Source organism: Peribacillus sp. NPDC097895 (genome assembly GCF_050277555.1).
Lineage (GTDB): Bacteria > Bacillota > Bacilli > Bacillales > DSM-1321 > Peribacillus.
On record NZ_JBNNSH010000001.1, the window covers coordinates 1509382 to 1567052 of the forward strand.

A 57671-nucleotide genomic window follows, 5' to 3' on the forward strand; every position below is an offset into this window, starting at 1 on the left:
CCATGAGTTATATAAGGAGCTTGAAACACGTTATGATCGAATCATTGCCGTGCATCTTTCAAGTGAATTGAGCGGCACCGTTTCCGCGAGCAGGCAAGCTGCGCAAATGGTTACGATTCCCGTTGATGTTTTTGATACTTTACTCATTTCCTTTCCGATGTTATTAATCATGAAAAGGCTTATGCATTATATTGATAGTGGACATTCCATCCATGATGCTTTCGTTAAAACGAGACTGTATGCGGATAATCATGAAACCTATGTATTAATAGGTTCTTTAGATCAGCTGCATCGCAGCGGCAGGTTAACGAGTGCACAGTATATTTTAGGAAGCCTTTTGAGTTTTAAGCCCATCATTTCAATTGAAAATGGCCTGCTTCATACTAAATCGAAGCCTCGGAACCTTAATAAAGCAGAAAAACTGATCTTCATTGATTTTCGAAGGTCAATCGAAGCTGGAAAAGTGAAAGAATGCACGATACTATATGGTGCGATATCAGAGCAAGCACAAAGATGGAAAAAGATGATTTCCGAAGAATTTCCCGATGTGTTGATCCATGTATCCCCACTAGGAAGTGCCATCGGGGTGCATACAGGGGAACAGACGATTGGAATCAGTTGGTTCAATGAAGATTAAATCACACCGTAATTGAGAACCATGGTAAAATAGAATGGGCTTGGAGTGATGAAATGAAACAAACGATGGTTGAATTAACGGAGAAGTTTGTATATGACCAATTGAATTCTGATGCCAGCGGTCATGATTGGTTCCATATCGATCGTGTTCGGAAGCTGGCTTTACATATTGCAAAAGAAGAACAAAAAGGGAATGAGTTTATCATTGAAATGGCGGCCCTGCTTCATGATATTCCGGATGATAAATTAAACGAGGATGACGCTGCAGGTTGGAAAAAGCTAGATGAGTGGTTTGAGGAAATAAAAATGGACATGGATAGCGTTGAGGCCATTAAACGGATCATCAACACCATTTCATATAGTTCTGGGCACGCGAAGCTTTCTTCCATCGAAGCTGAAATTGTTCAGGATGCGGACCGCTTGGATGCAATTGGTGCCATTGGGATAGCCAGGACATTTGCTTTTGGCGGAAAAAAGGGACAGCCTATGTACGATCCTTCCCTGCCCATTAGGGAACATATGACAAAGAAGGAATACAGGACTGGTAAAAGCTCTTCCGTTCATCACTTTTATGAAAAACTATTACGTTTGCAAGATATGCTCAACACATGTACTGCCAAAAAGATGGCAAGGGAAAGGCATGAATATATGGTTAGTTTTTTAGAGGAATTTTATAAGGAATGGGATGTACGATTATGAAAGTTTTTAGCATGGAACATGTAATGAAAACCCAAGGAGAAAAACTTCTTTTTAAAGATGTATCCTTTTCGATCACCGAAGGGGAAAAAATCGGGATTGTGGGTATAAACGGCACAGGTAAATCCACATTATTAAATATTATTTCAGGCTTGGAAGACAGTGATTTGGGAACGAAGGATCATCCGAATGAATATACGATCTCTTATTTATCTCAAGATCCGGATTTTGATGAGAAATTGACGATCATGGAGTATATGTATGAAAGTTCAACTCCTGTATTTTCGCTGATCAAGGAGTATGAAAAAACGCTCGTTCAACTACAGGTTGATCCGCAAAATAGCGCAATACAGGATCGTTTGTTAAAACAGCAACAGGATATGGATACGCTTGGTGCTTGGGATATAAGTGCCAATGCCAGAACGATCCTGACCAAGCTTGGCCTTCCTGATCACTCAAGGAAATTGGGGGAACTGTCAGGCGGCCAAAAAAAACGTGCTGCCCTGGCAAAAACGTTGATTGAGACCCCAGATTTACTGATTCTGGATGAGCCTACGAACCATCTTGATTTTGAAAGCATTACCTGGCTTGAAGAATATTTGGCAAAATATCAAAAGTCCGTTTTATTTGTAACACATGATCGATATTTTCTTGATCGGGTTTCCAATAAAATCTGGGAAATCGCCCAAACTCAACTTTTCGAATACAAAGGAAACTATGCAGATTATTTAGAATCAAAGGCCATTCGTGAAGAAAACGAATCGGTTGAAAGAACGAAGAAAGAAAGTCTATTCAAAAAAGAACTGGCCTGGATCCGTAAAGGTGCAAAGGCTCGTACAACAAAACAAAAGGCCAGGATCCAACGCTTCGAAACATTGGAATCGGGTGTGAAAGATAAGCAGAAAACCGAGAGCCTGGAAATGGAATTGACTGGTGCCCGTCTTGGGAAAAAGGTACTGGAAATGAAAGATGTCTCTAAATCTTTCGGCGATCAGTCCATCATCAACCATTTTTCCTTCCTCTTCAAACCAGGTGATCGAATTGGGATCGTAGGTAATAATGGCAGTGGTAAGTCCACATTATTAAATATCTTGGCAGGACGGGAACCTATAGATGAAGGGAACCTGGAAATAGGACAAACCGTGAAAATCGGGTACTATACGCAAGAAAGCGTCGATATGGATGAGAATCTCCGCATGATCGAGTATATCCGGGAAACAGCTGATTCAATCGCCCTTAAAGATGGCAGTTTCATATCAGCAGCGCAGATGCTTGAAAGATTTTTATTTCCAATGGGTTCGCATGGGACGCCCATTCGCAAGCTGTCCGGAGGAGAAAAAAGGCGTCTATATCTCCTTAACATATTGATGGCGGCACCTAATGTCCTGCTATTGGATGAACCGACGAATGACCTGGATACGCAAACCTTAACCGTTCTGGAGGATTATTTAGAAACGTTTTCAGGTGTTGTCATCACCGTGTCACATGATAGGTATTTCCTGGATAAGACGTGCCATCAGCTTCTTGTCTTCAAGAACAAAGGAGAAATTGATTTTTATTATGGAAATTACTCAGAGTTCTTGGAAGAAAAGACGGAGGAGACAGTACCTGTAAAAACGCCAGAGCCTCAGCTTAACCGCACGGAAAAGAAAAAGAAAAAACTAACCTATGCGGAAAGTAAGGAATGGGAAGAAATTGAGGGGAACATGGAACGGGTCGAGATGAGACTGAAAGACATCACGGCAGAAATGTCAGCTGCGGGGAGCGATTTTGAAAAAGTCCGCCTGCTACTTGAAGAAGAAAAGGAACTAAATGATAAATCAGAGCATTTGATGGAAAGATGGACGTATTTAGCGGAAAAATTGGAAGAGGAATAGGGAAGTGACTGGACCAAGGGACAAAAGTGGTCCAGTCTTTTTTTTTGCCAATCTCAATTGCATGAGAATCTTAGGTCATTGTGATAATATCTAGTACATGGATACGTTTTGTAAAAGGAGAGAATCAAATTTGAAAATAAAATCAATAGAACCTACACCAAGTCCAAATACAATGAAAATCAATCTAACTGAAGAGCTTTTAGCAGGTAAAAGCAATAATTATAAAAAGGATCAAGCTGAACAAGCGCCTCAGCTCATTAAAGATTTATTTACGATCGATGGAGTGAAAGGTGTATATCATGTTGCGGACTTCTTGGCAGTTGAGCGCAATGCGAAATATGATTGGAAAGATATCTTGATCCAAATCCGACAGGTGTTCGGGGAAAAAACCGAAGAACTAAATCAGCAAAATGTTTTAAATGAGCATTATGGTGAAGTATCGGTTGCCATTCAACAATTTAAAGGTATTCCGATGCAAATTAAAGCGAGTGATAGCCAACAAGAAAAACGTTTTGCTTTACCAGAATATTTTATAAAGGGCATTGCCGCTGCCCAAAAAGAAGAGGATAATGTTGTCCTTCTCCGAAAATGGAAGGATTATGGCGTAAGATATGGAGATATGGAAGATATTGTGAAGGAAGTATCGGATGAGTTGATTGCAGCTTATCCGGAAGAACGAATTAATCAGCTAGTGGCTGCCGCGAAAGAAATGGTAGATAAAAAGGAAACATTCGTAAAACGTCCAAAAATAAAACTGACGGCAGAAATGCTCAATGACGAAAGTTGGGAAAAACGGTATCAGGCGTTAGATCAAATGGATGATCCAACTGTCGATGATATTCCAGTTTTGGACATGGCCCTTTCTGATGGTAAGGTTTCCATCCGCAGGCTTGCCGTTGTTTACTTGGGGATGATCGAAGATAGAAAAGTGCTTCCAAGTTTGTATAAAGCATTGAAAGACAAAAGTGCAGCAGTAAGAAGAACCGCTGGTGACTGTTTGTCAGATCTGGGCTTTGAAGAAGCGATGGGGGAAATGTCGCAAGCCCTTTCGGATAAAAATAAATTGGTCAGATGGCGGGCTGCGATGTTTTTATTCGAAGCGGGAAATGAAACGACCCTGCCTTTTCTTAAACAAGCGGAACAGGATCCTGAATTCGAAGTGGCCCTTCAGGTCAAAATGGCCATTGATCGCATCGAAAATGGGGAAGAAGCAAAAGGTTCAGTTTGGAAGCAAATGACAGAATCAAGGCAAGTGAATGATAAGTGAATGTAATAAAGGCATACGGGTGATTCAGCCCGCATGCCTTTTATTATTATTATGGAACTTTTAAGAGGTTGCATGATGGGCAAGAAAGAAGAACTTGAATAAAGGGGGTTCGGTAAAATTCAAGTGGATCATCGTCCAAAACACCAATAAAGCATATTTTCGTTGCGATATAGTAGTTTCAAAGGATAGAAATCTGTTCTATTATTTTAGAAAAATGATATTTGTGGATTTTTACGTGTTGAATGGTTGCATTTGTACATAAATATGTTAGAATTTTTAGAGTATACTAAAAATTATATTATATTAAATTATCAATCATTTAGTGAAAATTGGGGGTACAACAAATGTCTACATCAAATATGAGAAGTGACATGATTACAAAAGGAGTCGACCGTGCTCCGCACAGAAGTCTGTTGCGTGCAGCAGGCGTTAAAGAAGAAGATTTTGGAAAACCGTTCATCGCGGTTTGTAATTCTTACATCGATATCGTTCCAGGTCATGTTCATCTTCAGGAATTCGGAAAAATAGTGAAGGAAGCAATACGCGAAGCAGGCGGTGTTCCTTTTGAATTTAATACAATCGGGGTAGACGATGGAATTGCAATGGGTCATATCGGCATGCGCTATTCATTACCTAGCCGTGAAATCATTGCAGATTCCGTGGAAACTGTTGTATCTGCACATTGGTTTGACGGGATGGTCTGCATTCCAAACTGTGACAAAATAACGCCGGGAATGATGATGGCTGCACTTCGTGTCAATATTCCTACAATATTCGTTAGTGGCGGACCTATGAAGGCAGGTAAAGACAAAAACGGTAAATCTCTTTCATTAACCTCTGTTTTTGAAGGGGTGGGCGCTTATCAAGCAGGTAATATCAACGAAGAAGAGTTACAGGAAATCGAGGAAGTTGCATGTCCTACTTGCGGATCTTGTTCAGGAATGTTCACGGCAAACTCCATGAACTGTCTGGCTGAAGGCTTAGGACTTGCGCTTCCAGGAAATGGTACGATTTTAGCGGTAGCTGAAGAGCGTAAAGAATTCGTTAAGAAATCCGCTAAACAATTGATGGAGATTATCAAACAGGATATCAAGCCTCGTGATATCGTGACGATTGATGCAATTGATAACGCATTTGCTTTGGATATGGCGATGGGCGGATCGACTAACACTGTTTTGCATACACTTGCACTGGCCCATGAAGCTGGTTTTGAATATCCAATGGAACGCATTAATGAAATAGCTAACCGCGTACCTCATCTGGCGAAAATTGCACCTGCATCCGATTATCATATCGAAGATGTACATAACGCCGGTGGTGTAAGTGCCGTCATTAACGAGTTACTTAAAAAACCAGGTGCCTTTAACGGTGACTGCCTTTCTGTTTCAGGTAAAACTCTTGCCGAAAATGTTGCCGGTTGTGAAATTTTGGACACGGATGTTATCCATCCTTTAGATAATCCTCATTCTGAGCGTGGGGGTCTTGCGGTATTGTTTGGTAATCTTGCCCCTCAAGGCTCGATCATAAAAGTGGGAGCCGTTGACGAATCAGTTGGTGGCTACCACAGAGGTCCAGCAATTTGCTTCGATTCCCAAGAAGATGCGCTTTCCGGAATCATTACTGGCAAAGTAAAAGAAGGAAATGTAGTGGTCATTCGTTACGAAGGACCTAAAGGGGGGCCGGGGATGCCGGAAATGTTGGCACCCACATCCCAAATCGTCGGGAGGGGACTTGGAGCGAAAGTCGGTTTGATCACAGATGGCCGCTTCTCAGGTGCATCCCGAGGCATCAGTATTGGTCATATTTCCCCCGAAGCAGCTGAGGGAGGCCCGATCGCTTTTGTGGAAAATGGAGACATCATCGAGTTGGATTTGAATAATCGTACAATCCAATTGGAAATTTCCGATGAAGAATTCGAAAAACGCAAAGCAAATTGGAAAGGCTTCGAGTCAAAAGTTAAAACAGGCTATTTAGCCCGTTATTCCAAACTTGTAACGAATGCAAGTTCGGGCGGAGTAATGAAAGTTTAATTTCGGCTATATGTTCCAAAAGTTTCTTTCTATATGAATCATCAGAAGGGGGACTCGGCAAGAGGCCCTCTTCTGTTATTACCGTATAAGCTAGGTTATCTCTCCTTACAATCTTTCGTGTTTCCTCTTAATATAATGGGTCCTAATTTTTCAGCCTTCGAATTAGAAAGACGTACCTGCACTTCTGCATTTTCCACTTTCGCTGTAATTTCATCAAATCTTCCAGCCCAAGTAGGACCGTTTTCTTCCGGGGAAGGATAGAGCAGAAATCGCCAACTAATCACGCCTGGAATGTAAGCAAGTCCTTCATAGCTATCGTAATTTCCGTAGGATGATGGTTGTGGAAGGTGTACTCCAAGAATACTTATATTAGTTCGTGCAAAACTTGGTGGACGTAATTGTACTTTATAAACTAATGCCGTACCCATTGCATTTGAAAGTTTTTTATCGATTGGTTCCAAAACCATACTACAAGGGATTGTTTCTGCCTTTGAATATGATGGCTGAATAACATAAATTGAGATAATGAATAGTACCAGAACAAATTCTTTCATCTTACACCTCTTTTAATCCTTTTAGTTAATTTACCCTTGTTATGGTCTTAATACGGATTGTATTTCTCTTGTTGCCCTTTTTATTTAAGAGGCTTTATTAAAGAATAATGTTGTTATTTGATTTTCCCGAACGCTCGTTCTGTTATGAACTGAAATTACCGAGAGCGAGTGAGTTTTAATGGAGTTAGAGGACATAATTAACCAATTCAGAAACCTAAGCCAAAACGACCAGCAGCGATTGAAGTAGTCATTAGGGAGTGCCGGAGAAACAGAGTCTGTATTCACTGATGCATCAGAACAGAAACACAAAGACGGCTACACCTGCACCATTGTCAATCCACTAATGTTATTCGCTTCGGTAAATATCAGGTAAAAACTACAATCAATACCATTGAACGTCAAAGCTACCGCTGCAAAGAGTGCGGGAAACATTCACAGATATGACGAACACAGTAAATGGATTCAGTTCATCGAATGTATGATTGAAGGGTATTCCCTTCAGAAATCAGCTAAACTCATTGGTGCTCATTATGTGACGCTTTTTTTATTGGAGGCATAAAATTCTAACTGCATTGAACAGAGCATCATCGCTTTAAAGCAAATGGTAGGGAGCGAGTTAAAGGGTTTTTCACATCCAGAATGTCAATAATTATCACAGCCGTTAAAGAGCTGGATGGAGCGTTTTAATGGTACAAACATATAAAAGATAACTTTACGATAACCAAAATGTTTTAGACAGTTGTTCTTTCTCAGTTAACACAACTTATGATAAACTAAGATTATCAGAATTTTCCAAATAACGGAACGTTCCTTGTTCCGTTAAAGGGCCAGTTTAATTGAACAAGGAATTGGCATGACACCTTAATTAGTGAGCTATTTATAACACGGCGCAAATGAATTTTGACCAAAGGATATCTATTAAAGGGATTAAATTGGAGGGAATAGAAAATGGATGTAAAGACACTTTTGTTACAACAATGGGCAAGCTGCTTAGATGAAGAAGACTGGTTTCCACCACTTGAAAAAGTGCTAGAGGACATCACTTTTGAACAGGCAATTTGGAAACCAGCTGATGGGGCAATGAATTCCATTTGGGAATTAGTTTGTCATTTACTTTTCTTTGAAAAGAGATATCTGATGCGATTTCTTGGTGAAACAGCGAATGAACCACAGGCAGAAAATAATGACTCTACATTTCGATTACCAACTGAGACGTTAGAAAATTGGAAGGAAACAAAACAAGAATACTTTCATGTTCATCGTGAACTTGGAAAAATACTAGCAAAATCAGAACATGAAGATTTGTATAGACAGATTCCAGGAGATAATTCATTAGTGCTTGAACTGAAGAGTTTAGCAATGCACGACGCCTATCATATTGGGCAAATTGTATTCCTAAGTAAAATGCAAGGTGCTTGGGCTGCGAAACGAAGCTTTTAAAAAAGCTTCATTAGCTTTACAGTTATTCCATTATAGGGGGGCTTTAATGAAATAAGAACGGGAACGTCCAAATCGGACGTTCCCATATTTTATACCTGAAAAACAACCATACTACTTAACAAAGCTATTTAAGAAAGAAGCCGACTTTCAAACGAACATGGTGGTTGAATGAAAGTATTCTCACCTTTTTTCCTTGGTAGCTAAAAAATGGGTTTAATTGACTCTAGGTGTAACAACAAATTTACAATGCTCTAAGCGTCATTTTTGCATATGCACGTAAGAATATAGTATGATTATACTAATTGAAGAATTGTAACCAAGGGGGTTTTTTTTATGTCAATGGCATATGATGAATATATGAAACAAATGGTGAAACCAATGCGTGCGGAACTGGTGCAAGCAGGTTTTGAGGAGTTGGAATCCGCTGAAGCGGTTGAAAACTTTATGGAATCCGTAGAAGGTACGACGCTTGTGGTTGTAAATTCCGTTTGTGGTTGTGCTGCCGGGTTAGCCCGTCCAGCTGCTACTCAAGCTGTACTCCAAGCGGAAGAGGGTAAGCCGAATCACCTTGTAACGGTATTTGCCGGTCAAGATAAGGAAGCGACAGCTAAAATGCGTGAATACTTCGATGGAATAGAACCTTCTTCACCATCAATGGCTCTCTTAAAGGGCAAAGAGGTCGTACATTTCATTCCTCGTCATGATATAGAAGGACAGCCAATGGAAGCAATTATGGATAATTTATTGGCAGCATTCAGTCAAGTAAATAAGTGATGAAGCGGAATGTCCTGGAAACGGGGCATTCTTTTCAAATTTAAGAGCGTATGAAGGGGTAGGATCATGTTTGTCACTACAGTAGGAAGAGCCGATAATGAAACGATGATATTAGCCGAAAGGTTAGCGGAAGAATTACATATCCCCTTTATAGCCCGAAGAAAACGATCGGTGAGAGATATCCAATCGGATAATGATGAAGATGATTGCCTCGTTTTTGGCAAAAAACGGATGGAGCTATATCGGTACCAGGAGAAAGAACCATTCTTTTTTCACCCGAACTTTGCAATGGTCCGTTTAAAAAGAATCATTCGCGGGGAAAGTGATCCTTTTCTTGTCGCCGGAGATATAAATGAAGGCAGTTCTGTTCTTGATTGCACTTTGGGCTTGGGCTCTGATGCGATTGTCGCTAGCTTCGCAGCAGGTCAACAGGGGCAGGTTGTAGCATTGGAAGGAAATCCATATTTGGCCTTGCTCGTGGAACATGGGTTGAAGACATGGGAGGATTCAGAAGAAAAAATGATTTCCGCGATGAGAAGAATTGAGGTCATTCAAGCGGATCATTACGAATTATTGAAAACATTACCGGAAAATCATTTTGATGTCGTATATTTCGATCCCATGTTTGAGGAAACGATTTTTGAATCGAATGGAATCAAGGGGTTGACTCATTTTGCAGAAGGTAAGGATTTATCGATGGGAATTATAAACGAAGCCAAGCGGGTTGCGCGAAAAAGAGTCGTGTTGAAAGACCATTTTCGCAGCTCCCGCTTTGAGGAATTTGGATTCGACGTGCTAAAAAGAAAAACATCCAAATTTCATTTTGGCTTCATTTCCATTAATGATCAAGATTTATAATCTGTCTCGTTTAGACCAATGGCACAGCCTTCTCGGCTTGAATCGGCAGCACCATAGTTTGAGCCATCAGGGTTGATTTGAATGGCCTGGACATTCCCTATAGAGTGGGGGTTATCGTTAAAGGCAAAGCCCATTGCTTCCAAGTGACCTTTGCTGGTCATATCCATTCCTGCTTCCCATTCGATATGAGGGCCCATTGGAGTGAAAATCCTAGGCTCTTCAATGGCTGCTTTCAAGTCCATTTTTAAATCGAGTACATTAATGATTGTTTGAACGACTGAACTGATGATGGTTGGTCCTCCTGGTGATCCAAGTGTCAAAATGGGCTCGCCATCTTTAAAGATGATGGTCGGGCTTTTACAGCTTACAGGACGTTTGTTTGGCTCCACTTCATTCATTCCCCCTGGTAAGGAATCGAAATCGGTCAGTTCGTTATTCAGCATGAAACCATAGTCGGAAACCATGATGCCCGAGCCGAATGGATGTTCCACAGTGGACGTACATGCTGCGATATTCCCCCATCTGTCACGGACGGTGAAATGTGTCGTTTCACTAATATCTTCGTCATTAGGTTGTGGGATGACTTCCCTTTGTTTCACGGAGTCATAGATCCAAGGATTACCGAAGTCGATGGCATTATTCCTTGCTTTGAAATTAATGAAAGAGCGCCGTTTAGCTATATATTCATCATGCATAAGCCCCGTCAATGGTAATTCGGCAAATTCGGGATCCGCAAGAAATGCCTTTTTGTCTGTAAATGCCAAACGCATCGCTTCTGCAATTAGGTAATATTTTTCCCAAGAATGGACGTCATATTGTTCAATATGGAAGCTCTCCAATATTTTCAGGATTTGGATGACCGTGAATCCGCCAGCACTTGGGGCCATCGATGAAGCAATTTCATAATCCTTATACGTTCCATACATGGGTTCATCAATGGTTGCTTTATAATCCCGTAAATCAGAAAGCTCCATGAAACCTCCAAGTTCCTGTATACAGGAAATGATGCCTTCTCCGATTTCACCTTCATAAAAAGCGGAAATACCTTCTCGTTGTAATATTCGATAGGTATTCGCCAATTTTTCTTTTATCATCAAGTCGCCTGCTTTATATGGTTTACCGTTGGGAATGAAGAATTTACGGGCTTCATCACCTAAGCGGTATTCAAAGTTTTCAAGGGCGTCACAAAATACCCAGTTAACAGGAACTCCTTTTTCAGCAAATTCAATGGAAGGCTCGATGAGGTCAGCTAAAGTCTTGCTTCCGTACGCAGTGAGAGCTTCGTCCATTGCCTTCAGTATTCCAGGAACACCAACAGCAGTAGCATTGATCGAACGCTTTTTAAATGGGATGACTTCCCCATTTTCATCAAGAAACATGTTTGGATGTGCGGCTTTAGGTGCTCTTACATGGCCATCGAATATTTTTGTTTTCTTATCTTTTGCGTTATATACCATAAGGAAGCCACTGCCGCCGATACCGGTCATCATAGGTTCTACAATATTGAGTGCAAATTGGATGGCAACCGCCGCATCAACTGCATTTCCGCCTTCACGTAATATTTTTTCCCCAATGGAAGTAGCTACGGGATGAGCGGTAACGACCATTCCAGCCTTTCCTGTTGCGGTTTCTCTCTTGTAATCATTATCTTTACTGTATTCATTGATGTTTTCCAAAGTGATTCCTCCAGTATTCAGTCCTTTATCTGCCAAAGGGTAACGACTTTATGTGAAAAGAAAACCTTGCCATTGTAGTTAAATGACAAGGAGATTTTTCGTAGGTATTTATTTATTCTTAATCAGCAAATGATAAATATACGAAAAATGCTAATGTAACAAGACATAAAGCCACCATGGCAGTTGTAGTCAAAGCCATATAAGACCCCTCCTTAAAAAGACTTGAATCTAATTAAGTTCTCCAATTATCGTAAAAATCCTCCCTATAAATTTAGAAATGGGGATATTTAGTGAAAAAGGTTGGGTTCATGATGATTATATAGGTATTTATCCTTTTTTTTGATTTTTGAAACATAGGTAACTATATATTCGTAATTACTAAAAAATAAAAGTATACTAAATATAAAGACAATATGAAAAAGAAGGGGGAGTGTGATTTGAAAACAGCGGTTTGGTTCAGGAAAAGTCTCATCATTTTAGTATCCGTTTTGACGTTTGGTCTTGTCACTCCTTCAGATCTAGCTTGGCTAGCTGAAGCCGATTCGTTAAAGGATGCTAAAAAGGGCTTGGTGGAAGAAAAAGGTTCAGCCTATCTTGCCTCACAGAAACCGACTGAACTGGAAGACGAATTCAACCGGGAAGAATTTTTATCAGGCATTCTGGATAAAGCGGAGGAAAACGCTTTTATGAAATTTGGCGATAAGATCAAGCCTAAAATTGGCGATGAGTTCAAAATGGCCATATTTCCAAAAGTGGAAGAAGCCATTACAGAAATGGCTACGCAATTTCCAGATGAAAAATTACAACAATTAACGATCACTGAGCAGCCAAGTGCGGGTAGGGCTGAGAAAATTTTTCATATTTATGATTCAATCAGCGGCAAGGATATCATCAGGTTCCATGTCAGGCAGGAAAATCCTCCACTGGAGGGATATTGGTTCAATTTTCATTATCATACCTATCATGATTCATTTGCCACCCATTATGATATAGGTAAAATATATTGGGATAAAAATACGCCGCCAGAGTGGACAAGTAAGCGAATGCTCTCATAGTGGATGGGTTCGTTGATTTTATTTATGTGTAAGAGTATGATGGAAATGGAATTTATAATAGGCATTAAATGATACGTTGTCATGCAACGTATTTATTTTGTGTTTGAAATAAAGTAGAGTATTTCTCATTAATGGGAAGAATGTTATTTTAAGTGGTTATTTTATTTGTAAGTTATAGCAGCAGAGGAGTCTTTATCATGTCAGAGTTGTTAAATAACATCATTCAAACATATGCCCAATTTTTCGATTGGCATATGTGGGTGGAGGTTTTATCCGATCCAGTGAGCTGGGGATTGATTGGGACGCTCGTATTGATGGAAGGATTACTATCAGCGGATAACGCCTTGGTATTGGCAATAATGGTCAGGCACCTTCCGGTAAAACAACGGAAAAAAGCACTTTTTTATGGTTTATTAGGTGCTTACGCTTTCAGGTTTGTAGCGATTGGAATTGGTGTGTTCCTCATTAAGCTTTGGTGGGTAAAGGTGATTGGGGCGGCCTATCTTGGCTGGCTCTCTTTTAAATACTTTCGGGATAAAAGAAGAAAACAAGCTGGTAACGATGAAGATATCCAGGGGATGAGTAAAAACAGCTTGCTGATCCGTATGTTTGGTACATTATGGGGGACGGTGGCCGCAGTGGAATTGATGGATATAGCATTTTCCGTCGATAGCGTCTTGGCCGCCTTTGGTGTGAGTGAAAAAGTCTGGGTCCTTTTGACCGGCGGGATGATTGGTGTTTTGATGATGCGAGGAGTGGCAGGATTATTTTTAAAACTGATAGATAAGGTTCCGGAATTGGAAAATGCTGCATATGTTCTTATAGGATTCATTGCTATAAAAATGCTAATTGCTGTCTTAGGGATTGAAATCCCGCCTGCTATCTTTTTTGCCTTTATTCTAATGATTTTCGGTACCACAATCGCGCTTCATTTTAAGAAAGGGAAAAAGCTAAAAGAACATGGTTGATCACTATTAAAAAAAAGCTGATATCAGAAATGATGTCAGCTTTTTTTATGGAACGAATAATGGAACGTTGATTTTTACTCCAGGCACTCGTTTTCCGCGGGCGGTCCTGGATCCTCCTCGGCGCCCTGCGCCTGCGGGGTCTCCCTCGGACACGTATTCCCGCAGGAGTCTCGAACATCCGCTCCAATCAACGTTGTTTTAACAGTTAGATAGAACCCCTTTTGCCAACATGATTCAATTCAGCGAGATCAACTGGAGCCCTTGTACCATTTGTTTCGTAAAATGGAGACATCCATAGATTTCACTTTCATGTATGACTTGATGAAAGGGAAAGAAAGCAAACCTGCTTTACCCTATACACGTCCTCGAACAAAAGAAAGATTCTTCCGCAAACATGACTATGTGTACGATGAACATTTTAATTGTTAGCTATGCCCATCTGCTATTCATTCAATAAAAAATCAAAAAGGATTCAGTCTACAAACTAAAAAAGCTGACATCAGAAATGATGTCAGCTTTTTTTATGGAAAATATCAAGTAATTGAAGAAGGATGGTGAATGAAGTGAAGAAAAGTAAAGGCAATAAAACGTTAAGCCAGAGAGAAGAGAGTAACGGATGCAGCAGTATGCCAAGGAAAATGGCGAACAGCAAAAGGTCGAGTATGATGAACACTTTTAAACTGTAGATATCAAGGACTTCTTCGGCAAGTTCACGATGCTCATTCAGGCTGGCTTTTTTATTATCGGTTTCCATGTAATCACCTTAAACCTTTTACGATTATACTACTGATATATGAAAAGACTGGAACAATGGTTCGTTGTTGATGTTTTGCAACCGAAATTACCAAAAAAACATAGAGTTTTTACAATAGGTCAATATGTTATACTAATATAATAGTATGAAAGATTTAGAGAATTTAAGAAACATATATATTCTAACGATAATGAGAACTGGAGAAAGGGGAGATGATTGTGAAAAGAAAAAAATGGTTAACCATATTTGCCTTATTTGCCTTTTTCCTCTCTATGCTCTCCTATTCCTTGGCAAAGGAAGATGGAGTAAAATGGCGGAATTTGCCCAAAGATAATCTTATAAGACAAAGTGAATTATTTAAAGAAAATAAAGAACTGCAAAGTATTTTTTTGTTTCCATCAGAAGGGGAATACGATCAAACGGAAGCATTGAAAATCGTAGGAACCATTGATAAATTGCCTCATTCCCTATTGGTGAAAACTGCTGAGAGTGGTGTTAGGGTCAAACTTTTTAACGGTAATTTAACCGAAAACCAATCTGCTGCTAAATTAAAGGGACAATTCCCGCGTGGTTATTTAAATAAAAATACGACTTGGGATGATGTGCCTGGAATGGGCGGATCCCATACAGTATTGGTTAAAATCGGAGCGAGTGACAAGGGGCACGGGCATGGCTCTGTCAATTTGGAGCTACATGAGTTAGCACATTCCATTGATAATATCGTTTATGATGGAATACGTGAGGATATGGATTTTTTGAGTATTTGGGGTAAGGAAGTCAATGGACTGTTTCCCGGACAGTCGTATTTTTCCAATTATCCTGAAGAATACTTCGCAGAAACGTTTGCCATGTTTTATGTAAACTTCGAACAAAATCAATTACTGAGACAAAAAGCGCCCGAGACTTATAATTTTATTAAACAATTAGATTAAACTATGGGCGGTTATACGTTAAAATAAGGAGAATGAATGTAGAAAAGGTGGTTTATCATGAAGCAATATTTAGATTTATGTAAACATGTACTCGAGAATGGATCTCAAAAAGGCGATCGTACCGGAACAGGCACGATCAGTACCTTTGGATATCAAATGAGATTCAATTTAAAAGATGGTTTCCCTGTCCTTACAACGAAAAAGGTTAGTTTAAGAGCGATCATCCATGAACTATTATGGTTTTTGAAGGGGGATACAAATGTTGGCTACCTTCAGGATAATAGCGTACGCATTTGGAATGAATGGGCTGATGAAAACGGTGAATTAGGTCCGATCTATGGTCATCAATGGCGTTCTTGGGGAACTGCAGATGGCAGGCAAATCGACCAAATCAGTGAATTGATCGACCAAATCAAAACGAATCCAAATTCAAGAAGATTGATAGTGAGTGCCTGGAATGTTGGAGAATTGGACGAGATGGCCTTGCCGCCGTGCCACGCCTTCTTTCAATTCTATGTGGCTGATGGCAAGCTTTCCTGCCAGCTATATCAACGCTCAGCGGATGTATTTTTAGGTGTTCCTTTTAATATTGCTTCGTATGCGCTCTTAACAATGATGATTGCCCAGGTGTGTGATTTGGAAGTTGGGGAATTTGTACATACTTTTGGGGACGTCCATATTTATTCTAATCACCTTGAACAAGTGGAACTGCAGTTGACACGTGATCCGAAACCATTGCCTACCATGAAAATAAATCCGGAAGTGAAAAATATTTTTGATTTTAGCTTCGAGGACTTCGTTCTGGAAAATTACGAAGCCCATCCTCATATAAAAGGTGAGGTTAGCATATGATTTCGTTAATAGTGGCTATGGATCAAAATCGAGTAATAGGGAAAAACAATCAACTTCCTTGGCATTTACCGGCAGATCTGCAGTATTTTAAAAAAGTGACGATGGGCCATCCAATCGTCATGGGTCGAAAAACATTCGAATCGATCGGCAGGGTACTGCCTGGCCGGGAAAATGTCATCGTTACCCGCAATCAGGATTTTAAAGCCGAAGGTTGCGTAGTTTTACATGATATTTTACAAATCAAAACGTATGCAGACGACAGTGATAAGGAAGTTTTCGTGATTGGCGGAGCCGAAATCTTTAAAGAAATCATGCCTGTTACCGACCGATTGTATATAACGGAAATTCATGAAACCTTTGAAGGTGATACTTTCTTTCCATTGATTAATGAAAAAGAATGGGATAAAATCTCTTCAATCCAGGGCATCATGGATGAAAAAAATCGATATGCACATGATTTTATTATTCTGCAAAAAAAATAAATGTCAAAATCCGATTATGGGGCAATGACCATAATCGGGTTTTTTTGGTGTAGAATGAACAAAAGAAAGAATTTTTAGAAAAATCAATTACATTAATAACAGTAAAGTGCTATAATGATTGAATTGATTAGGAAGGAAATGAGGGATTAATATGAATCAAACTGCATCTATGAATAGGGGGATTCAATTGGAAGACATTCTAATTGCCTATAGAGAACTGAAAGAGATTGTTTTACATACTCCATTACAAAAAAATCAGAGGCTCTCTGATAAATATGAATGTAATGTTTATTTAAAACGCGAGGATCTTCAACATGTTCGCTCTTTTAAATTAAGAGGGGCTTACTATAAAATGAAAAGTTTGACCCAGGAAGAGACGAAGAACGGGATCGTTTGCGCCAGTGCAGGAAACCATGCACAAGGAGTTGCTTTTTCTTGCAGTCAATTAGGTATCCACGGAAAAATTTATATGCCTGCCACAACACCAAGGCAAAAGGTCGATCAAGTTCAGTTATTCGGCAGGGATAATGTGGAAATCGTCCTGATCGGTGATACATTCGATGATGCGTTTGCGATGGCAATGGAATGCTGTGAAGAAGAAGAACGTACCTTTATCCATCCGTTTGACGATGAAAAGGTAATTGCCGGTCAGGGTACGACCGCTGTTGAAATCCTGAATGATTGTGAAGATGGAATCGACTATGTATTCGCAGCTATCGGTGGTGGCGGATTAATGGCGGGGGTATCAAGTTATTTCAAATCGGTTTCACCAAAAACGAAATGCATTGGGGTGGAGCCTCAAGATGCTGCTTCGATGAAATATTCGTTCAAGGAAGGAAAAGTTACCGAACTTGAAAACATCGATACATTTGTTGACGGGGCAGCTGTCAAGTGCGTAGGTCAGCTGACATATCAAATCTGTAAGGAAAACCTGGAAGATATCGTTGTCGTTCCTTCAGGGCAAATCTGTACGACGATACTCGATTTATATAACCAGCATGCGATTGTCGCTGAGCCGGCAGGGGCTATATCTGTAGCTGCTTTGGATTTGTACAAAGAACAAATCAAAGGCAAAACGGTTGTTTGCATGGTCAGCGGAGGGAATAACGACATTGGTCGTATGCAGGAAATTAAGGAAAAATCATTACTATATGAAGGACTTCTATATTATTTTATCGTGAATTTTCCACAACGGGCTGGAGCTTTAAGGGAATTCCTTGATGAGGTGTTAGGACCGAATGACGATATAAGCCGTTTTGAATATACGAAGAAAAACAATAAAGAAAGTGGTCCGGCCCTTGTTGGTATAGAGCTAAAATATAAAAATGATTATGATGGACTTATTCAAAGAATGAACAAAAAAGGATTTTCGTTCGTTGAGGTCAATAAAGACAGTAATTTATTTCACTTATTGATTTAATCATGGACAAAATGATAAATTAGGATAGAATAATACTTATGTTTTTACATTTTATTCTACCTGACCGGCCGTTACGAGCAGAATGTCGATAATTGTTACCATTATATGACGAATTGCGGGTTTACTTTCAAATGGTTGGAAATGGTATTATAATCGGAATAAGTCTTATTACAACACCAAAGGGGATGTATCCATGTCAAACATTGGAGTACCTGGTCTAATTCTCATCTTAATTTTGGCATTAATAATTTTTGGTCCGAAAAAACTTCCCGAGATTGGCCGTGCTTTTGGGCAAACACTTCGTGAATTTAAAAAGTCCACGAACGATTTGACAAAAGGTGATTATGAAGATGATAAGAAATTACAACAAAAAAATCATGAATGATTGAATGCTGGGCGTAAGATGGAATCGTCTTACGCCTTTATGCTGGAACAAAGATACGGATTTTCAGATGAAGGCGTGATCAACTTTGGAAGATAAAGAATTAAATATCATCGATCATCTCGATGAATTGAGAAAACGGCTTATCATTACTGCGGTTGCTTTTGTCATCTTTTTTATCGCCAGTTTTATTTATGTGGAAGAGATTTATAATTGGTTTGTGAAGGATCTTGATTTTGACCTGATGGTATTGGGACCGAGTGATATTATCTGGATTTACTTTATGCTTTCAGGGGTTGTAGCCATTGCTGCAACGATTCCGATAGTAGCGCTGCAAATCTGGTTATTCGTTAAACCCGCTTTGATGCCAAATGAAGTAAGAGCGACCCTTTCCTATATACCAGCACTTTTCTTGCTTTTTATCGGAGGGCTTGCATTTGGTTATTTTGTCATCTTCCCGACCATTCTTCAATTTTTGATTGAATTGGGTGATGGGATGTTCATAACCAGCTTTACAGCGGATAAATACTTTTCATTCGTCTTTAATATGACAATACCTTTTGCTGTTTTATTCGAGCTTCCTGTCGTTACTATGTTTTTGACCTCCATTGGGATAATTAATCCATATGTGCTTCAAAAATTAAGAAAGTACGCTTACTTTGTACTTGTGGTCATAGCGATTTCGATTACGCCGCCCGACTTTATGTCAGACTTTTTGGTAATGGTTCCACTACTGTTGTTATACGAAGTCAGTATTTCATTATCCAAGTTCGTCTATAAACGCAAGGTGAAGCGTGAAAGCTTGCGGGAAAGCAACTACGAGGAAGGTATATGATAAAAGGACTCATGAAGGCTTTTGGCCCTTATGGGTCTTTTTTTAATGGAAGACAGGCAGGATTTGTCCTTTTTTTATACATTTGAATATTTATACTTTTTGATTTATTGTGTATAATGTAAGCAATCGGTTAAAAATGAGGATTGATATTTTGATGTTCAAATGCTTGGAATTCAAAGATTGTTTTGGACATAAGGTCACAATTTCAGAAATACCTGTCTTACTGCCAAGTGATCCGAATTTTTTTATGTTGACCGTGCGTTTGGAAGTATTCGTAAAGAAAGTTTTTGCTAATAAAGATCATAAAGAAAATTACTCATTCAAGCATTATTTAGCATCCGTACTCAAATGGCCTGTTTATAACAAGCTTTTTTTTGGGAGTTTACTCAATAATGCTTAATCTGGACTGTTCCATAGCTAACTTCTCCTATAAAAGAGATGCCACGAATTTCATGCAATATCGAATAATGCGGCATGCTCTGGTTAGCTAATGGGATGGTCTTTTTTTGTGTAATCTTTTCGTTCAATAATGATTCTTCCGCAAAAAAGTAACCTTTGGTTTGAATGCCTACCTTGAATAGGTATAATACAATAGATATGTTAATCTAGGGATGTGTAATGATGAATAAAGTTAAGATTGTAACAGACTCAACAGTGGATATGACACCAGAAGAACTTGAATATTATGATATAACAATGGTTCCTTTATCGATCTTTATTGATGGGGAGACTTTTTTAGATAAGGTTGAAATCGAACAAGAAGAATTCTTGAAAAGAATGAACCAGTCAAAAGAACTTCCAAAAAGCTCACAGCCAGCCGTAGGTACATTTGTGGAGGTGTACGATGAACTTGGTAAGGACGGCAGTGAGATCATTTCCATTCATATGACAGGTGGTATGAGCGGCACTGTACGCTCAGCGGAGAGCGCAGCAAGCATGTCTGAAGCGGAGGTCACCGTTTTGGACTCGAAATTCATTTCCAAGGCTATGTCCTTTCAAGTGATCGAGGCAGCGAAACTGGCGAAGGAAGGGAAATCCGCAGCAGAGATAATCGATCGCCTTGAACAGATTAAAAAGCAGTCAAGTTTGATCATTGTCATAGAAACACTAGATAATCTCGTTAAGGGTGGAAGGATTGGTAAAGTTTCCGCTTTCATCGGTTCATTATTGCACATAAAGCCGATAGCGCTACTGGATGATGGTGTACTGAATCCTGTTTCCAAAGCTAGAAGCCAGTCACAGGTCGTGAAGTTCATCATCAAGAAGTTCAAAGAAGATACTCAAGGAAAAAAAGTTAGGAGTATTGGTTTTGTACATGCAAATGGACTTGAAATTGCAGATAAAGTCCGCCATGCCATTTCAGAATTATCGGGTTTTCATGACATAAAAATAGAAGCAACCACTGCCGTCGTCAGTACCCATACAGGTGAAGGTGCCATGGCGATCATGTATTATTGGGACTGATAAAGCCGATTGAAATATGTCTATTGCAGTAAGGTCCTTAACATTTTTATAAATGTCTTTATTTCGTTGAAAGTGTTGCTGTTCTCATGCCTATTGGTCTGTTAAAATTAATGAAGTAACAGAATATTTTATACATAAAGGACGGGGTAGGGATGAGAAAGCTGCATTTGCTTATGGCAGCTATGGGGGCTTCAATTTTATTGCTTTTAACTGCATGCGGTTCCAATGGAGTACCTGATGCTAAAAATTGGGATTTGGAAGATTTTAGTTATATTGATCAGGAAGGCAAGCCTTTTTCAAAAAGTGATCTTAAAGGAAAGGTTTGGGTGGCGGATTTTATTTTTACTAGCTGCGAGACAGTTTGTATGCCCATGACTGCCAATATGACGAAGCTGCAACAGCAATTGAAGGATGAAGGTATATCAGATGTAGAGTTTGTTTCTTTTTCTGTAGATCCTGATATTGACAAGCCGGATGTTTTAAAAAAGTTTGGAGATCAATTTAACGTTGATTACGGGAACTGGCATTTTCTAACCGGTTATGGTCAGGAAGAAATCGAGCAGTTTGCATTGGATAACTTTAAAACAATCGTCAAAAAACCTGAAGCAGAAGATCAGGTGATTCATGGGACAAGCTTTTTTCTAATGGATCAAGATGGAAAAATCATTAGGGATTACACAGGTCTGCAGGATATTCCTTTTGATGAAATCATTAAGCATATTAAAATATTACAGAATTATTGAACAGGTTAATTGACCTGTTCTTTCTGTTTTTTTTTGTTCTTTATTGATTTTTTAAAAGAGCCTATTTGCGATAGTGAAAATAACGGATTTAGTTTTTGAAGAAACAGCGGAAGGGAAGAATGATTTTACCTGCACAGTACATGCTAAATTTTATAGGACTAGCTTTAATTTCTTGCATTTTTCATAGTGTATAGGAAGGAATGCTCTACCTAGATGTGCAATGAAGGTATATTGTTTGCAATCTTTCGTTTTCTACATGATATAATATATGGGTAGGAAGGTGAGGGTCATGAGGTACAGAATCACCTGTCTTTTCATATGCATAGTTTGGATTTCAGGTTGCGGTCAAAGTGAAACAGCTTCAAATCAACCATCCGTTCAGCAGAAAAGCATAATAGAGCTGAGTGAAAAGGAAACTATTCCTGCCAGCTTTTTCCCGGATCCTGTGCAAATCGTGTCGATTGGCGATTCCTTGACTCAAGGGGTCGGTGATAGCAAAGATAATGGCGGCTATCTGCCTTATTTACAAAATAAGCTGGAAAAAGAACCATCCATTACTTCTGTAGAGATGATAAATCATGGCATACGTGGAAATAGGACCGACCAACTATTGAAAAGACTGGATAAGGTTAGGATTAAAGAAGACATAAAACAAGCAGATTCGATTGTTGTCACAATCGGTGGAAATGATATCATGAAGGTCTTTAAACAGAATTTCTCGAATTTGGAACTGAATCAGTTTGAATCGGCAAAGGTAGGGTATGAAAAAAGATTAAGGCAGATACTTGATAAGGTGCGCTCCGAAAATGACCATGCCCAAATTTACCTTGTGGGCGTATACAATCCATTTTCCAAATGGTTCGCAGATTTTTATGAACTTGATATGATCATGAATGAATGGAATGAAAGTGGGAAAGAGATTATAGAAGAATATGATTCAGCCTATTTTATTGAAATAGCAGATATTTTCAAGAATTCCGAGGAAGATTTACTTTATGCAGAGGATTATTTTCATCCCAATGACCGAGGATATGAATTGATCGCGACAAGAATCTATAATGACATGGATATAACCACAATTGGAAAGGACACGTTGGAGGCAAGTGCCAAAGGAGATGATGACCAAGAATGACAAATGTCAAATGGAAGGCTTTGTTTATTTCCCTATTAGCCCTAAACATCCTGGTCATCCTATTTGTTCTGATTTTAGTTAATCTACCGACTAAAGATGATGAGCTGATACCAAAAGTAAGCCACGAAGAAGATATCCAATTTCAAATCCATACGAATCGGGAAGATTTGACAAGGTTAATCAACCAGTATCTTGATAAAGAAGGATTGACGGGATCCATTCATTACGAAGTATATTTAACGGACGTAGTCGAATTATATGGAACCATGCCATTCTTCAATCGTGAAGTAGAAATGAAATTAACTTTTGAACCAATAGCCCAAAAAAATGGGGATTTGATCCTTAAGCAAAAATCCATTGCTGTCGGAAAAATGAACCTTCCTGTTTCATATGTAATGAATCTAATAAATGAGCGTTATAACATGCCGGATTGGGTAAGCATTAGCCCCAATGACGAAAGTATTTATGTGTCATTACAGGATATGGAATTGAAAAGTGACATTAGGGTTAAGGCAAAAAAATTCGATCTTGAAAATGATGACATTTCATTTTTATTGACCATCCCCTCATCACTGCAATGATAGTGATTAAATCGATTAAAAACCAGGATCAATGTTTCCTGGTTTTTATCCATTTATGGGGATAACGTTAGGGTTTCTAACGTCGATGATTCCCGTTTTAACCCTAGTATATAAATGGTTGAGGAGGTATTTCCCTGGAAATCCTTGTTAGGAAGTGAAAGGATAATCTCTTTTGTCCCTGCTTTCCTCACTTCGAAGTCAACGATCATGGGATGTATATTAAGGTATTCACTTGCTTTCCTGAAGGGGAGATTTTCAAATACGACATCTCCATCTTTGACGGCAATATCGACTGACGGTAATGGGTATGATAGATGGATGAATCGGATCTTGGCTTCATTTTTAGGAACAAATGGATTATCTTCGAAAGTTAATGTCTTCACCGATTCATAAGACAATGCGGCGGCCACGGTATAGGATTTCCCGCTTTCAAGCCCCACTTTACGGCTTAGCAGGGGTGAGGTGGATTGCCCGCTGGGGTATAAATCCAATTGGTACTTGCCGGGGGCGAATGGTAAATATCCATTGTTATCTCTATATGAAAAGTTTTTGAGAAAAGGCATGTCATTTACATAAATATCAATTGGGGGAGCTGTTGGAGCAGCATGTAAAATGCGTACTTGTGCAGGAAGTAGGACCTTCATATGTTCATATCTTATTTGTTGTCTTGCTTTTTCAAGACTTTTCAAGTACTTATGGTAATAATAATCATGCAGATGTGGATTGCTGTACTTATAATAAGACGATAGTAAATCATAAGTTACAGCTTTTTGTAAATATGATCGTTTATCGCTCATTTCCAACACCTCTCATTTTTCCATTATGAGCTATCATATGGTGTGATGCTTGGGCATGTGTCAACCATTGAATGGGAAAGAAACGCTTTCGTTAGAAGGATTGGTCGGCATATTATTTTACAAGGCAAAATAAAAGCGTTAAAATGCTTTCAATGATGGTTTGTAAAAAAAGGAGGATTTTTCATTTGACAAAGCAATTGGAGAAAGCAACATTCGCAGGTGGCTGTTTCTGGTGTATGGTGAAACCTTTCGATGAACAGCCTGGTATCGAATCCGTCATCTCGGGTTATACGGGCGGGACAACGGAAAGTCCCACGTATAAAGAAGTCTGCTCAGAAACCACGGGACATTATGAGGCTGTACAGATCACATTCGATCCAAACGTATATCCATTTGAAAATATAATCGAGTTATTTTGGCAGCAAATTGACCCGACCGATGCTGGCGGGCAATTTTATGACCGGGGAAGTTCTTATCAAACTGCCATTTTTTATCATGACGAAAACCAACGTGAAATTGCTGAGGCATCCAAGTCGAGGCTGCAGGAGAGCGGGAAATTTTCCAAACCGATTGTAACGCCGATAATACCAGCCAAAACGTTTTATCCAGCTGAGACCTATCACCAGCATTATTATAAAAAGCAACCTGAGCATTATGAAAGATATTCGATTGGATCAGGACGAAAAGCATTTATCCAACATCATTGGGGGGAAAAAAAATGAAAAGTAAAGAAGAATTAAAACAGAAACTTTCACCAATTCAATATGAAGTCACCCAAAATAGTGGAACGGAACCAGCTTTTCACAATGAATACTGGAACCTGAAGGAGGAAGGGTTATATGTGGACATCGTTTCAGGTGATCCGCTTTTCACTTCAAAAGAAAAGTTCGATTCAGGCTGCGGTTGGCCAAGCTTTACCAAACCGGTAAAAGAAGAGGAAGTGGTGGAAAATCTCGATACGAGTTATGGTATGAGAAGAATCGAGGTTCGCTCAAAAAAAGCCGATTCTCATCTTGGTCATGTTTTCAATGATGGGCCGGGACCGACGGGATTACGCTATTGCATCAATTCTGCCTCTTTGAGATTCATCCCGCTCCAAGATCTTGAAAAAGAAGGATACGGAGAATACAAGAAGCTATTTGATTGACTGAAAACCCCCTATCATTGGATGATAGGGGGTTTATCTATTTTGCGGGAATTAATCGGTGATGATAGACGCAATCCGGACATATGGAAAGGTGATATGATCTATTGCATTTGTTCTGGCAGTTACCTCAAAACGGACCGTATGTGAACCTGGAGGTAGTTCATTGGTGATAAATAAATACCTTTCACGGGCAAATGGCCACCATGTATTCAAAGTCGTGATTTCATTGCCATCGATCCGTACATTTACTTCCCCTCCATCAGGACTTCTAAGCAGTTTAACACCAAGAATACTTCCCTTGAAGTTATATTCAATTACACTGCCTTTTTCATTACTTGTAAAATACCCCCCCATTGGACGGAAACCTTTCATTTTTACATAGTGGTCAACTTCCGTTAAATCTAAATCAGAATGGGCATGAAGTTTAGGGGGAAGGCCTGCAACGGTCTTCTCCTGCTTTATATTATCTAGGAAGTGATCATAAATTGCATTGGCATAAAATTTATAGCCCAGGCCATTTGGATGAATCAAATCTCTAGTCAACTGTTTTTCCGTATATCCTGAATCCTTGAATATAGGGCGCATATCCACATTCGTTGCACCATAATGCTTGGATAAAAGTTTGATGGCAGATCCAAATTCCTTGAATTTCAAGGAACTTTCAGTTATTGTGAATAATTCTGCATTAGGATGGAGACGTTTTGTCTCTCTGATTAATGCTTCATACGTCATTGTGAAATCATCGACACTCATATACTTGCGGTCATTTTCACCGAATACGATGAAAATCAAATCCTTATGGTCATGCTGCCTTCTTTGGGAAAGCTTAAATAGACCTTCAAAAGCAGTGGATCCGCTTTGGACCACGTAATCCCCGTGGAAAGGGATATCATTTTTTTCATACATCTTATTTTCTAACTGTTTGAACCATGTTAGATTAGGAGTTTCAGCTCCTGATCCTCTTCCAATACTATCTCCAATAACAAGATACTGAATGGGCTTGCCTGTTTGGAATTTTTGATAAACATTTATCGAATCATCTGATCCATATGTTTTAGGAATTTTTTGAAGGATATAGCTGATTAGAAGAATCGTGGCGATTGCAGCGAAAGGGATGAAGGATTTTGCTTTCTTTTTCAATTGTGTTCCCCCGTATTAACCTTTTATGTATCTATTATAGGAATGAGATAGCTTAAAGAGGCTAAGAATTTTTTCTTCCTTATTATATCCTAAATTAAAAGTAACACAATAAATATGAAACGTTTTTTGTCATTTCTCATAGTTATATTTGATCGACCCATTTAATGAGTAACGATGATGAAGGTGCTCATTCGAAAGTTTTTTCTTAAATCCAGAAAAATAGGCAAATGCACAGACCAAGGCGGGCGTATTGACATATGGTAAGGTGTAAAGAGAAATCAGAATTCTAAAAGGAGTGAATCTTAATGTACGGATATGGTGGAAATTTTGCAGGACCAGGGTACGGTTATGGTGGAGGTGGATACGGCGGCGGATACGGCGGCGGTTGCTGTGGATTTGGATCAGGCTTCGCATTAATCGTGGTCTTGTTCATTCTATTGATTATCATCGGTGCTTCATTCTGTTGCTAATTGAATAACCCAAAGACCAGTTGAAAAAGCTGGTCTTTTCTTACTGTAAGGGATTATTTAATTGGACAGCGTATCGTTCTGACTCGAAAGGTTGTTGTACGTAAAAATGAAGATTACTATGTAACAGGACAAGCGATACATTACAAATTTTAAATACATGCAAAACGCGATTAACAAGGATGCCCAATGATGAGGAAAACGAAGCAAAGAGGAACTGGGGGGCAATCGGGACATCTAGGTTGTTTTTGTAAGGGAGATGGCAAAAAAAGAATGATAGAATCCTCATTACATGGAGTTGCCAGACTGTCAGTACTTAAGGTTATTGATTTTTATTTATTCCTCATTTCTGCTAAAATAACGATTATGTTATTAATTTAGGGGGATAAAGATATGAAACCTTCCCGTTTACAAGCAGGGGATGAAATTCGCGTTATTGCGCCTTCGAGAAGCTTGGCGATCGTCAAAGGGGAACAACGCAGATTGGCAGAAGAAAGATTGACGGAGCTTGGTTTTAAAGTGACATATGGTAAAACGGCTTTGTTCCATGATGACTTTTTCTCGAATTCGATTGAAGATCGGATCGAGGATTTGCATGAGGCGTTCAGGGATCCGAATGTAAAGGGGATCTTTACAGCCATCGGAGGTTATAATGCCAACCAATTGTTACGATATATTGACTACGATTTGATTAAGGAAAATCCAAAAGTATTGATGGGGTATAGTGATATAACCGCAATCTTATTGGCTATTTATAAAAAAACTGACTTGACTACATACTCAGGTCCCCATTTCTCGACGTTCGGGATGAAGGCAGGCCTGGAATATACGATGGAACATTTTAAAAAGGCCATAATCGAAAGTGAAGGTTTTTATCTTGAGCCAAGCGAAACGTGGAGTGATGACTCTTGGCATTTAGAACAGGATGATCGAACTTTCCACCCGAATGCAGGATATATGGTCATTCAGGAAGGGGAAGCGTCTGGAACGGTCATTGGGGGGAATCTTTGTACACTCAATCTTTTACAAGGTACCGAGTTTATGCCATCCTTGCAAGACAGTATCCTGTTCATAGAAGATGACGAAGAAAGCCATCCATTCAGTTTTGACCGGGATTTACAATCATTGCTGCATCAGCCCGATGCAAGTGGGATTAAGGGAATCGTAATAGGCCGTTTCCAAAAGGAATCCGGTATGACTGAATATGCTTTACAGGAAATCATCGCAACCAAAAAGGAAATAAATGGCATACCAGTGATCGCTAATGCCAATTTTGGCCATGTTCATCCATTTGTGACGGTGCCGGTCGGTTCAAAAGCTGTTATGAAGGTTAAGAACGGTAAAACAACGATACAAATCGATTCATAAAACAAAATAAAGACGCCGTTCAAAAAGTGGACGGTGTTTTAACGAATATATATAAATATAGTATTCGTTTTTGGTGTTTTTTAGGAGTCTTTCCTCTTATCTTCTCTGGAAATTGTCCAATATTCCATGCATTATTAGGGAATATGAGTCTAATTGTTCAAATTCTATATTTTTCTGATATAATACTAAGAGATTTAAAATAGAAAAGGTGATTATGTGTTATTAACAATTCCCGCATCCATACGTTTAGAAGGGGTTTTGGCCGAGTATAATAAAAAAGGCCGTGTGAGCCATACGTGTTTCGTTTGTAACGAAGACACTTCTAATGGGGATGCAAGTAACTTGAACTACTATAAGTTAGGAACAAAAAAAGTTTGTCATTCCTGCATGAAAAATGTTTTGCGTCATCCATCTTTAAAAGAGTATGAATATGTACATACCTCAGTTATTGATAAAACTGCTTTTTATAAAAATGTGCTGGCTGTTTTAAAGGATGAAAGTTTTTTGGAGTCAGTTCGTGAAGGAAAACTAATTAGCGCATTGTAAGAAAAAAAGTGTATCTCTTGCGGATACACTTTTTTTGTCCCCTTTTTTTAGACAAATTCCTTGGTACCAAGAATTTACTCACTTTACGAGCATAGGTCAATTTCCTTAGCAAGATTCCCTTCTTCTGGACATACACTTTACTATATTGCATTTGTTTTTTAACAGAAGGAGAGTGTGGGCTAATGGAGCAGTCTTCATTGATCAAGCCGGTTTTGGGTGGAGCCTACCCGACTATCAGTCATGGTCAGGGAGTATTTTTATACGATAAAGAAGGAAAGGATTACCTGGATGCTTCTTCCGGTGCTGTCACTGCAAACATTGGCCATGGTGTTCAGGAAATCTATGAAGCAATGGAAAAACAGGCTAGATTGGTTTCATTTGTATATCGTTCTCAATTTACCAGTGAGGCTGCAGAGAAACTTGCCGAAAAAATTGCTGAATTAACCAAAGGGGACCTGACTTATAGCTTTTTTGTAAACAGCGGCTCTGAAGCGACTGAAACTGCCTTGAAAATTGCCATTCAGCATTGGCAGGAAAAAGGGAAGCCCAAGAAACAAAAAATCATATCGAGGTGGATGAGCTATCATGGCATCACAATGGGGGCTCTTTCGATGTCTGGTCATCCGATTCGCCGGGAACGGTTTACTCCAATGCTTGAATCATATCCTTCAGTTTCTCCTCCATATTGCTACCGATGTCCACTTCAACTTGATTCCCATACGTGCGGAATGGCCTGTGCTTCGGAATTGGAAGCATCTATCCGGCGTATTGGCAGTGAAAATATAGCGGCTTTCATCGCAGAACCTGTCATCGGCGCAGCGGGGGCTGCCATCGTTCCTCCTGATGGTTACTTTCAAAAACTCAAGAAAATCTGCGAGGAGAATGACATTTTATTCATTGCCGATGAAGTCATGACGGGCTTTGGCCGAACCGGTAAAATGCTTGCTTCCGAATATTGGGATGTAGAACCTGATATCGTAACATTTGGTAAAGGCATGAGTGGCGGGTATACCCCGATTGCTGCCGCAGTAATGACCAAAAGTGTGATGGAGCCAATCATGAAAGGCTCACGGTCAATTATCGGAGGCCATACGCTTAGTGCGAATCCATTGTCGTGTGCGGTATCTTTAGCCGTTTTAGAATATGTCGAAAGGAATGAACTTGTCGAAAAATCAGCCGATAGAGGGAAAGACCTGATTAGGGGGCTGAAGAAGATAGCAAGGAAGTACTCCTTTATCGGTGACATCCGCGGCAAGGGTTTATTGATCGGCATCGAATTTGTCCAGGATAAGGCCACGAAGGCCCCATTTCCAAAAGAAGCCAATGTGACAAATGAAATGATTGAACTGGGTAGTAGAAATGGAATCCTCCTGTACCCTGCAGCAGCAGGCCATGACGGTGTAACAGGGGCAGCCATCATTATTTCCCCCCCTTTAACGATATCGGAAGAGGAATGTGCCGAATTGTTAATGAGGGTTGATATAACTTTTCAGCAATTCAATGAGTCCATAGGAAAACGGCCATCCGAACAAGGAAGTGAGTCATAGTGTTGGAAAATACTTTCGGGAAAATTTGTCGTTTGGAGGATGTCCTCCCCCTTTTTAAAGATAATCAGTCCATTCTTTATGGGGGATTCGGTGGCATAGGGACACCTCCGGGATTAGTTAACCTGATTTTGGAATCAGGTATAAAGGATTTAACCTTGATAGGGAATGATACAGGTTTCCCCGATATAGGAATCGGAAAACTGGTCACGCAACGCCGTGCGAAAAAAATCATCGTTTCCCATATCGGTTCCAATCCAAATGCAGGACTATTAATGAACAATGGTGAGCTTGAAGTGGAGTTTTCTCCGCAAGGGACGCTCATCGAACGCATCCGGGCCGGAGGGATGGGGCTAGGAGGGATTTTGACTGATATTGGCATTGACGCCGATATCGTTCGGGACGGCAAGCAAACCGTTAGTATAGATAAGAAAAATTATCTGGTGGAACAGGCATTAACGGCCGATATCGCAATTGTTTACGCAGATATGGCAGACCCTTATGGAAATCTGATATTTGATAAAAGCGCACGGAATACGAACCCACTCGTGGCTACGGCCGGACAAATCACGATAGTCGAAGCCATGCGGATCGTTCCCCTTGGCTCTCTGGATCCAGAGGACATCATTGTACCGGGTGTTTTTGTGGATTATATCATTCCGTCAAAAGGAGTCGATTGGAAATGGGTTTGGGAACCAGAGATAGAAATAAAATAGCGAAACGTGCAGCAGCAGAAATAAGCGATGGAATGCTGGTCAATTTGGGAATTGGCATTCCATCACTTGTACCGAATCATCTTTTGCATGACCATAAAGTTATGTTTCATGCTGAAAATGGCCTCGTGGGAATGGGCAGTTCACCTGAAAGGGGGAAGGAAGATGCGCATCTTTGCAATGCAGGGGGACTACCGATCACCATTAGAGCCGGGGCATCTTACTGCGACAGCTCGGTTGCATTTGGAATGATACGGCGCGGAAAGGTGGATATCACGATTCTTGGTGCCCTTCAAGTAAGTGAAGAGGGAGATCTCGCAAATTGGATTGTCCCGGGTAAGAGGGTGCCAGGTATGGGTGGTGCCATGGAACTGGCTGCAAAGGCAAAAAAGGTCATCGTCCTGATGGAGCATACTGATAAATCGGGGATGTCTAAATTAGTCAAAAAATGTACGTTGCCGTTAACTGCCAAAGGATGCGTACATATGATCATCACGGAACTAGGCGTGTTTTCTGTAACTTCAGAAGGCCTCCTATTAACGGATGTATTTGAAACGTCCAATATCCGGGAAATCAGGAATCGGACCGAAGCCTCGTTTACCGTCTCTGAAAACATCCATATTTTAAAAGAATGAGAGAGGAGAATGGATATGTATGAGGAAAAAATAAGAACATGGTTGACTGAACATCGGATGAATGGGGTTCAGCTATTGCAAAAACTGGTTCAGGAACCAAGCAAGAGGGGGCAAGAAGGGAGTGCACAAGCCATTGTAGTCGAGAAGTGCAGACAGCTTGGTCTTGAAATAGATCTATGGGAAATCGGAGATGAACAATTGAGAAAGCATCCTCATTTTTATTGTGATCGCAGGGATTTTAAAGGAAATCCGAACCTTGTGGCTATTAAAAGAGGAACCGGCAAGGGGAAATCTCTTATTTTAAACGGACATATTGATGTCGTTCCCGAAGGAGATCATGCCGCATGGCATGATGATCCGTATAGCGGCAAGTTAAGTGATGGGAAAGTGTTTGGGCGGGGAACGACAGATATGAAAGGCGGCAATGTTTCTTTATTGCTAGCAATTGAAGCAATCGTCGATTCTGGCATCCAATTGAAGGGAGACTTGATATTTCAGAGTGTGATTGAAGAGGAAAGCGGCGGTGCCGGTACACTTGCGGCAGTCATACGTGGGTATAAAGCTGATGGGGCAATCATTCCGGAACCCACCAATATGAAACTATTTCCTTTACAGCAAGGTTCGATGTGGTTTCGCCTCAAAATAAAAGGCAAGTCTGCACATGGAGGCACAAGGTATGAAGGAGTTAGTGCAATAGATAAAGCAGTTGGTGTAATGAAAGAAATCAGGAAGCTTGAACAAGAAAGAAATGAGTCACTTCGACATTCACTCTATAAAAATATTACCATCCCCATTCCAATCAACATAGGAAGCATTCAAAGCGGGAATTGGCCTTCTTCTGTGCCGGATACGGCCGTCCTTGAAGGTAGATTCGGCATTGCCCCGACAGAAACCATGGAAGAGGCACAAAGCTCGCTGGTACGGCGAATCGAGGCTCTAAACCAGAATGATGCATGGTTCATAGAAAAACCGATTGAATTAGAATGGTTTGGTGCAAGATGGCTTCCTGGCAATCTCGAAATCGATCATTCCCTTATGAAAACCATTGGCACATGCTATGAAAAAGTGGTGGGTGAAGAACCACTTGTCGAAGCCTCCCCTTGGGCGACGGATGGGGGGTATCTATCATCGGTTGGATCAACCCCCGTAGTTGTATTTGGACCAGGGGAGACGAAGCTGGCACATGATTCGAACGAATATATTGAAGTGGATAAAATGATGAAAACCGCAGAAATCATCGCATTGACCATTATTGAATGGTGTGGGGTGGAACAGAAATAAGCATGTTCCCATGGGTCTGATTCTAAAAAGGGGGTCAGGCCTTTTGCTACAATAATCGATAGATGTGAAAGGAGCGAAACAAATGGAAACGGGAATTATTGAAAGAAGAATTCAAAAGCCACGGTCCACCATACATATTACGATCGACCATTTTAATAAGCGGGTCAGGGTTGAAGATTATCTCGGTCATTTTCAAGAATGCATAGAGGAATCTTTGAAGGTGGCCAAGGGCATATCGGCAGAGAAAATCATCTTCAAGGCACGCAAAGAAAATGTTCTGGATTTACTTGCTCAGGGCTTCTTATATGAAGGAAGCATTGATAAGTTCTTCTTGGGAAGCGATTGTTTCTTTCTTGTTAAGTATATTAGGAATGATAGGCGAAACAGTGAGGAATGGGAAAAGGAAGATCGACTCCTCACCGATGTTCTGAATCTGCCGATAAAATCAGAACTGGATGTTTTGCATTCAGCTTATCAAGGGCGAAAGGCAGAAGTTTCAGATGCACTTCAGCTTGCACAATTGTATGGAAAGGTATTCAAAGTGTATCCCACTCCGATGAATGATCCGGTATATGTACAAAAATGCATGGAAAATGGAACGGTTTTTTATATTTTTGTCCATGAGGGTAAGATCGTCAGTGCGGCTTCAGCAGAAATTGATGCCTTTTACCATAATGCGGAAATCACTGATTGTGCAACATTGCCGGAACATCGGCAGTACGGTTTGATGAAGCACTTGATTGCAGCGCTTGAAGATTATCTAATTTCGCATGAAATTTATTGTATCTATTCAATTGCACGATCACTCTCATTCGGCATGAACGCTGCACTTCACCAGCATGGTTATTCATATCGCGGACGTTTGGCCAATAATTGTTACATCTTCGAAAAACTTGAAGACATGAATCTTTGGGTGAAAAATTATACATGATTGCTCATTTTTAGGCGGTTCATGACAAGTTTTCGGCATTTCCCTCATATACATCTAGCAAGAACCTACTTGAGGAGGGATATCTTGCCAAGTGAATTTTTTAATACAAGTGAAGTATTGGAAGCGATATTAGAAACCATTGATGAAGGCATTCATGTGATTGATCCAAAAGGACAGACCATCTTTTATAACGGAGTGGCTGCCAATCATGATGGAATGAAAAGAAGTGAGGTACTTGGGAAACCGTTGCTTGAAGCCTTTCCTTCTTTGAATCACAAATCATCGACCTTACTCCGTGTCATTAAATCCGAAAAACCAATCTACAACTATAGCCAATCGTATGTAAATGCACATGGGCGAATCATCGAGACGCTAAATACGACGCTGCCCATATATGTTGATGGGTTTATGATAGGTGCAATAGAAATTGCTAAGGATTATTCAAGTCTAAAGCAACTATCTGAACGGTTAGCTGACCTGGAAAGCTCGCTCAAGACAATCAAAAGTCCTGAGAAGAAAGAGGTGGATGGGAAAAGCGGACTGTATTCGTTCACTGATATCTTAACTAGTGATTCTCTATTCAGAAGCTTGATATCACACGGAAAAAAGGCTGCCCGTTCTTCATCATCGGTGTTGGTATATGGTGAAAGCGGTGTAGGAAAAGAGCTTTTTGTTCAAAGCATCCATCAGGATTCCAGCCGCAGAAAAGAACCATTCATCGCGCAAAATTGTGCAGCCTTGCCGGAAAATTTGTTGGAATCGCTATTATTCGGTACGGCTAAAGGCAGTTACACCGGGGCTGTCGAACGTCAGGGATTATTTGAATTAGCTAACGGGGGAACGTTGTTTCTGGATGAATTGCAATCGATGCCGATTGACTTGCAGGCAAAGCTTTTGCGTGTGCTTGAAGAAGGATTCATCAGGAGGATAGGCGGCGCTAAGAGTGTGCAGGTGGACGTCAGGATCATGGCAGCGATGAATATAGATCCTAAAAAGGCCGTCTCGGAAAACAAGCTAAGACCTGATTTATTTTACCGATTAAATGTATTGAGCTATGAGCTGCCTCCGCTAAGGGAGCGTGCTGATGATATTGAGCTCCTTACAGACCATTTCATATCAATATTTAACAGGGAATTAGGATTGTCCATTAAAGGAATGGATGAGAAGACAAAGGTTTTTTTTCAGAAATATCATTGGCCAGGAAATGTAAGGGAGCTTAAGCATACGATTGAATTCATGATGAACCATACGGAGATGGAGGTTTTGAACCTTGAAGATTTGCCCCAGTTCTTAAAAAAACGTTCCCCTTCATCAGAAAAAATACTTCCGCTTCGTGAGGCCATGATGGAAATCGAAACAAAATTGATTACAGAAGCCCTTCTTCAAACAAATGGAAATGTATTTCAGGCATCGAAGCTATTGCAGATTCCACGGCAGACACTGCAATATAAAATAAAAAAACATATTTGAATGGAGAAACATCCGGATTGCAGTCTGCAGTCCGGAATTTTTTTTATGGCAAGTGAATTTTCGGGTCATTTTGGCACCCTTCTTGCATTTAATACTACTATCATAACTCAGGAGGTATTACCATGTTATTTGACTTATATAAGCCAGAGCGCAATTGGAAAGATATAGAGCTATGGAAAGATGTAACCGAAGAACAATGGAACAACTGGCTGTGGCAGCTTACGAATACTATCCGAACTGTTGATGATTTGAAAAAAGTGATTAACCTGACTCCGGATGAAGAGGAAGGCGTAAGGATTTCCACTAAAACCATCCCATTGAATATCACCCCATATTACGCTTCGTTGATGAATAAAGATGACCCGCGATGTCCTATCAGAATGCAATCGGTCCCCATCTCGGAAGAAATGCATAAAACCAAATATGACATGGAAGATCCCCTTCATGAAGATGAGGATTCCCCTGTCCCGGGCCTTACCCATCGATACCCTGATCGAGTCCTTTTTTTGGTGACGAATCAGTGCTCCATGTACTGCCGTTATTGTACGAGAAGACGCTTTTCAGGACAAATCGGGATGGGCGTGCCCAAAAAACAATTAGATGCTGCAATCGGCTATATACGTGATACACCAGCAGTTCGGGATGTCCTTATATCCGGTGGGGACGGATTATTGATTAACGACACGATCCTTGAATATATCATCAAAAACTTAAGGGAAATACCTCACGTTGAAATAATCAGGATTGGTACGCGGGCCCCAGTTGTCTTTCCTCAAAGAATCACGGAAAATTTATGTACCATTTTAAAAAAGTATCATCCGATTTGGTTGAATACTCACTTCAATACCTCGATAGAAATTACCGAAGAGTCGAAGAAAGCGTGTGAGATGCTTGCCGATGCAGGTGTACCGGTTGGCAATCAGGCTGTTATATTAGCAGGGATAAATGACAGTGTCGCAATCATGAAAAAGCTGATGCATGACCTTGTCAAGATTCGAGTCCGGCCTTACTATATTTATCAGTGCGATCTCTCGGAAGGCATCGGTCATTTCAGGGCTCCCATATCAAAAGGGATTGAAATCATAGAGGGACTCCGCGGACATACATCAGGTTATGCCGTTCCTACATTTGTCGTCGATGCTCCAGGAGGGGGAGGGAAAATTACACTGCAGCCGAATTATATCCTCTCACAATCCCCCACCAAAACGGTGCTCCGAAATTTTGAAGGTGTGATAACAACATATCCTGAACCAGAGCATTATACTCCTGGACTTGCAGATGATTATTTTAAAGGGGTATATCCTGATATGGAAGAAAAACGGTCAGATATAGGTGTTTCCGGCTTAATGAACGACAAGCAATTCAATTTAGTGCCTGAAGGACTGAAGCGAATGAACCGACGGGAAAAATACGTGACCAACCCAGAACATGCTACATTGAAAAATCAACGTGAAAAGAGAGATCTGTTAAAAGAAAAGAAGTTTCAGGCACAGCAAAAAAAGAGCACTCCAAAGGGAGATGAATAGAGTGGAGACGTGTCCATGGTGTGAGAAAGGAAAGCTTACTTCGGTAGAGGGTACAGTGTACTGGGAACTGCCGGACGGAACGAGGGCGGTTGAAATTACTGAAACCCCTTCATCCCATTGTGAAAATTGCGATGCTCTTTTTCAAAATGATGAAATAGTGAAAGAAATTGAAAATCAACTATTTTTAATCGATACGAAACAGCTTGCAAAACAGACAAAGTACTTGGAGTTAATGAACATGAAAAGGTTATTAAAGCGGAATTATTTTGATTTTGGGTAATAACAAAATAATTAGAAGTTGCCTCACCTACTTTTTTTGGTGAGGTTTTTTTCTTTGCGCCCGGCGGTGAGGTCTATGGGGTGCATATCTCGAACAGTGAAAGCATAATTAGCGGTTGCTTTCCGTGGTGACGCGGAATTCTGAAGGAAGCAAGCGATAAATTGAGATATATTATTTTGGAAGCTTCTTTGGAGAGGTTTTTTGAAATTTCTTCAATGGGTATTAGGGTAGATGAAAAAGCACTGTTAAAACAACTAATTTTTATTTTCAAAATATGAAGAGCAGAAATAATAGTGAATGACCAATTGAACAAAATTAAGATCCCTGCGGCTGTCGTAAAGGAAGGACAATTGAAGGGCCTGTTATGATTATTCCAATGGCCGATCCAAGAAAAAATCCAGTACCAATAGTGCAGCCAACCCCTATTAAGGACAATTGCCACCATTTTAAATTTTCATTTTCACTTCCCTTACTTTGAATATTCCCCAAATGCATTTATACATATTCATCCCGCCTATAAATGTCATTGTGAGAAGTTTCTTAATAAACATTTTTTGGGATAACTTCATCGTTTGTGGATAACTTAGAAATAAAATCTTAAAAGAAAGGATACTTATATGAAAACAAAATGGGTTTTATTGGCTATTCTTTCTACCATAGTCAATGTGCTTTCTGGCTGTGAATCATTAGCGGTCTTAGATCCTAAAGGACCTCAAGCCCAAACGCAAGCCAATGTGATTTGGCTATCAATTGCGATCATGGCGGTTATTGTTATTGTTGTTTGTGCTATTTTAGTCTTTGTGTTAATCAAATACCGTGACTCTAAACTACCTAAAGATTATGAACCACCCTACATTGAAGGGAATCATGTTGTTGAAACGATTATTGTTGGGGTGCCAATTTTAATCGTCATTTTCTTCTCCGTTGTTTCTGTAATTTCCAACAATAAAGTGGAAGCCACTCCGGAAGGGTACAAAGGTCAAGATCCATTAGTTATTTACGCTTCTTCATCTGACTGGAAGTGGCATTTTAGTTATCCAGAAAACGATATCGAGACAGTAAACTACTTGTATATTCCAACAAATCGACCACTTGAATTTAAACTTTATTCATTCGGGCCTATCACGAGTTTCTGGATTCCACAACTTGGCGGTCAAAAATATGCCATGTCTAACATGGTGACCACATTACACTTAGCAGCGGACGAATCAGGCGAAATGATGGGACGAAATGCAAACTTTAGTGGGAAAGGATTCGCTGAAAATACGTTCCACGTCGAAGCGATGTCTCAAGATAAGTTTGATGAATGGGTAAAGGAAGTTAAAGAAACTGCGAAACCTATTACTGAAGTAAGATTCAATGAATTATTAAAACCGGGTCATGAGGGACAGTTAACGTTTACTGGAACTCATTTAGACTTCTCACCAGCTCCAGAAGGAGAAAATGCTGGACATCATCATGGATCAAGTGACTCTAACACGAATTCAAAAGGTGAACATATGGAGCATGATCATAAGTCAAGTAATAGTAAAGAAAAATCAGCACACAATCATGAATAATTTCTTAGTCTATCTCAAGAAAAATATTTTCAGAAAGGAAACACAAAAGTATGGGTTTTTTCTCTAGATTTCTTATACCTAATCCTAGTCCCGTCATTTACTCATCAATGGTGGCCATTGGTGTTACTGTTCTCTTGATCATTTTTGGTTTAACCCACTTTAAAAAATGGTTTTATTTATGGAGTGGTTGGCTAACAACAGTCGATCATAAAAGAATAGGTATTATGTATCTAATATCTGCTTTGTTAATGCTATTTCGTGGTGGGGTAGATGCTGTGATGATGCGTGCGCAACTTGCCGTACCGGATAACAAATTATTAGATTCACAGCACTATAATGAAATTTTTTCAACACACGGGGTTGTGATGATTCTCTTTATGGCGATGCCGTACATTATGGCCTTAATGAATTTCGTCGTGCCATTACAAATTGGAGCCCGGGATGTAGCATTCCCACGTCTAAATGCCATAAGTTTCTGGTTATTTTTTATGGGTGCGATGCTATTCAACATCTCTTTTGTAATTGGTGGTTCGCCTGATGCAGGGTGGTCATCTTATTTCCCGCTTGCAGGTAATGAATTTAGCCCTCATGTTGGAACGAATTATTATATGATTGGTATTCAAATAGCCGGAATAGGTACATTAATGACGGGGATTAACTTTTTGACGACTATTCTTAAAATGAGAGCACCCGGTATGACATTAATGAAAATGCCAATGTTTACATGGTCTGCTTTAGTCACAAGCATTATTATCATTTTCGCATTCCCTGTATTAACAGTGGCGCTTATCATGGGAACAATGGATCGACTATTCGCAACCAAGTTTTTCACAATGACTGAAGGCGGTATGGATATGCTTTGGGCTAACCTGTTCTGGGTTTGGGGACATCCTGAAGTATATATCTTAATCTTGCCTGCATTTGGTCTTTTTAGTGAGATTATCCCAACCTTTTCACGACGTAACCTATATGGCTATCGATCAATGGTTGCTTCAATGGTATTTATCTCTATATATTCATTCTTCGTTTGGACGCACCATTTCTTTACAATGGGGCAAGCAGCGTATGTTAATAGTATTTTCTCGATTACAACGATGGTAATTGCTATTCCGACTGGAATCAAGATCTTTAACTGGTTGTTCACGATGTGGAAAGGCAGAATCAGATTTACCGTACCTATGCTTTATTCAATAGGTTTCATACCTCTTTTCACAATCGGTGGAGTTACCGGGGTTATGCTTGCGATGTCAGCGGCGGATTATCAATACCATAATACAATGTTTTTAGTAGCTCACTTCCACAATGTCATTATTCCGGGTGTAGTATTTGCTGTGCTTGGTGCCGGAACTTACTACTGGCCGAAAATGTTTGGTTTCATGTTGAATGAAAGGATTGGGAAATGGGCGTTCTGGTTTCTAACCATTGGTTTTTGCTTAGCATTCTTCCCTATGTATATCACTGGTTTAGATGGTCAAGCACGTCGTATATACACATACTCTGAATCGACTGGATTTGGACCATTGAATATGATTTCGTTTATCGGGGCATTTTTAATGGCAATCAGCTTTGTATTAATCGTATATACGATTTACTATAGCATTCGCCATGCTCCAAGAGATGTTAGTGATGATCCGTGGGATGCACGTTCCCTTGAATGGGCTACTCATAATCCAGTACCAGAATATAACTTTGCTATTATTCCACATGTGAACTCAAGGGAAACGTTTTGGGATGCTAAATATAATGGTCATGAATTATTCAAGGGTGACTATGAAAAAATTCATATGCCCAATAACAGCGGCGGACCGTTTATCATGTCCTGTATCTTCTTTGTCTTTGGATTTGCGTTAGTATTCAGCATATGGTTTCTTGCGATTATTGGGTTAATCGGTATCTTTGTTTGCATGGCTCATCGTTCATTCGAAATAGATCATGGACATTACATTTCTGTAGAAGAAATTAAAGAGACAGAAGCAAAATTCGGGGGTGTTAATAAATGGAAATAGATCACTCGCAACCTCTTGAATATAGTACGGAACAAAATCGTCTAAATATTTTAGGCTTCTGGATTTTCCTCGGAGCCGAAATTATGCTTTTTGCAACACTCTTTGCATCATATTTTACATTAGTTGATCGTACGGGTAACGGTCCTACTGGAGCAGAAATTTTTGAAATCACTCCAGTACTTGCTGAAACATTCTTGCTCTTAACCAGCAGTTTTGTCATCGGGCTTGGAATTCATGCCATGCGACTTGGCAACAAGAAAGCCATGTTGACATTCTTCGTAATCACTCTCCTTCTTGGATTAGGATTCTTAGGATTTGAAATTACTGAGTTCATTACCTATTATCGCGAAGGAGCTACACTGCAAACTAGTGCATTTACATCGATGCTCTTTACAACATTAGGGACACATGGAGCACATGTTACATTAGGACTTTTCTGGGGGTTATTTATTATCCTTCAAGTGAAAAAACGCGGGTTGACACCTGAAACAGCCAACAAATCCTTCATTTTCTCTCTTTACTGGCATTTCTTAGATATCGTTTGGATCTTCATCTTCACCTTTATCTACATGAAAGGAATGACATAAACATGAAGGAATTATTTCCGGCTAAACAAGTATGGGGTTTTGTATTTTCATTGATTTTGACGGTTGTAGCTCTTTTTGTTTACTTCTTCAATATGTCAAAAGCAACAGGAATGACGATTTTTATATTGACAGCCTTCATACAAGCAGCTGTTCAACTAGTTGTGTTTATGCATGCTCGTGAAACTGATGATAGCAAATCAATTTTTATGACTCTATATTGCGCTATATTCCTAGCTCTAATTACTGTCTTCGGAACAATACTATGTATGGTCTGGGGTTGGAGTTATTGATATGAAACAGCTTGGGAAACAGAAGGCGTATGATGAGTAATTGAAGTTGAAATAGGGACAATGAGTTAAATCCTACTCGTGAGTTACATGTTCTTCATACTAATCGTAAGAACCCCAATATAATTGAGGAAAAATGGGTAGGTTTAAGGGGATAGTGAAAAGACTGGATCTTTTACAGCAAATAAAAGCAATAAATAATATAGAAAAACTAACAATAGAGTTCAATTGAAAGGCAAGTAGAGATGATTATTCTTTACTTGCTTTTTAATTTATATGAACCCACTTAAAAAGTAAGTTAAACTCCAGGAGGGGAGGGGAAATTACACTGCAGCCGAATTATTTCCTCTCACAATCCCCAACCAAAACGGTGCTCCGAAATTTTGAAGGTGCGATAGCAACATATCCTGAACCAGAGCATTATACTTCTGGACTTGTAGATGATGCCATCGTCCATGTAGGGGTTTTCCCCATCACAAAATGGGAATTAAAGAATGGTTGGAACCTGATGGATCACAAAAAACTCTTTCTCCATCAATTGAAGTGGCTAAGCGTTTTTACAAACTAAAAAAGATTTCCCGACTATAAAGAATGGAAGCAATATGGATTGAGAACTATATCTATATTGCAGCTCGATATATTTCGAATGCCGCTCCTGATGAAAAATCGTTGATTGTCTATGACAGGAGGAAGAAAATTTTCAAATTGATTTTAAAAAAGTGGACGGAAGAGAAAGTTTCCGATATATTAAAGCAGAAATCATAGTTATTTTTAAGGGGGCTCGACAATATGAGACCATTTTATTTATATTTAATGAAGTTTCGACAACCGAAGGAAATTGACGCCATCACTAAATTTGCCAATTATGCTTATCAGGACCATGGCTTCCCAAAGCAATCGACTGATTATAATGAAGTGAGCAGTTATTTAGAATTGAATGCAGACTATCTCGAAAGTATGTCTGTGTTTGATCATGCTTGGGAACAATATGTCCAAATAGAAGAAGGACTTCTTTCGGGAAATCAGGAATAGGGAGGATCGGAAGGATGTTTAAGAGCCTTCAAACCCGAATTTTGCTTTATTCTTTGCTTATAGCCAGTGTACCAGTTCTCATATTGGGTATCATTTCATATGGATCACAACGATCCTTACTTGAAAAGGAAGCAAGAAATGCCTTGAATGCAGGCTCACTGAATATTGTCAATGAAACATATAACTATTTGAACGAACGGATCAGTGATGTGAAGTTAATGAGTGCAAATTCGGTAGTCATCAATCCTGACTCATCAAAAGAAGAGAAGTCAGTTGAACTAAAAAAGTTCAACGATGCAAAAGGAAATTATTACGGGATATTGTACTTGGATTTGGAGGGAAATGTAATAGCTGATACCTCCAATAAAATGATTGGAGATCATCTCGCGAATAGGATATGGTTTAAAGAGGCCTTGGAAGGTCATGAGTTCCTTTCTGACGTATATAAAACCAAAGCTAACTCAGAACCCGTAATAGCTTTGAGTGCACCGGTACATGATGTTACAGGGAAAATGATTGGTGTCGTGTCTCCGGCTTTCCGTTTGGAAGGGCTTTGGGAGATGATGGAGAAAAAGGCTAATGAAATTAGCGATAAGTATCCAGTGAACTTTTTCATGATAAATCAAGAAGGCATCATGATATCAAAAAAAGACCCGCATGGTGTATTTAAGGATTCGGCCTTGGAGGAAATGGGACTAACAAAAGAGAAACTGATGGAGGCTTCGATATCTGATGAATTGTACAGTGCAGAGAATGGAGAAAAAATATATTCCATTCAGCCTGTCCATACGATAGCGCAAACGGAGAATAAATGGTTTGTAGTTGTGGGTGCAGATAAGAAACAGGTGTTTCAGCCTTTGCATGACCTTTTAACACGTTATCTGACAATCTACAGTATCGTATTTGTTTCTATCATTCTGGCTGTCTATTTACTTACTAGGACTCTTGTGAGGCCAGTTCAGGATCTAGTGGAGGCGACAGAGGATTTTATTGAAGGAAAAGAATTCGTCGTTTCCGATAAAAGAAGCTTCGAAGAAATGGAAAAATTGCACCTTGCCTTTCTAAGAATGATGGAAACGATTGAAGATCGCGAAAAGGAAATCGTCCGTACGGAAAAATTAAAATATGTTGGTCAACTTGCTGCCGGGGTTGCCCATGAAATCAGGAACCCGCTGACGACAATAAAGGGTTTTTTCCAACTATTGAAGAGCCATGACCATGATAAAACATTAATAGAAAAATATAGTGATGTCATGCTTCATGAAGTGGATCGGGTCAATGTATTCGTGACACAACTCCTGGATTTGGCAAAACCTCATCAACTCGAATGGGAAAAACTTGATTTAAAAGATTTTATTGATGAAATTATAGATACATATACCTCTCCAATTCCAAGTTCTCATGTGAAATTAATTAATGGATTGACACAATCCGTCTTTGTTTATTCCGACAAAAACCGGTTACGGCAGGTTCTCTTGAATGTCTTGAATAATTCTTATGAAGCCATCGATGGAAAAGGGCAGATTGAACTGCGAATGACTGCCATTTCACAATATGTCAATGTAATGATCAGAGATGATGGAAAAGGTATCAGTCCCGAGAACTTAAAAAATATTGGCATGCCCTTTTATACCACCAAACCAGATGGAAACGGCTTAGGTGTAGCGACCTGCATCCAGATCATGGAGGAATTGAAAGGGAAATTCCAAATTGAAAGTACCTACTGCGAAGGAACGAAAGTGACCCTCGTTATCCCTACTACGAACCGTCTCATTAAATGAGGCGGTTTTTGGTCGTTGCAAGAAAAGGTAACAGGTTTTCATTATTGGAACCTGCCCTATATTAAAGGGTGGCAAGTTATTATGCAAATGAGCAAAATGCCCTCTCATTTCCATTAACCTCTATGTTTGTTTGTGCATATAATTTACTAATCAAACGATAAGGACCATATTGGGGGATGTCTCTTATGGGCAAAAAAAAACAGCCGAAATTTAAAATAGGCGATACAGTCGTAATAACAATGTATGGGACAGTCGGGAATATAACCGATGTAAAATTTCTCGATGGTGCTTATGTGTATGAAGTGAACTATAGTGAAGGCCTTTATATCGAAAAAACATTGCAATCGATAAATGAATATGAAGGAGAAATCCTTTATCAAAAGGAACAAATCGATATTGAATATAAATTTTTATTAGGTGACTTAGTCCAGGTAGATGGATATGAACATGATTATTTCAAGATTATCGGCTATCGAACGGAGATTTGGCGCTATAAGGAAAATGCCTGGGAGGATGTAATCTATGAGTTATCACGAATCTCAGACGGTGAATGGCTTGAAGCGCATGAAGAAGAACTGACTTTAATTGCCGATGCTAAACGTGCAGATGGGATTATTCGAAAATTAGGGCTGCTCCTTTCTAAAAAGAATAATGAGCTTGCTATCATTGCTAAACAAAACAACCCTGGTAAAGGTGAGCGAGAAATGACAATGACAAAAAATGAAAAAAAGGAAATGATTGATGGACTTTTGGATTTATATAATGATTACTGTAAGCTCTATGAGCATTTTGGCGATGATGAATATCGTCATATCATGAAGATAGCCCTTGCTAAAATTGAAAAAGCGGCAGAGGAAATTTATCCAGATCATAAAAAGAAGCAAACGAAGTGAAAGGTTTCCATGGTTAGGGGCGATATTCCTTGAAAAAGCTTTCATTCCAAAATGGTCAGGAATGGTCCTTAATACATGAAGGCAATTCATATGATTTTTCATTATGGAATGCAACTGGAATATTTGTCTCTAGTCATTCATACACCTTTAATTAAGGGGGCGATGATTTGCGAGAAATTGAGGTTTTTATTGATACAGAAGAGATAGCGGAATTCTTTTTTCAAGAATTGATAAGACGGGGCTATCTTCCAACAGAAGCTGAAGTTGAAGATCTTGCTGACATCACATTCGAATATCTTCTTGAAAAATGCATAATTGATGAAGAAGTCGATGAGTAACCTGTCATTAGACGGTTAGCAGCTTCCTTACCCTTAAATTAAAAAATCTTTTAAAAAAGACGGCGGAACCCCGCCGTTTTGTTTGCGGTTTATAGGAAAGGTGCCACAATTCTTGTCATGATGTCTTCGTTTACTTTTCTTTAGGTGCTCTTGGATAATGTTCAATTTTCCTAACTTGTGGTTGATATGGTATAGTAGTTTGTGAATATCATTTCACCCACAAGTTAAGGAGGACATAGTTGTATGAGCGTACATATTGGTGCTAAAGAAAATGAAATTGCGGAAACGGTCTTGCTTCCTGGAGACCCATTGCGTGCAAAATATATTGCTGAAACATTTTTAGAGGATGCTAAACTTTACAATGAAGTACGTAACATGTTTGGATATACAGGTACATATAAAGGTAAACGGATTTCTGTCCAAGGTACAGGCATGGGTGTTCCATCCATTTCCATCTACGTGAATGAATTGATGAATAGTTATAATGTCCAGAAGCTGATTCGTGTTGGTACGGCCGGAGCCATTCAAAAAGATGTAAAAGTCAGGGATGTAATCCTGGCAATGAGTGCTTCAACCGATTCACAAATGAACCGCATGACATTTGGTGGAGTGGACTTTGCCCCGACTGCGGATTTCGACTTGCTTAGAAAAGCTTATGACGCGGGCACGGCTAAGGGCTTGCAATTAAAGGTCGGCAATGTGTTTACGGCTGATCAGTTTTATAATGATAATAGTGAATTGGAAAAATGGGCAAAATACCAGATACTTGCGATAGAAATGGAATCAGCGGCTTTATACACGCTTGCTGCTAAATTCGGACGTCAAGCTTTATCTGTATTAACCATTTCCGATCACATTTTAACTGGTGAGGAAACGAGTTCTGAAGAGCGTCAGTCAACTTTTAACGAAATGGTTGAAGTGGCATTGGAAGCAGCTATACAAGACTGATGTTTGGATGTAATGACAGGCGGGTGACCAGGAATAAGTGATGCTGTATAATGACGGTCGGGATACAGGCTCATTTATTCCTTGGTATCCGTGTTTTTGTAATGTAATGAATGATCAATTCGGAAATGCGGAATGTCATGAGTATTCCTTTTGATTTTACCTGTGTGAACCGTTTAAAAAATACATATGAACAAAATTGTTATTTTTGATAACTATTATTTTTCGATTGGCACGAAAGCTGATAAAATAGAAAGAAATCGTTTATATCGTCATGAAGAATGAAAGTGGTGAGGCTTCAGTGGAAGAAGAAAATCAAAAACAGCCAAAAGAGGCAGGGAAATTCATTAAAATAAAGAAGTTTACGTTCATTATGGGGATTTTCTTAGTCATATTCCTAACCGCAGGGATTACTACAATAGCCTTGATCTTTGGAGATGAAAAAGTAGATCCATCAGCACCGGATAAACATTCGGAATTTGAAAAGCTGTATTCTACATACGATACCATAAAAGATAATTATTATGAAGAAATTGATGAAGACAAGCTTGTTGACGGTGCAATTAATGGGATGATCAATTCATTGGATGATCCATACTCTGCTTATATGGATAAAAAGGAAGCTTCGAGTTTCCATGAGAGCATCTCTTCCTCCTTTGAAGGTATCGGTGCCGAGATACAAGAGCAGGATGGACAAATTATGGTCGTCTCACCGATTAAAGGATCTCCCGCAGAAAAATCAGGGATAAAACCGAATGATATCATTTTAAGTGTAGACGGGAAAAGCGTAGAAGGGTTAAGTTCTTCTGAAGCTGTCTTGAAAATCAGGGGCAAAAAGGGAACGAAAGTGGATTTATCCATCTCGAGAGCGGGTGAGTCCGCACCGATTGAGCTTACGATTAAACGTGACACAATCCCGATTGAAACAGTTTATGCGGAAATGCTTGATGATGGGGTTGCAAAAATACAAGTAACCAGTTTTTCCGAACATACTGTCCAAGAGCTGAAAACGGCGCTTGAAGAAATGTCCAAGAAAGATATGAAGGGTCTAGTTTTGGATTTGCGAGGAAACCCTGGAGGGCTGCTTGACCAAGCTATAGATATGGCAAGCCTGTTCATACCAAATGGGGAAGTGGTCCTTCAAGTTGAGGAGCGTAGCGGGAATAAAGAAGTCTATAAATCCAAAAATGACGGAGAGTTGAAGATTCCGGTAGCCGTATTGATTGATGATGGCAGTGCCAGCGCTTCTGAGATTGTCGCAGCGGCCGTCAGTGAATCAGCGGACATCCCATTGATTGGTGTTAAATCATTTGGGAAAGGGACTGTCCAGACTGCCCAAGACTTCGAGGATGGTTCTAACTTCAAATACACCGCGGCTAAATGGTTGACTCCTAAAGGCAACTGGATTCATAAAAAAGGGATTAAGCCGGATATTAATGTCAAACTTCCTGACTATGCCAGCCTTCCATACATTTCGCCGGATAAGGAATTGAAAGCATCCGATTCTTCCAGTGAAGTGAAAGCAGCTGAAGAGATGCTGAAGGTAGCTGGTCATGATCCAGGTAAGATAGATGGATTCTTTGATCAAGAAACAACCAATGCAGTCAAAGAATTCCAAAGGGACCAAAAAATTAACGAAACTGGCACCATTAAAGACGATACTACCGTCAAATTGATGCAGGTCATCCGTGAGAAAATCCTTAAAAACGACACACAAGTGAAAAAAGCGGTAGAAGTAGTAAAGAAAGAAATCAAATAAATGTTTTATACTAAAAAGCCTGTCAGCGGTCACCGTTGACAGGCTTTTTTGTCCTTATATGCATAAAATTCCAATAAAAGGCAAAAATATCGGTAAATTTCCGATGAGGTGAGGTAATGAAAGAAAAGGTACTTTTCATATATCTAATGGTCTTGATTCTGGCAGGCTGCACCTATGCCCCTTTACCCAAACAAAATGGAAATGCAGGTACGGAAAAAAAGTTCACCAAAGTAGATAACCCAGAAAGCGAGAAAACATTTCTATTTATTGGTGTTGATTCTAGGGGCGAGAAAAAATCCCGATCAGATGCGATTATGCTGGCAAAGTACTACCCTGAACAGGAGAAACTTAAGTTGGCTTCCATCATGCGTGACAGTTATGTGAAAATCCCAGGATATAAATCCGGATATAATAAAATTAATGCAGCCTATTATTATGGCGGAAGGGAACTACTCAAGAAAACCATCCGCGAAAACTTTGGAGTAAAAGTCGATCATGTAGCAGTCATTGACTTTCAGGGTTTTGTGAAAATGGTGGACTTGCTTGCCCCTGAGGGGGTAGTGGTGGATGTGGACCAGGAAATCATTGATGATATGAGCATTCAAGCAAGCATTGGTGAAAATGTTTTACATGGTGAGGAACTATTGAAATATGTCCGCTTTAGACATGACGATGAAAGTGATTTTGGAAGGGTAGAACGTCAACAAGAAGTAATGGTTCAATTAAAAACAGGGTTTATAAACCAAATCTCATCCTTTGAAGGGATGGTAGCCCTTCCTGATATAATCGAACAAGGACTTTCATATTTAGATACGGATATAGGACTGAAAACGATAATGGAAATGGGTCCAAAAGTCGTCTTTCATACACCAGACACCGTCGAAACTTTAAGGGTCCCAGTGGAAGGAAGCTTTAAAGATGAAGTATATCCAGAGACCGGAGCCGTGTTGGAAATGGACTCTGCTAAAAATAAGAAGGCACTTCAAGATTTCTTTTCAAAGTAGGGATTTCATCGAAAACATCATATTAAGTGGATCAAGTTATAATTTTATAATACACCTCGCAAGAATAAATCAATGAGTGAAAAAACGAGAACGGATATCCGTCTCGTTTTTTTAGTCGTCAATAAAATGAAGCCTCGATCACTTAACATAAAATGGAATGTTTTTGACAAAATCCGGTTGAATGATTCCGTTTTCCGTAATGATGCTGGTAATTAGATGATTAGGTGTAACGTCAAAGGCTGGATTGAATGTCTTCACATTTTCCGGGGCGATTCGTACACCTTGAATAAACGTGATTTCATCTCCATTCCGTTCTTCGATTGGGATGGATGTACCTGACTCGATAGAAAGATCGAATGTGGTTGATGGAGCGGCCACATAAAAGGGGATACCATAATGCCTGGCTAATATGGCCAATCCCAATGTCCCGATTTTATTGGCTGTATCTCCATTTGCCGCAATCCTATCGGCCCCAACTATAATACCATTGATTTGTTTCTGATGAATCGTATGGGCTGCCATATTATCAGAAATTAAGGTGACGTCGACACCGGCTTGCATCAGTTCCCAAGCGGTCAAACGGGCCCCTTGGAGGACTGGTCGGGTTTCACAAGCGTATACTTTTATCGGAAAGTCCCTTTCTTTAGCTAAGTGAAAGGGAGCCAAGGCCGTGCCGTACCTGGCAGTGGCGATTCCACCGGCATTGCAATGAGTTAGAATGGAATCTCCTTTAGCAAATAAGGACAATCCATGTTCCCCTATTTTCCTGCACATTTCTTCATCTTCAGCAAAGATGGCTTGGGCCTCTGATACCAGTGCTTCTTTGGCAGCCGAAATACTTTGTGCTGCATTTAATATGTTCTCCATTCTCTTTAATGCCCAAAAAAGGTTGACTGCAGTAGGCCTTGAAGAGGCGAGCTTCTCAATATGACTCATTACATTTTTTTTGAATTCCCCTAATTCCGTGGATGTTTCCTGTTTGGCACCCAGTGCCACCCCGAATGCTGCAGTCAGTCCTATTGCTGGGGCCCCGCGTACCTTTAATGTTAAAATGCTGTCATATACATCATCAACTGAATGAAGTTTAATAAATTCAGTGATGGAGGGAAGGCCTTGTTGATTTAATAAGGTGATATGGGTATCATCCCATTGTACCGAATATGGTAAAGGTGCAAGTGTAGTCATGTATATGTCTCCTTTTAAAGGGGTGTATAAGATGTCAGTGTATGTTGCTTCAACGCTTCAATTATTGCTGGAACATCCAATTCATCCCGTTTTTTAATTAAAAGTGCACCAATCTCCAATGTTGTCGTTTTGGCTGCGATCCTTGTTTCTTTATCTTCAATGACATTTAAATCTGCAACATGAGAAAGGCCAATTGTTCTCCTAATCAGTTCGCAGCCGGCAAAACCGAATGCGTCTCTTTTGAATTTAGTCAGTAAATAGGTCAAATAACCATTCACATGACGGAAGGGACTTTTATTTTGGGTGTTCCAAAGTTCAGTATATGTTTCTTCAAAGGCATTCCAAAATTCATGGAGGTATGTGAAAATCTCTTCTTTCCCAACTGCGTTGCGTGTGACTGCCTGAAAGAGAAGGTTGGCGGTGTATTGGCCTAGGTCAAAACCAACGGGTCCATAAAAAGCGAATTCTGGATCTATAATTTTTGTCTCAGTTTCACTTGCAAATATACTTCCAGTATGTAAATCTCCATGAAGCAAGGCTTCCTGCTCGGTTTCAAAGCTTTGTTTCAGCTTAGCGACTTCGAGTATCACTTCTTGATCATTCCAAATCTTTTTGGCGGCAGTAGTCAATTCCACCTCGAAATCTCCTGGGTGCTCCTCGAAAAATGGATCCGTGAAAATAAAGACCTCGGTGATTTTGCAAAGCTCTGGATTCGTGAAGTGTCGGGCCACTTCTTTTTTCGCAGATGGTTCTAAATGATAATCGGATGTGAAGAATGCCGTCTTTGCAACATACTCACCAATATGTCGTGAAAGCAGTGGATATGGATCACCATCGATCAATCCCGTCCTTACGATTTTCAAATGTGATAAATCTTCCATGACTGTGATGGCAAGCTGTTCATCCGAATAATATACTTGCGGTACGAATTCGGGGCAATAGCTTTTGAAATGGATTAGCGCATTTGCTTCGATGGCGGCCCTTTTCAAGGTCAGCGGCCAGCTTTCGCCCAGTACTTTGGCATAAGGTACCGCTTGTTTGATTATTAACCCTTTCTTTGTGACAGTGTCAGTAATATGAAAAACGTAATTTAAGTTCCCATCGCCGATTTCTTTACAGTTTAAACTGGCATCTGCATTGACCAACCCTAGTTTTATTGCAAGGGATATAGCTGTTTCATTTGTTAATATTTTAAAATTCGAATGGTTTTGAGTCATTCTTTTCCCCTCCACATTTTAAGAATAAAAAAAGCCTCTTTCATTAAGAAAGAGGCAGAAGTTTTAGCTTCGGACCTCTCATCTCCCAGAAAAAAGTTTTCTGGTGGAATTAGCACCGTGCTCTGCGGATTTTAAAATCCGGCGGTGAATCCGCCCCATTTCACAATGGTATTACAGTCGGTTGCTGGGCTTCATAGGGCCTTTATCCCTCAGCCTGCTCTTGATAAGAGTATATGTTTTCTGAAATTTTAATCTTCGGGAAAATAATAACAACTTTTTAAATAGTTTGTCAATGGGGAAAATAATAATAATCCGGATGGCGATCTTCGAATACAGGTATTTTGTTGCGACCTTCCAATACTTTCTTGAAGTCCAGCGTGCCTGTCAACAGTTCGTTTTCTTCTCCGGCTTCACTTACGATAACTCCCCATGGATCTATAATCGGAATGTCCGGCAAATATATTTTTGACATCCGTACCTGAACGATTCACGGCCACAGCATATACTTGATTTTCGATGGCACGGCTAATCAATAGGGGCCTCAAGTGTTTCAAGCCTTGGTTTAGCCATTCTGCGGTATGAATAGAACTTCTACGCCCTGTGCGGTATAGGCTCGCTGCCATTCCGGGAAACGGATGTCATAATGAATCCTGCACATGTTTTTTCGCCAGTGGTTTATTCTGCCTTTTCATCGGCAATCTCATTTAACCTGGTCAAGCCGTATTCGGTTGTCCAAAACTCTGGTAAAATAACGATATCGGCTTGTATAAAACCTCCACATGTAAAAAATGCTTTACAAGATGAGGATAAACATATATCATTTGTGACTAGAATTTCAAGAAATTTCAGAGAAGGTGTAAAAATGTTGCAATTTGAAAAATCAAGACTGCTTCAGGAACTGCCCAAGCAGTTTTTTGCCTCTCTAGTCGCAAAAGTCAATGCGATTACAGCACAAGGTCATGATGTCATTAATTTAGGTCAGGGGAATCCTGATCAGCCGACACCTGAGCATATTGTGAAAAGTTTGCAGGCAGCCGCTGAAAAACCGATAAATCATAAATATTCACCGTTCCGTGGACATCAATATTTAAAAGATGCTGCCGCTGTCTTTTATGAACGTGAATATGGGGTCAAGCTCGATCCCAATAGCGAAGTGGCGATTCTCTTTGGTGGAAAGGCAGGACTTGTAGAATTGCCACAATGTTTATTGAATCCTGGGGATACGATTCTGGTTCCTGATCCCGGCTATCCTGATTATCTTTCCGGTGTTGTTTTAGCTCAGGCAAAAACGGAATTCATGCCGCTGACAGAAGAAAATGGTTTTCTTCCGGATTACAAAGATATACATAGTGATGTGCTTGATAAAGCAAAAATGATGTTCTTGAACTATCCGAATAATCCTACTGGTGCATCTGCAACTTTAAGTTTCTTTGAGGAAACGGTCTCCTGCGCAAAAGAGCATTCAATTTGTGTGGTCCACGATTTTGCTTATGGGGCGATAGGATTTGAAGGGAAAAAACCGATAAGCTTTCTCCAAGCTGAGGGAGCGAAGGATATAGGAATTGAAATATATACACTATCGAAAACATATAATATGGCAGGGTGGAGAGTCGGCTTCGCAGTTGGGAATAAAAGTGTCATAGAAGCGCTTGAGCTTTTGCAAGACCATCTTTATGTGAGTCTCTTCCCGGCGATACAAGAAGCAGCGGCAAGTGCTCTACTTGACTCGCAGAGTTGTGTAGAGGAGCTTGTGAAGAAATACGAGGGGCGAAGGAATGTTTTCATTGAGGGATTACAGGCCATCGGCTGGGATGTCGAAGCTCCGGACGCCTCTTTTTTTGCCTGGCTCAAGATACCAAAAGGGTTTACCTCAGAGAGTTTTGCGGACTATTTATTAACGCATGCCCATGTAGCTGTAGCTGCTGGAAATGGATTTGGTGAATTTGGCGAAGGGTACGTCAGGGTAGGGCTTCTTACTTCCGAAGAACGGCTTAAAGAGGCTGTCGAACGGATACGCGCATTAAACATATTTTAACTGGGGGGAGAAGTTATCCACCTTTAAATAATCATAAACCTATTGACAAAGTACGGATTACCTGTCAGAATACAAACTAAATTCTTAATCTTTCGATACTTGAACATAACTATATATCAGCGTTTTCTTATTTTGAGCAGGTGGAGGGACTAGCCCTATGAAGCCCAGCAACCGACCGTAATTCCATTGTAAAATGGGGCGAAATTCATCGCCGGATTTTCTTGAAATCCACAAGGCACGGTGCTAATTCTTGCAGCTAATGGCTGGGAGATAAGAAGATGGCTTTTTAAAGCCTCTTCATTGTGAAGGGGCTTTTGTCATTTTGGGATTTAAAGTTAATGACTTCGAGATTCTACTAACGTGTTATAGGAGTGATCAGATGAGCGAGATAATCGCTACTTACTTAATTCATGATTTTGATGGAAATCATGAGAAAAAAGCAGAAAGCATTGCCTTGGGTTTGACTGTGGGAACATGGACGGACCTGCCCCATTTAGTTCAGATGCAGCTGGAAAAGCATAAGGGACGTGTCGTCTCTGTGACACCATTAGCTGAAGAAGAGAAGGCTAACCGCTATTTTGATCGGAAGGTGTACCGTTCATTCATTAAAATTGCTTATCCAACGGGGAATTTCTCTAATGATTTACCAGCAATCCTCACGACGGTCTTCGGCAAACTTTCATTGGACGGTGAAATTAAACTGATCGACTTGGATTTTATCGGTGATATTCACAAAGCTTTTCCTGGTCCGCAATTTGGTATTGCAGGCATAAGAGAGAAGATTGATGTATATAATCGACCTCTGGTGATGAGTATTTTCAAAGGTGTGTTAGGACGGGATTTAACATTCCATAATGAGCAACTGAAGCAACAGGCATTAGGAGGTGTCGATCTTGTAAAAGACGACGAGATTCTCTTTGACCAGGAACAGACTCCATTTATCGATCGAATTAAAACCGGAAAAAGAATATTGAATGAAGTCTATGAAACCACTGGTCATCGAACTTTATATGCTGTCAATCTATCAGGGAAAACATTTGAATTATTGGAAAAGGCGGAGCAAGCAGCTGAAGCGGGGGCTGACGCTTTATTGTTCAACGTTCATACATATGGTTTGGATGTAATGCAAGCCTTGCGTGAACATGATCATATTAAGCTACCGATCATGGCACATCCCGCATTTAGCGGAGCGTTGGCTTCTTCATCCTTTTATGGAATCGGCTATCCATTATTGCTTGGTAAATTAGTGAGGCTTTCAGGTGCAGATTTATCCTTATTCCCATCCCCTTATGGAAATGTCGCACTTGAAAAAGACGAGACATTAGCCATTGCAAAAGCTCTGACAAAAGATGAACTTTCATGGAAAAAAGCCTTCCCTGTTCCTTCTGCAGGCATACATCCGGGCATGGTTCCCGACCTAATCAAGGATTTTGGTATAGACAGTGTAATCAATGCCGGAGGTGGAATCCACGGACACCCTGACGGAGCAGAAGGCGGGGCCAAGGCTTTCCGTTCTGCTGTGGAAGCCGTTCTAGCAGGAAAGGACCTATCTGAAGCGGCGGCTGAGGAAGAAACACTAAAAAAAGCTCTTGTTTTATGGGGAGGCTTATAAGAAATAATGAAACCGATCATCTTTTGTGATTTTGACGGTACGATCACCAACACAGATAATATCATTTCTATCATGAAAAAATTTGCGCCTCCAGAATGGGAAGAGTTGAAAGATGGGGTTCTTCAACAAAAAATCAGTATATCCTCTGGGGTAGGCGATATGTTTTCTTTGCTTGACAGTGACTTGAAGGATGACATTATTCAATATGTAACAGACACAGCTGGCATTCGGCCAGGGTTTTATGAATTCGTTGAGTATACGAAACAGGCTAACATTCCTTTATATATAGTAAGCGGAGGCATGGATTTTTTTATTGAACCTCTTTTACATGATATCTTGCCCAAAGATTCCGTTTTTTGCAATAATGCCTACTTCGATAAGGAAAAGATCTATATTGAGTGGCCCAATGCTTGTGATGACCAATGTAAAAATGATTGTGGCTGCTGTAAGCCATCAATTATGAGGGAAATTGCCGGCGAGTCTGATTTTAAACTCGTCATAGGAGATTCAGTGACTGATTTTGAAGCAGCAAAAAAGGCTGATTTTGTCATTGCTCGTGACATTCTGCTTGAGAAATGTAATAAAGAAGGAATCCCACATCAAGGATTTGAAACGTTTTATGATGTAATTGACATTTTAAAGCAGCGGGAGGAGGTATGGGCATGAACACACATAGTAAAGAATGGCTGGAATTGGCGGAGATTAAAGCAGAACTGGCCGAAAGGGATTGGTTCATGGGAACAAGCGGGAATTTATCCATCCGTGAACCCAAAAGCCCTTTCTTTTATATTACGGCAAGCGGTAAAGATAAACGAAAACAAACGGATTCGGACTTTTTACTGGTGGATTTAAAAGGAAACCCTGTTGAAGAAATGGAGTTAAGACCTTCAGCCGAAACTTTGCTTCATACCGTTATTTACGGGAAAACCAATGCGAACTGTGTACTCCATATCCACACAGTGGAAAATAATGTGATGTCGGAATTGTACGGGGATGAAGGTCAAGTGACTTTTCGGAATCATGAAATCATTAAAGCGACTGGTAAGTGGGATGAAGATTCAGAGTTGCGCATTCCAATCATATATAACCACGCTGACATTCCGCTGTTATCTGAAAAGTTCAAGCCACATGTAGAAGAAGACTCTGGCGCCGTGCTCATCCGTAATCATGGTATAACGGTTTGGGGTGAAAGCGGGCTCGAAGCAAAAAGAATACTTGAAGCTTGTGAATTTTTATTTCAATATCAACTTTTGCTCAATCAACAACAGGCACTTACAGGTTCTGTAAGATAAAATATAGAGGAGGAATGTATGATGGCGACAATTAGATTCCATGAAACAAACGAGGTTATTGAAAACGGTGAACAGGTAAAAAGTTTTTTAGAAACACAAGGTGTAATATATGAGAAATGGGATATTTCGAAATTACCTGCTCATCTTGTAGAAAAGTATGATCTAACTGATGCTGACAAGGAGGAAATCCTTTTAACATTCCAATCTGAGATAGCGGAAATTTCGGAAAGAAGAGGTTATAAAGCGCATGATATCATCACATTATCCGATGCAAATCCAAACCTGGATAAAATGCTTGAAAACTTTAAGCAGGAACATCACCATGAGGATGACGAAGTGCGTTTCATAGCAGGCGGAACGAGTATCTTTGCCATTGAAGGCAGTGATAAACAGTGGTTTGATGTACGGCTTAATCCAGGAGATCTAATTAGCGTACCAGAATCAACAAGACATTATTTCACGTTGGCCGAGGATAGGAAAACCGTTGCAGTTCGGATTTTCGTTACAGCGGCGGGATGGGTGCCAATTTACGAAAAAGACGAAGTTCAAGCATGAGTCATTGTTGAAAACCAGCTTACGAGCTGGTTTTTTTATGTGGTCCCGGCAAATGATTTAGAAGGATAAGTATGATAGAATTTAACGGAATCAAATTTATCAGGATCATAGGAGCAGATACGAATGAAAACAACGGAAGTATACATATTAGGCGGTTTTCTCGGCAGCGGGAAAACGACGCTTCTACGAAATATATTAAAACAGGAAAGTGAAGCGGGTAGAAAAGTGGCCGTCCTTTTAAATGAGCTCGGCAGTGTATCGGTGGACAGTGGGTTGATAGGGGATGAAGTACCTCTGAAGGAGCTGTTTGACGGGTGCATTTGCTGTACCA

At 39.9% G+C, this 57671-nt stretch carries 59 protein-coding genes, 3 pseudogenes and 2 riboswitches (2 of these 64 only partly in view); of the genes and pseudogenes, 53 read left to right on the forward strand and 9 right to left on the reverse strand.

Annotation, left to right across the window (positions count from 1 at the left end):
• The 5 genes from ACQKMH_RS07270 to ilvD form a co-directional block, all read left to right on the forward strand.
• Window positions 1–637, forward strand: partial view of a DegV family protein gene (locus tag ACQKMH_RS07270; RefSeq protein WP_427586746.1) — the 3' portion only. The gene continues 209 nt to the left of window position 1, outside the view; 637 of the gene's 846 nt are visible here — the last part of the coding sequence; the start codon falls outside the window, past its left edge; it ends in the stop codon at window positions 635–637.
• 53 nt (window positions 638–690) lie between these two features.
• On the forward strand, window positions 691–1335 hold the full coding sequence (locus ACQKMH_RS07275) for an HD domain-containing protein (protein WP_427586747.1): 645 nt from the start codon (window positions 691–693) through the stop codon (window positions 1333–1335).
• Entirely contained in the window at window positions 1332–3209 is a 1878-nt protein-coding gene (locus ACQKMH_RS07280; RefSeq protein ID WP_427586748.1) for an ABC-F family ATP-binding cassette domain-containing protein, read from the forward strand. The genes ACQKMH_RS07275 and ACQKMH_RS07280 overlap by 4 nt, the downstream gene beginning before the upstream one ends.
• Before the next feature lie 130 nt (window positions 3210–3339).
• A complete protein-coding gene (locus ACQKMH_RS07285) occupies window positions 3340–4476 on the forward strand; it encodes a conserved virulence factor C family protein (RefSeq protein ID WP_427586749.1) in 1137 nt (378 codons plus the stop codon).
• Between the two features lie 359 nt (window positions 4477–4835).
• Window positions 4836–6506, forward strand: coding sequence for a dihydroxy-acid dehydratase (gene ilvD, locus ACQKMH_RS07290; protein ID WP_427587533.1), 1671 nt, complete (start codon window positions 4836–4838; stop codon window positions 6504–6506).
• Between the two features lie 95 nt (window positions 6507–6601).
• Here ilvD and ACQKMH_RS07295 read toward each other — a convergent pair whose 3' ends face one another.
• On the reverse strand, window positions 6602–7060 hold the full coding sequence (locus ACQKMH_RS07295) for a hypothetical protein (RefSeq protein WP_427586750.1): 459 nt from the start codon (window positions 7058–7060) through the stop codon (window positions 6602–6604).
• 178 nt (window positions 7061–7238) lie between these two features.
• Between ACQKMH_RS07295 and ACQKMH_RS07300 the strand changes: the two are divergent.
• The 4 genes and pseudogenes from ACQKMH_RS07300 to ACQKMH_RS07315 all read left to right on the forward strand — a co-directional run bounded on the left by ACQKMH_RS07300 (window position 7239) and on the right by ACQKMH_RS07315 (window position 10132).
• Window positions 7239–7860, forward strand: a pseudogene (locus ACQKMH_RS07300) (hypothetical protein).
• Window positions 7861–8008: 148 nt separating this feature from the next.
• Window positions 8009–8500: a DinB family protein gene (locus ACQKMH_RS07305; RefSeq protein WP_427586751.1), complete on the forward strand. Its 492-nt coding sequence runs from the start codon at window positions 8009–8011 to the stop codon at window positions 8498–8500.
• 333 nt (window positions 8501–8833) lie between these two features.
• Window positions 8834–9274, forward strand: coding sequence for a BrxA/BrxB family bacilliredoxin (locus ACQKMH_RS07310; protein ID WP_427586752.1), 441 nt, complete (start codon window positions 8834–8836; stop codon window positions 9272–9274).
• Window positions 9275–9340: 66 nt separating this feature from the next.
• A complete protein-coding gene (locus ACQKMH_RS07315; protein WP_427586753.1) occupies window positions 9341–10132 on the forward strand; it encodes a class I SAM-dependent methyltransferase in 792 nt (263 codons plus the stop codon).
• On the opposite strand, the gene ggt is transcribed toward ACQKMH_RS07315, so the two are convergent.
• Entirely contained in the window at window positions 10120–11808 is a 1689-nt protein-coding gene (ggt, locus tag ACQKMH_RS07320; RefSeq protein ID WP_427586754.1) for a gamma-glutamyltransferase, read from the reverse strand. The two genes, ACQKMH_RS07315 and ggt, sit on opposite strands and share 13 nt — an antisense overlap.
• Window positions 11809–12245: 437 nt before the next feature.
• Here ggt and ACQKMH_RS07325 point away from each other — a divergent pair, with 437 nt between their 5' ends.
• Both ACQKMH_RS07325 and ACQKMH_RS07330 read left to right on the forward strand, forming a co-directional pair.
• Window positions 12246–12863 carry a YpjP family protein gene (locus ACQKMH_RS07325; RefSeq protein ID WP_427586755.1) on the forward strand — a complete coding sequence of 206 codons (618 nt, stop codon included), beginning with the start codon at window positions 12246–12248 and terminating at the stop codon, window positions 12861–12863.
• Window positions 12864–13060: 197 nt separating this feature from the next.
• Entirely contained in the window at window positions 13061–13831 is a 771-nt protein-coding gene (locus tag ACQKMH_RS07330) for a TerC family protein (protein WP_427586756.1), read from the forward strand.
• Window positions 13832–14342: 511 nt separating this feature from the next.
• On the opposite strand, the gene ACQKMH_RS07335 is transcribed toward ACQKMH_RS07330, so the two are convergent.
• On the reverse strand, window positions 14343–14585 hold the full coding sequence (locus tag ACQKMH_RS07335) for a hypothetical protein (RefSeq protein WP_427586757.1): 243 nt from the start codon (window positions 14583–14585) through the stop codon (window positions 14343–14345).
• A gap of 218 nt (window positions 14586–14803) precedes the next feature.
• Here ACQKMH_RS07335 and ACQKMH_RS07340 point away from each other — a divergent pair, with 218 nt between their 5' ends.
• From ACQKMH_RS07340 to ACQKMH_RS07390, 11 genes are all read left to right on the forward strand, one after another.
• Window positions 14804–15517 carry an anthrax toxin lethal factor-related metalloendopeptidase gene (locus tag ACQKMH_RS07340; protein WP_427586758.1) on the forward strand — a complete coding sequence of 238 codons (714 nt, stop codon included), beginning with the start codon at window positions 14804–14806 and terminating at the stop codon, window positions 15515–15517.
• 57 nt (window positions 15518–15574) lie between these two features.
• Entirely contained in the window at window positions 15575–16369 is a 795-nt protein-coding gene (locus tag ACQKMH_RS07345) for a thymidylate synthase (RefSeq protein WP_427586759.1), read from the forward strand.
• Window positions 16366–16851: a dihydrofolate reductase gene (locus tag ACQKMH_RS07350; protein WP_427586760.1), complete on the forward strand. Its 486-nt coding sequence runs from the start codon at window positions 16366–16368 to the stop codon at window positions 16849–16851. Before ACQKMH_RS07345 ends, ACQKMH_RS07350 begins: the two co-directional genes overlap by 4 nt.
• A 151-nt stretch (window positions 16852–17002) precedes the next feature.
• Window positions 17003–18271 (forward strand): threonine ammonia-lyase IlvA, encoded by a 1269-nt coding sequence (ilvA, locus tag ACQKMH_RS07355; RefSeq protein WP_427586761.1) that lies wholly within the window; start codon window positions 17003–17005, stop codon window positions 18269–18271.
• A 193-nt stretch (window positions 18272–18464) separates the two neighbouring features.
• Window positions 18465–18656, forward strand: coding sequence for a twin-arginine translocase TatA/TatE family subunit (tatA, locus tag ACQKMH_RS07360; RefSeq protein WP_427586762.1), 192 nt, complete (start codon window positions 18465–18467; stop codon window positions 18654–18656).
• An 85-nt stretch (window positions 18657–18741) separates the two neighbouring features.
• Window positions 18742–19488 (forward strand): twin-arginine translocase subunit TatC, encoded by a 747-nt coding sequence (gene tatC / locus ACQKMH_RS07365; RefSeq protein WP_230160299.1) that lies wholly within the window; start codon window positions 18742–18744, stop codon window positions 19486–19488.
• Between the two features lie 154 nt (window positions 19489–19642).
• Window positions 19643–19888 carry a DUF2535 family protein gene (locus ACQKMH_RS07370; RefSeq protein ID WP_223255914.1) on the forward strand — a complete coding sequence of 82 codons (246 nt, stop codon included), beginning with the start codon at window positions 19643–19645 and terminating at the stop codon, window positions 19886–19888.
• 221 nt (window positions 19889–20109) lie between these two features.
• Complete coding sequence (locus ACQKMH_RS07375) at window positions 20110–20952, forward strand: DegV family protein (protein WP_427586763.1); 843 nt, start codon at window positions 20110–20112, stop codon at window positions 20950–20952.
• 152 nt (window positions 20953–21104) lie between these two features.
• Window positions 21105–21695: an SCO family protein gene (locus ACQKMH_RS07380; RefSeq protein WP_427586764.1), complete on the forward strand. Its 591-nt coding sequence runs from the start codon at window positions 21105–21107 to the stop codon at window positions 21693–21695.
• A gap of 289 nt (window positions 21696–21984) precedes the next feature.
• Entirely contained in the window at window positions 21985–22827 is an 843-nt protein-coding gene (locus ACQKMH_RS07385) for an SGNH/GDSL hydrolase family protein (RefSeq protein ID WP_427586765.1), read from the forward strand.
• Entirely contained in the window at window positions 22824–23408 is a 585-nt protein-coding gene (locus ACQKMH_RS07390) for a YpmS family protein (protein WP_230160309.1), read from the forward strand. The genes ACQKMH_RS07385 and ACQKMH_RS07390 overlap by 4 nt, the downstream gene beginning before the upstream one ends.
• A gap of 53 nt (window positions 23409–23461) precedes the next feature.
• On the opposite strand, the gene ACQKMH_RS07395 is transcribed toward ACQKMH_RS07390, so the two are convergent.
• Window positions 23462–24205 carry a DUF4397 domain-containing protein gene (locus tag ACQKMH_RS07395; protein ID WP_427586766.1) on the reverse strand — a complete coding sequence of 248 codons (744 nt, stop codon included), beginning with the start codon at window positions 24203–24205 and terminating at the stop codon, window positions 23462–23464.
• 236 nt (window positions 24206–24441) lie between these two features.
• Here ACQKMH_RS07395 and msrA point away from each other — a divergent pair, with 236 nt between their 5' ends.
• A complete protein-coding gene (gene msrA, locus ACQKMH_RS07400; protein ID WP_427587534.1) occupies window positions 24442–24927 on the forward strand; it encodes a peptide-methionine (S)-S-oxide reductase MsrA in 486 nt (161 codons plus the stop codon).
• Window positions 24924–25352 carry a peptide-methionine (R)-S-oxide reductase MsrB gene (gene msrB / locus ACQKMH_RS07405; protein WP_427586767.1) on the forward strand — a complete coding sequence of 143 codons (429 nt, stop codon included), beginning with the start codon at window positions 24924–24926 and terminating at the stop codon, window positions 25350–25352. Before msrA ends, msrB begins: the two co-directional genes overlap by 4 nt.
• A gap of 51 nt (window positions 25353–25403) precedes the next feature.
• On the opposite strand, the gene ACQKMH_RS07410 is transcribed toward msrB, so the two are convergent.
• Window positions 25404–26492: a GDSL-type esterase/lipase family protein gene (locus tag ACQKMH_RS07410; protein ID WP_427586768.1), complete on the reverse strand. Its 1089-nt coding sequence runs from the start codon at window positions 26490–26492 to the stop codon at window positions 25404–25406.
• A gap of 305 nt (window positions 26493–26797) precedes the next feature.
• Here ACQKMH_RS07410 and ACQKMH_RS07415 point away from each other — a divergent pair, with 305 nt between their 5' ends.
• From ACQKMH_RS07415 to ACQKMH_RS07465, 11 genes are all read left to right on the forward strand, one after another.
• Complete coding sequence (locus ACQKMH_RS07415) at window positions 26798–26962, forward strand: YjcZ family sporulation protein (RefSeq protein ID WP_427586769.1); 165 nt, start codon at window positions 26798–26800, stop codon at window positions 26960–26962.
• A gap of 390 nt (window positions 26963–27352) precedes the next feature.
• Window positions 27353–28327 carry a S66 peptidase family protein gene (locus tag ACQKMH_RS07420; protein WP_427586770.1) on the forward strand — a complete coding sequence of 325 codons (975 nt, stop codon included), beginning with the start codon at window positions 27353–27355 and terminating at the stop codon, window positions 28325–28327.
• Window positions 28328–28543: 216 nt separating this feature from the next.
• Window positions 28544–28873, forward strand: a complete 330-nt coding sequence (locus ACQKMH_RS07425; protein ID WP_427586771.1) for a hypothetical protein — start codon at window positions 28544–28546, stop codon at window positions 28871–28873.
• A gap of 182 nt (window positions 28874–29055) precedes the next feature.
• On the forward strand, window positions 29056–30420 hold the full coding sequence (locus ACQKMH_RS07430; RefSeq protein ID WP_427586772.1) for an aspartate aminotransferase family protein: 1365 nt from the start codon (window positions 29056–29058) through the stop codon (window positions 30418–30420).
• Window positions 30421–30422: 2 nt separating this feature from the next.
• Window positions 30423–31133: a CoA transferase subunit A gene (locus tag ACQKMH_RS07435; RefSeq protein ID WP_427587535.1), complete on the forward strand. Its 711-nt coding sequence runs from the start codon at window positions 30423–30425 to the stop codon at window positions 31131–31133.
• Window positions 31100–31765: a 3-oxoacid CoA-transferase subunit B gene (locus tag ACQKMH_RS07440; protein WP_427586773.1), complete on the forward strand. Its 666-nt coding sequence runs from the start codon at window positions 31100–31102 to the stop codon at window positions 31763–31765. The genes ACQKMH_RS07435 and ACQKMH_RS07440 overlap by 34 nt, the downstream gene beginning before the upstream one ends.
• A gap of 9 nt (window positions 31766–31774) precedes the next feature.
• On the forward strand, window positions 31775–33046 hold the full coding sequence (locus ACQKMH_RS07445; RefSeq protein WP_427586774.1) for a peptidase: 1272 nt from the start codon (window positions 31775–31777) through the stop codon (window positions 33044–33046).
• A gap of 82 nt (window positions 33047–33128) precedes the next feature.
• The gene (gene ablB / locus ACQKMH_RS07450) at window positions 33129–33977 is read left to right on the forward strand and encodes a putative beta-lysine N-acetyltransferase (protein WP_427586775.1); all 849 of its coding nucleotides are present in this window, start codon (window positions 33129–33131) and stop codon (window positions 33975–33977) included.
• 84 nt (window positions 33978–34061) lie between these two features.
• Complete coding sequence (locus ACQKMH_RS07455; RefSeq protein ID WP_427586776.1) at window positions 34062–35447, forward strand: sigma-54 interaction domain-containing protein; 1386 nt, start codon at window positions 34062–34064, stop codon at window positions 35445–35447.
• A gap of 122 nt (window positions 35448–35569) precedes the next feature.
• Window positions 35570–36973, forward strand: a complete 1404-nt coding sequence (ablA, locus tag ACQKMH_RS07460; protein WP_427586777.1) for a lysine 2,3-aminomutase — start codon at window positions 35570–35572, stop codon at window positions 36971–36973.
• A 1-nt stretch (window position 36974) separates the two neighbouring features.
• Entirely contained in the window at window positions 36975–37253 is a 279-nt protein-coding gene (locus ACQKMH_RS07465) for a YokU family protein (RefSeq protein WP_427586778.1), read from the forward strand.
• 342 nt (window positions 37254–37595) lie between these two features.
• On the opposite strand, the pseudogene ACQKMH_RS07470 reads toward ACQKMH_RS07465, so the two are convergent.
• Window positions 37596–37748 (reverse strand): annotated as a pseudogene (locus ACQKMH_RS07470) (amino acid permease); the annotation flags it as partial.
• A 122-nt stretch (window positions 37749–37870) separates the two neighbouring features.
• Here ACQKMH_RS07470 and qoxA point away from each other — a divergent pair.
• From qoxA to ACQKMH_RS07530, 12 genes and pseudogenes are all read left to right on the forward strand, one after another.
• Complete coding sequence (gene qoxA, locus ACQKMH_RS07475) at window positions 37871–38812, forward strand: cytochrome aa3 quinol oxidase subunit II (protein WP_427586779.1); 942 nt, start codon at window positions 37871–37873, stop codon at window positions 38810–38812.
• Between the two features lie 50 nt (window positions 38813–38862).
• Entirely contained in the window at window positions 38863–40818 is a 1956-nt protein-coding gene (gene qoxB, locus ACQKMH_RS07480) for a cytochrome aa3 quinol oxidase subunit I (protein WP_427586780.1), read from the forward strand.
• Window positions 40809–41405: a cytochrome aa3 quinol oxidase subunit III gene (gene qoxC / locus ACQKMH_RS07485; protein WP_098369342.1), complete on the forward strand. Its 597-nt coding sequence runs from the start codon at window positions 40809–40811 to the stop codon at window positions 41403–41405. The genes qoxB and qoxC overlap by 10 nt, the downstream gene beginning before the upstream one ends.
• 2 nt (window positions 41406–41407) lie before the next feature.
• Window positions 41408–41695, forward strand: coding sequence for a cytochrome aa3 quinol oxidase subunit IV (gene qoxD, locus ACQKMH_RS07490; RefSeq protein WP_377427142.1), 288 nt, complete (start codon window positions 41408–41410; stop codon window positions 41693–41695).
• Window positions 41696–42005: 310 nt separating this feature from the next.
• Window positions 42006–42143: pseudogene (locus ACQKMH_RS07495) on the forward strand (hypothetical protein); the annotation flags it as partial.
• A 338-nt stretch (window positions 42144–42481) separates the two neighbouring features.
• Window positions 42482–42724, forward strand: a complete 243-nt coding sequence (locus ACQKMH_RS07500) for a YozE family protein (protein ID WP_427586781.1) — start codon at window positions 42482–42484, stop codon at window positions 42722–42724.
• 14 nt (window positions 42725–42738) lie between these two features.
• Window positions 42739–44505, forward strand: coding sequence for an ATP-binding protein (locus ACQKMH_RS07505; protein WP_427586783.1), 1767 nt, complete (start codon window positions 42739–42741; stop codon window positions 44503–44505).
• A gap of 185 nt (window positions 44506–44690) precedes the next feature.
• Window positions 44691–45398, forward strand: coding sequence for a hypothetical protein (locus ACQKMH_RS07510; protein WP_427586784.1), 708 nt, complete (start codon window positions 44691–44693; stop codon window positions 45396–45398).
• 167 nt (window positions 45399–45565) lie between these two features.
• Window positions 45566–45736: a YozD family protein gene (locus ACQKMH_RS07515; protein ID WP_064505166.1), complete on the forward strand. Its 171-nt coding sequence runs from the start codon at window positions 45566–45568 to the stop codon at window positions 45734–45736.
• Between the two features lie 243 nt (window positions 45737–45979).
• On the forward strand, window positions 45980–46684 hold the full coding sequence (gene deoD, locus ACQKMH_RS07520; RefSeq protein ID WP_057912766.1) for a purine-nucleoside phosphorylase: 705 nt from the start codon (window positions 45980–45982) through the stop codon (window positions 46682–46684).
• A gap of 271 nt (window positions 46685–46955) precedes the next feature.
• Window positions 46956–48440 (forward strand): S41 family peptidase, encoded by a 1485-nt coding sequence (locus ACQKMH_RS07525; protein ID WP_427586785.1) that lies wholly within the window; start codon window positions 46956–46958, stop codon window positions 48438–48440.
• Between the two features lie 116 nt (window positions 48441–48556).
• On the forward strand, window positions 48557–49444 hold the full coding sequence (locus ACQKMH_RS07530) for an LCP family protein (RefSeq protein WP_427586786.1): 888 nt from the start codon (window positions 48557–48559) through the stop codon (window positions 49442–49444).
• A gap of 138 nt (window positions 49445–49582) precedes the next feature.
• Here the strand turns inward: ACQKMH_RS07530 and mtnA are convergent, their stop codons facing one another.
• The 3 genes from mtnA to ACQKMH_RS07545 form a co-directional block, all read right to left on the reverse strand.
• The gene (gene mtnA / locus ACQKMH_RS07535) at window positions 49583–50629 is read right to left on the reverse strand and encodes an S-methyl-5-thioribose-1-phosphate isomerase (RefSeq protein ID WP_427586787.1); all 1047 of its coding nucleotides are present in this window, start codon (window positions 50627–50629) and stop codon (window positions 49583–49585) included.
• 14 nt (window positions 50630–50643) lie between these two features.
• Window positions 50644–51846 carry an S-methyl-5-thioribose kinase gene (gene mtnK, locus ACQKMH_RS07540; RefSeq protein ID WP_427586788.1) on the reverse strand — a complete coding sequence of 401 codons (1203 nt, stop codon included), beginning with the start codon at window positions 51844–51846 and terminating at the stop codon, window positions 50644–50646.
• 75 nt (window positions 51847–51921) lie between these two features.
• A riboswitch (SAM riboswitch) is annotated at window positions 51922–52076 on the reverse strand.
• A gap of 59 nt (window positions 52077–52135) precedes the next feature.
• Window positions 52136–52318, reverse strand: coding sequence for a hypothetical protein (locus ACQKMH_RS07545; protein ID WP_427586789.1), 183 nt, complete (start codon window positions 52316–52318; stop codon window positions 52136–52138).
• Window positions 52319–52708: 390 nt separating this feature from the next.
• Between ACQKMH_RS07545 and ACQKMH_RS07550 the strand changes: the two genes are divergently transcribed.
• The 6 genes from ACQKMH_RS07550 to ACQKMH_RS07575 form a co-directional block, all read left to right on the forward strand.
• The gene (locus ACQKMH_RS07550; RefSeq protein ID WP_427586790.1) at window positions 52709–53881 is read left to right on the forward strand and encodes a pyridoxal phosphate-dependent aminotransferase; all 1173 of its coding nucleotides are present in this window, start codon (window positions 52709–52711) and stop codon (window positions 53879–53881) included.
• 124 nt (window positions 53882–54005) lie between these two features.
• Window positions 54006–54158: riboswitch (SAM riboswitch) on the forward strand.
• 102 nt (window positions 54159–54260) lie between these two features.
• On the forward strand, window positions 54261–55493 hold the full coding sequence (gene mtnW / locus ACQKMH_RS07555; protein WP_427586791.1) for a 2,3-diketo-5-methylthiopentyl-1-phosphate enolase: 1233 nt from the start codon (window positions 54261–54263) through the stop codon (window positions 55491–55493).
• A gap of 6 nt (window positions 55494–55499) precedes the next feature.
• Window positions 55500–56159: a 2-hydroxy-3-keto-5-methylthiopentenyl-1-phosphate phosphatase gene (locus tag ACQKMH_RS07560; protein ID WP_427586792.1), complete on the forward strand. Its 660-nt coding sequence runs from the start codon at window positions 55500–55502 to the stop codon at window positions 56157–56159.
• Window positions 56156–56785, forward strand: a complete 630-nt coding sequence (locus ACQKMH_RS07565) for a methylthioribulose 1-phosphate dehydratase (protein ID WP_427586793.1) — start codon at window positions 56156–56158, stop codon at window positions 56783–56785. The genes ACQKMH_RS07560 and ACQKMH_RS07565 overlap by 4 nt, the downstream gene beginning before the upstream one ends.
• Window positions 56786–56806: 21 nt before the next feature.
• Window positions 56807–57340, forward strand: a complete 534-nt coding sequence (locus tag ACQKMH_RS07570) for a cupin domain-containing protein (RefSeq protein ID WP_427587536.1) — start codon at window positions 56807–56809, stop codon at window positions 57338–57340.
• A gap of 123 nt (window positions 57341–57463) precedes the next feature.
• Window positions 57464–57671, forward strand: the 5' end (the start) of a protein-coding gene (locus tag ACQKMH_RS07575) for a CobW family GTP-binding protein (RefSeq protein WP_427586794.1). The gene runs 719 nt beyond the window's last position; only the first 208 of its 927 coding nucleotides appear in the window; its start codon is at window positions 57464–57466; its stop codon lies off the right edge, out of view.

Excerpts from the sequence above, each read along its gene's own strand:
- ACQKMH_RS07275 (WP_427586747.1), top strand. The coding sequence starts at position 691 with ATGAAACAAACGATGGTTGAATTAACGGAGAAGTTTGTATATGACCAA.
- ACQKMH_RS07280 (WP_427586748.1), top strand. The coding sequence starts at position 1,332 with ATGAAAGTTTTTAGCATGGAACATGTAATGAAAACCCAAGGAGAAAAA.
- ilvD (WP_427587533.1), top strand. The coding sequence starts at position 4,836 with ATGAGAAGTGACATGATTACAAAAGGAGTCGACCGTGCTCCGCACAGA.
- ACQKMH_RS07295 (WP_427586750.1), bottom strand. The coding sequence starts at position 7,060 with ATGAAAGAATTTGTTCTGGTACTATTCATTATCTCAATTTATGTTATT.
- ACQKMH_RS07305 (WP_427586751.1), top strand. The coding sequence starts at position 8,009 with ATGGATGTAAAGACACTTTTGTTACAACAATGGGCAAGCTGCTTAGAT.
- ACQKMH_RS07310 (WP_427586752.1), top strand. The coding sequence starts at position 8,834 with ATGTCAATGGCATATGATGAATATATGAAACAAATGGTGAAACCAATG.
- ACQKMH_RS07315 (WP_427586753.1), top strand. The coding sequence starts at position 9,341 with ATGTTTGTCACTACAGTAGGAAGAGCCGATAATGAAACGATGATATTA.
- ACQKMH_RS07330 (WP_427586756.1), top strand. The coding sequence starts at position 13,061 with ATGTCAGAGTTGTTAAATAACATCATTCAAACATATGCCCAATTTTTC.
- ACQKMH_RS07335 (WP_427586757.1), bottom strand. The coding sequence starts at position 14,585 with ATGGAAACCGATAATAAAAAAGCCAGCCTGAATGAGCATCGTGAACTT.
- ACQKMH_RS07345 (WP_427586759.1), top strand. The coding sequence starts at position 15,575 with ATGAAGCAATATTTAGATTTATGTAAACATGTACTCGAGAATGGATCT.
- ACQKMH_RS07350 (WP_427586760.1), top strand. The coding sequence starts at position 16,366 with ATGATTTCGTTAATAGTGGCTATGGATCAAAATCGAGTAATAGGGAAA.
- ilvA (WP_427586761.1), top strand. The coding sequence starts at position 17,003 with ATGAATCAAACTGCATCTATGAATAGGGGGATTCAATTGGAAGACATT.
- tatA (WP_427586762.1), top strand. The coding sequence starts at position 18,465 with ATGTCAAACATTGGAGTACCTGGTCTAATTCTCATCTTAATTTTGGCA.
- ACQKMH_RS07370 (WP_223255914.1), top strand. The coding sequence starts at position 19,643 with ATGTTCAAATGCTTGGAATTCAAAGATTGTTTTGGACATAAGGTCACA.
- ACQKMH_RS07375 (WP_427586763.1), top strand. The coding sequence starts at position 20,110 with ATGAATAAAGTTAAGATTGTAACAGACTCAACAGTGGATATGACACCA.
- ACQKMH_RS07380 (WP_427586764.1), top strand. The coding sequence starts at position 21,105 with ATGAGAAAGCTGCATTTGCTTATGGCAGCTATGGGGGCTTCAATTTTA.
- ACQKMH_RS07385 (WP_427586765.1), top strand. The coding sequence starts at position 21,985 with ATGAGGTACAGAATCACCTGTCTTTTCATATGCATAGTTTGGATTTCA.
- ACQKMH_RS07390 (WP_230160309.1), top strand. The coding sequence starts at position 22,824 with ATGACAAATGTCAAATGGAAGGCTTTGTTTATTTCCCTATTAGCCCTA.
- ACQKMH_RS07395 (WP_427586766.1), bottom strand. The coding sequence starts at position 24,205 with ATGAGCGATAAACGATCATATTTACAAAAAGCTGTAACTTATGATTTA.
- msrA (WP_427587534.1), top strand. The coding sequence starts at position 24,442 with ATGGTGAAACCTTTCGATGAACAGCCTGGTATCGAATCCGTCATCTCG.
- msrB (WP_427586767.1), top strand. The coding sequence starts at position 24,924 with ATGAAAAGTAAAGAAGAATTAAAACAGAAACTTTCACCAATTCAATAT.
- ACQKMH_RS07415 (WP_427586769.1), top strand. The coding sequence starts at position 26,798 with ATGTACGGATATGGTGGAAATTTTGCAGGACCAGGGTACGGTTATGGT.
- ACQKMH_RS07420 (WP_427586770.1), top strand. The coding sequence starts at position 27,353 with ATGAAACCTTCCCGTTTACAAGCAGGGGATGAAATTCGCGTTATTGCG.
- ACQKMH_RS07430 (WP_427586772.1), top strand. The coding sequence starts at position 29,056 with ATGGAGCAGTCTTCATTGATCAAGCCGGTTTTGGGTGGAGCCTACCCG.
- ACQKMH_RS07440 (WP_427586773.1), top strand. The coding sequence starts at position 31,100 with ATGGGTTTGGGAACCAGAGATAGAAATAAAATAGCGAAACGTGCAGCA.
- ACQKMH_RS07445 (WP_427586774.1), top strand. The coding sequence starts at position 31,775 with ATGGATATGTATGAGGAAAAAATAAGAACATGGTTGACTGAACATCGG.
- ablB (WP_427586775.1), top strand. The coding sequence starts at position 33,129 with ATGGAAACGGGAATTATTGAAAGAAGAATTCAAAAGCCACGGTCCACC.
- ablA (WP_427586777.1), top strand. The coding sequence starts at position 35,570 with ATGTTATTTGACTTATATAAGCCAGAGCGCAATTGGAAAGATATAGAG.
- qoxA (WP_427586779.1), top strand. The coding sequence starts at position 37,871 with ATGAAAACAAAATGGGTTTTATTGGCTATTCTTTCTACCATAGTCAAT.
- qoxB (WP_427586780.1), top strand. The coding sequence starts at position 38,863 with ATGGGTTTTTTCTCTAGATTTCTTATACCTAATCCTAGTCCCGTCATT.
- qoxC (WP_098369342.1), top strand. The coding sequence starts at position 40,809 with ATGGAAATAGATCACTCGCAACCTCTTGAATATAGTACGGAACAAAAT.
- qoxD (WP_377427142.1), top strand. The coding sequence starts at position 41,408 with ATGAAGGAATTATTTCCGGCTAAACAAGTATGGGGTTTTGTATTTTCA.
- ACQKMH_RS07500 (WP_427586781.1), top strand. The coding sequence starts at position 42,482 with ATGAGACCATTTTATTTATATTTAATGAAGTTTCGACAACCGAAGGAA.
- ACQKMH_RS07505 (WP_427586783.1), top strand. The coding sequence starts at position 42,739 with ATGTTTAAGAGCCTTCAAACCCGAATTTTGCTTTATTCTTTGCTTATA.
- ACQKMH_RS07510 (WP_427586784.1), top strand. The coding sequence starts at position 44,691 with ATGGGCAAAAAAAAACAGCCGAAATTTAAAATAGGCGATACAGTCGTA.
- deoD (WP_057912766.1), top strand. The coding sequence starts at position 45,980 with ATGAGCGTACATATTGGTGCTAAAGAAAATGAAATTGCGGAAACGGTC.
- ACQKMH_RS07525 (WP_427586785.1), top strand. The coding sequence starts at position 46,956 with ATGAAGAATGAAAGTGGTGAGGCTTCAGTGGAAGAAGAAAATCAAAAA.
- ACQKMH_RS07530 (WP_427586786.1), top strand. The coding sequence starts at position 48,557 with ATGAAAGAAAAGGTACTTTTCATATATCTAATGGTCTTGATTCTGGCA.
- mtnA (WP_427586787.1), bottom strand. The coding sequence starts at position 50,629 with ATGACTACACTTGCACCTTTACCATATTCGGTACAATGGGATGATACC.
- mtnK (WP_427586788.1), bottom strand. The coding sequence starts at position 51,846 with ATGACTCAAAACCATTCGAATTTTAAAATATTAACAAATGAAACAGCT.
- ACQKMH_RS07545 (WP_427586789.1), bottom strand. The coding sequence starts at position 52,318 with ATGTCAAAAATATATTTGCCGGACATTCCGATTATAGATCCATGGGGA.
- ACQKMH_RS07550 (WP_427586790.1), top strand. The coding sequence starts at position 52,709 with ATGTTGCAATTTGAAAAATCAAGACTGCTTCAGGAACTGCCCAAGCAG.
- mtnW (WP_427586791.1), top strand. The coding sequence starts at position 54,261 with ATGAGCGAGATAATCGCTACTTACTTAATTCATGATTTTGATGGAAAT.
- ACQKMH_RS07560 (WP_427586792.1), top strand. The coding sequence starts at position 55,500 with ATGAAACCGATCATCTTTTGTGATTTTGACGGTACGATCACCAACACA.
- ACQKMH_RS07565 (WP_427586793.1), top strand. The coding sequence starts at position 56,156 with ATGAACACACATAGTAAAGAATGGCTGGAATTGGCGGAGATTAAAGCA.
- ACQKMH_RS07570 (WP_427587536.1), top strand. The coding sequence starts at position 56,807 with ATGGCGACAATTAGATTCCATGAAACAAACGAGGTTATTGAAAACGGT.